This is a genomic window from Acinetobacter sp. YH12052 (assembly GCF_013419835.1).
Taxonomy (GTDB): domain Bacteria; phylum Pseudomonadota; class Gammaproteobacteria; order Pseudomonadales; family Moraxellaceae; genus Acinetobacter; species Acinetobacter amyesii.
Genome location: NZ_VOZI01000003.1, coordinates 1 through 57032 on the forward strand (window position 1 = coordinate 1; position 57032 = coordinate 57032).

Genomic DNA, 57032 nt, shown 5'->3' on the forward strand with positions numbered 1-57032 from the left:
GATAAATATTAAAGTGACGGAAAATAGCAAGTAACTTGGACCAGTGTTGATCATTTAGCATTGTTCGAGGCATAGCGAGTGTAAAATTGGGTTTGGCGATTTAATTTTACTATCTCGCTATTTTTTTAATCAACAAATGTCAACAGACCCTAGTATTTATATGACTGCTTATAGATAAAAAAAAGCCGATCATCTGACCGGCTTTTTTAAATACTGTATAAACTTAAGCGGCTTTCGCTTTCGCCATCAGCGCTTCAATCTCTTCTACAGATTTCACCACTGCAGCGGTTAAAACACGTGGACCATTTTGAGTTGCTACAACATCATCTTCAATACGGATACCAATACCACGCCATTTTTCATCAACAGTTTCATCATCTGGCGCAATATAAAGCCCCGGCTCAACAGTCACGACCATACCTTCTTCATAGGCACGCCATTCACCGTCTTGTTTATATGAACCAACGTCATGCACGTCCATACCGAGCCAGTGGCCTGTGCCATGCATATAGAACTGACGATAACCTTCTTTTGCGATGATTTCGTCAATATCTCCCTGCATGATGCCCAAATCAAGCAAACCTTGAACTAAAATACGCACTGCAACGTTATGCGGTTCTTTATACGAGTTGCCGATACGCACAGCATCAATCGCCGCAATTTGCGCATCGAGTACGATATTATAAAGTGCTTTTTGTTCAGGGCTGAATTTACCGTTGACTGGGAAAGTACGGGTAATGTCTGAGGCATACAGCTGATATTCACATGCTGCATCAATCAGTACCAAATCACCATCTTTGAGTTCTTTGTCATTTTCCACATAGTGCAAAATACAGCCATTTTCACCGCCGCCGACAATGCTGTTATAGGACGGTACACAGCCATTTTTACCAAAGACATAATTCAGTTCTGCTTCTAGTGCATATTCCATCATGCCCGGTTTAACCGTTTGCATGGCACGAGTATGCGCTTCTGCTGAAATATCCGAAGCAATTTGCATCAATTCAAGTTCATCATCAGACTTATGCAAACGCATTTCATCAATGATGCGATCTAGTTGAATGACTTGAGCAGGCGCACTTGCACCCTTACGTGATTCACCACTTGCTGCCGAAATCCACTGCGCCACACGAGCATCAAAATCTGGTTGCTGCCCAATACGGTAGAATAATTTATCTTTATTTTGTAATTTTTCTAAAATTTCTTCATCAAGCAAATCAATGGCATAAGCTTCATCGGCTTCATAATCATCTACTGCCCCATCTACACCCGCACGATAACCATTCCAAATTTCCATTTCACGGTCACGTTCACGGCAGAACAAACTATAGCTATAACCTTCTTCTTCACTATCAAAGGTTTCTATCACTGCAACCGCTTCAGGTTCAGCAAAACCTGTTAAATAAAAGAAACTACTATCAGCACGGAATTTATAGTCGGCATCACGGTTTCGCATGGCTTCTTTGCTCGTGGCAATAATTGCGATACTGCGTAAGCCCATTTCACCTGCAAGGATGTCACGACGTTCCTGAAAATCTGCTTGAGTTAATTTCTTCATTGATATGCTTCTTATACGCTTGGACTATGATTGATTTAATAGGATGATGAACTCCTTAGATAGAGCCCATCATCTATTAATTATTAATGCAAAAAGAATGCCTTAACTTGGACGGTGTGGGGTGAACATTTCAACCACATTGCCCGCTTGAGCCGATGAATTTTTAGCGCTCAGTTGTAGCAACGGTGTTTCTGAAACATCAACTTTGGTACGTCCCATCGACAGACTCACTGGGATTAAACGAACAAATTCGTATAATTCCTGATAGCTTTCTTCACCTTCTTCATCATCATCTGAATCTTCAAATTCTACTGAAGCGACATCTTGTAAATGCTCAATCAATTCTTGTTCATTGGTACGCAGATGTCCTGCCGCTAAACCAAAACCAAGAACCACACCTGCACACCAGTCTGCCAAGGCTTGCACACGTTCACCAAGTAAGTGATCATCATCTGGTAATAAAGGAAGATAGTCGAGTTCATCATCTGAAAGTGAATGAGCTACATCTTCTGCTTCTTCAGTTAACAATGCCACCGCATCTTCGTCTAATTCAGCTACATCAAGTGTTGCTAAAATTTGTTGCCACTCTTCACGACTCGGTGGTTGTGACACACAAACTATACCGGTGAGTAAACCATGTAACTCACTTGGGCTTGAAATTTCTTCAATTTTAGAAAAATTGTGGGACCAATCTGACCAACCTGAAATATCGTCTTGCATTCGCTTATCCAATCTCTATACTTCGTATATGTTACCTTTGTTTGCAAGACTGTGCGACTACGTTATGTTAGAAGAATTACAGCGTCTCCAAGCGCATATTAGCGTTTTAAAAACGCGACTGGCGCAATTTGAAAGCGAAAATGGTGCCTTACAAGATGAGAAAAACTCATCTAATGAGCAGCATCATGCTCAAATTGTACATAAGAACGGCATTATCACCTCGAAACAAGAAGAAATTGAAACACTGAATGAGCAATTAACTGATTCACGTGCTCAACTTCAACAGCTCAATACTGATGCAACTGCCTTGGCTGACCGATACAGCCGTCTCGAAAAAAGCTGTACTGATCTAAAAAATCGTTTTCAGGAAATTTTGGCAGAGCGTAATGAGTTACGTATCGTCAAAGAAAAAATGCAAAATGAACAACGTCATGCTCAGCAAGAAATTCAGGGTTTAAAGCAAGAACGTGAACGTCTGCTACAAAAAAATGAACATGCCAAGGCCAAAGTTGAAGCGATTATTCAACGTTTAGCCATTTTAGGTACTGCTCAAGATCAACATGCACAAGAAATTCAACAATTGGCGCATCCGACTGAAAGCAATGAGGAAGTTTGATCATGAGTGAACAAATTGCAGTTGATTTAAAAGTTCTAGGTCATAGTTTCCGTTTAGCGACGACCTCTGACCAACAAGCAGATTTAGAACGCGCAGCACAATTACTGAATGACAAATACGATGAATTCCGTCGTAAAGCGCCACGTATGGAACCGAGTAAGCTGATCATTATGGTCGCACTTGAGTTAATGCAAGAAGTCCTGTCGATGAATAAGAGTTTGCAAGAATATGCAAACTGCGAACTTTTGTTGCAAAATATTTTGGAACAAGTTGAAGAATTGACTGATTAATCGGTGGTTTAGTGATTATACTTTGCCCGATTGCTTCATTTTAAACACTTTGTCAGTGTTTGGTGATTTGCCAATAACGCTGAATTCGTTATACTGAGCACATCTCTGAGGTGTTCGCCAGCTAGGTCTAATCCCCTGCCGATACTTAAACTTATGGATGTGTTCTGTATATTCTGAGCGTATGCCCTCCTTGTGTGGGAAACCCAGCGAGTGTACGTCGCGTCCACCTTGAACTCATCGGGTTCAGGGTCACGACATTTGCAGCGGCATCTTCGGAGTGTTTATTTTCCAAATCATTAAATGAATTTTAAACATTCATCTCAATTCAAAAATATTCTAAAAAATTCACTATTCTATTTCTGCGCTATTCGACTCCTGTTCTTTTCTTAAAAACTGATGTTACGCACATAAAAGTAATTTCGCATTTTTAAAATAATTTTAAGCCTATTCGACGGAGTCTTACATCTAAGGATTAAATAAAGAGATTAGCCTTCGGCTGGAGATACTTTTGTTTCGGCAAAAGTACCCAAAACCATTGTCATCCGCAAAACTCGTTCACTACCGTCAAATTATTCAAAGCATCACAAAAACATTTTTGATTAGAAGTAGTCCTGTCTTAAACACTTGCGGATGACGTTACCGCGTATCGTTGTTTTATTTGAAGCAAATTGCGCTTTGATGTTACTGCGTAACATCAGTTAAAAATTTTTATTCAAGTTTGTTCACCTTCAAAAGCTGATTTAATCCGCCTTATTCAATTTTTGAGTTGTTCCAATTTAGCTTGCTGCCCATCTAAAAATCGATCCATTTCGGGAAGTATTTGGCGTAAATATTGAATAGATGAAATAGCTTCATCCACGTTCACGACGCCTTTTTCAACCAATCTGTATTGCTGCTCGAGTAAAGCGAGTACTTGATTTTGATTCGGCTGCTGCCCCTGACTCATCTGTGTGTTTATTTGCTGAAATTGTTGAAATACCTGTTCACGTTGCTGTAATAACTGGGTGTGCGTTTCATTATCTTGTCTTTCTTGTTTGGGTTTGGAACTTGAATGCTGTAAAACATTTTCCGTGGTTTGATCTGAATGTGTTTCGGACACTTTTTGTTGATCTAAAGGTAGCTGTTCATGAACCTCCTGCTGCCGTGGTTTTAAAAACTGAATCATCAACCATAAAATTAAACTAAACGTCAAACCTAAAACAATCCATTTTTTATTCATGATGCAGTCTCTAGACACCTTCTGATATTTAAAAAATTCAGAGCCGATTTGACTCTGAATTTACCTTTTTATTTAATTTTATCTAAATTATTAGTTGCCCCATCCTGCTGGCGCATAACCCAAACGAACACGCTGTGGGTGATTGCCAACTGGAACTGTGATGACTTTTTCACCTGTCGCGAAATCAATCACTGTTACTGCATCTGTCGCACTTTCAGAAATTACACAGCGTTTTCCATCTGGGCTTTGCGTTGCCCAATACGGTTTACCTGCAGCAATCAATTTCGCCGCGGTCAAAGTTTTACGATCTACTATAGTGGCATAATCATCCATGGTTCCTGCGACACACAGTTTTTCACCATCACCACTGATTGAAAGCCCATGATGGCGTGAGTCATTCACCCATTTGGTGCGATCTGAGGGAATCGTTGTACTTCCCGGAAGCTGTGCAATGCGCGTGACTTTGTCTTGATTGAGATCATATTCGACCAGACCATTAAAAAATGAGACCTGAGCATAGATTTTGGATTCATCTTTACTAAATACAATCGGTCGAACTGAGTTAGACAGATCTTTTCGTCCCACGGCATCTAAAGCAGGTCTAAAATCGATTTTTTTAAGGACTTTATAATTTTGAGCATCTGCGATCGTGATATAGCGTTTGCCTTTAGTAAAATCTTGCCAAGATGCATCCATGGCTGTTTCGACATTTCCAATGGCTGAATTTAGAATTTTAGTACCGTTGGCAAAATAGATATTTTCATGTGGTTTATCGCCCGTCGCAAAACGTCCTAATTCTTTGCCCGTGTTGATATCGAGTACATGTACAACATTCCCTGAAGATGCTGAAACAGCAACTTGTTGCCCATCGGGTGAAACCGCCATATGGTCTGCTCGAAATCCTTCAACGGGTGTGCGCCAATTGATTTTCCCCGTTGCAATGTTAATCGAGACTACATCTGCATAACTTGGGCGTGATGCAACCACCGATTTGCCATCTGGTGTGGAATACATGTCATCGACCAATTGATCATTTCCCTCTCCTGCCGTATTACGAATATAGCTATAAGCGATTAATTTTACTGGGTTGAGGTAAATTTCAGTGAGGCGTTGTTTTTTGTCGGGCACCATATTGATGACACCAACTTTCTGATAGTTTTTTGCAGGATTGATCACTGTAACCGTACCATCCCAATTATTGCCGACAAAAAAGACTTGCTGGCTATTGGGTGGAACGGGTGCAGTGGTTGTCGCTGCGAAAATAAGTGGCGACACCGTAACTGTCATACAAAGAAGTGTCCTGATCCAGAGATTTTTTTCCATTTTTATTGTCCATTCATTTGTTTTTATGCATACCTTTTGACCAAAGCCATCAGATAAGTGTCGCTTTTTTAGCGCAAAGAAAGCTTATTAAATATACAAGTGTAGATATAGCGTATTTGTTTTAATTCCGATGAGTTGTTGATTAAAGGCGCACAAACCTGCCACTAAAGGCTTCTTCAATAATGTAATACTCTATCTCTGCTCCATTCCACCACTTTTCTTTGCTTCAAATATTTCATTCAAATCTTTTCAATTTCAAAAGCTTATTTAAGAGTTGTCCCAGTTTGGCTTGCTATCTATCCAAAAAAACAATCCAGAATACATTTGCAAGACTCAAGCAGAACTATGAAAAATCAGTTGCCTTAGCTTACATATTTATTTGGCTGTCATTATGAAATATCAACAGAACCTAAATTCAACACGATTTTAAGGCCATAAAAAAACCCAGCTTTCGCTGGGCTTTTTTTCGAATCAGTTCAATGCTTAGTGAGCAGCGAATTGGTTCATTGTGTTTTTCGCATCGTCACCCGCTTTAAGCGCGTTGTCACCAGCGAAGATTTCTTTGTGGTCGTCACCGATGTCAGAACCAGCCATTGCTTGGTGTTTAACACAAGAAATCGTACCGCGGATTTCTTTACGTTGAACGCCAGCTACATAAGCAAGCATACCTTGGTCGCCGAAGTAACCTTGAGCAAGCTCGTGAGTAGAAAGAGCAGCTGTATGGTAAGTCGGAAGTGTGATCAAGTGATGGAACACGCCCGCTTCACGAGAAGCATCAGCTTGGAACGTACGAACTTTTTCGTCAGCTTCAGCAGCTAATTCAGAGTTATCGTATTCAGCGCTCATTAGTTTAGCACGGTCGTAAGCAGAAACGTCTTTACCTTCAGCAACCCAACGGTCGTAAGCTTGTTGACGGAAGTTTAAAGTCCAGTTGAATGAAGGCGAGTTGTTATAAACAAGTTTCGCATTTGGAACTGTTTCTTTAACACGGTTAACCATGTGAGCGATTTCTTCAACGTTTGGAGTCGCAGTTTCGATCCAAAGAAGGTCAGCACCATTTTGAAGGCTAGATACACAGTCAAGTACAACGCGGTCAATTTGCGTGTCTGGACGGAACTGGTACAAGCCAGAAGCAAGACGTTTTGGACGGTGAAGTTTACCGTTACGCTTGATTAGGATTTCGTCTTCTTGAGCTTCTGAAATGTCAATTTCAGTTGTGTCTAAGTAGCTGATGTATTGAGAAGCGATGTCGCCTGGCTCTTTAACCACTGGGATTTTTTGAGTCAAGTCAGCGCCTTCAGAGTCAGTACGAGCAACGATGATACCGTCATCAAGACCCATTTCTAAGAATGCATAGCGAAGAGCGTGGATTTTCGCGATGAAGTCTTCGTGTGGAACTGTAACTTTACCAGCTTGGTGACCACATTGTTTAGCGTCAGATACTTGGTTTTCGATTTGAAGTGCACAAGCACCCGCTTCGATCATTTTCTTAGCTAGTAAGTAAGTCGCTTCTTCGTTACCGAAACCAGCGTCGATGTCCGCAATAATTGGCACAACGTGAGTTTGGAAACCGTCGATTTGAGCAGTGATTTCTGCAGCTTTAGCAGTATCACCAGCTTCGTTTGCTTTTTTAAGCGCACGGAATAAATCGTTTAATTCTTTCGCATCAGCTTGGCGAAGGAAAGTGTAGATTTCTTCGATCAATGCAGGAACTGAAGTTTTTTCGTGCATAGATTGGTCAGGAAGTGGACCGAATTCTGAACGAAGAGCTGCAACCATCCAACCAGAAAGGTAGATATAACGACGTTCAGTTGTACCGAAGTATTTTTTGTTCGCAATCATTTTTTGTTGTGCGATAAAACCGTGCCAGCAACCTAATGATTGAGTGTATTTGCTAGAATCAGCATCATAAGCAGCCATATCACGACGCATAATAGCAGCTGTATATTTCGCAATGTCTAAACCAGTTTTGAAACGGTTTTGCATTTGCATACGTGCAGCATCTTCTGGGCTAATATCGCGCCAAGTGCTTCCGAATTTTGCTTTTAATTCACGGATTGCATCAATCGCTGTTAAGTATGTAGACATGATATGTTCCTGTAATAATATTAGGATTTTTCTGCAACGTAAGGCTAAAATCATACCCTCGAATGATTGTTCAGATTTAGAACACTTCGTTGCGATAGACACAGAGTAGATTGACTAAAAAAATTAATCCAATATTCTGCATTAATTTTCAGTATTTATTTAAAAAATATGTAGATTAAAGTCGTATTATAATAATTAACCAATATTCAGAAGTATTTGTATTTAAATAATTTTATCAATAAATTTGGCTGATTTTTTTGTCTATTTTACAAACACTCCGATGAATTATTCTTCATTAGACTTAAGTCGACTGAGCATTCACTTTTAAAAAAAACAGCATTTTTTACGCCTTTTTTGCCCAAATTTACCGAGCTAAATACTTGGTTATTCTGTCTTCAAATGATCATGCAAATGAGATATTTCATCTAATTTTTTTGTTTTATGAACATCGCATCACATAAACAAAATTGCTCCGTATTTTTATCTCATTCACTTTAAAAATATCGGTCTAAACAGGTAATAAGTATTTAAGAAGTATGTGCTACGACTTCAGCAAATTTGTCTTAAAACTGCTGAATTTTAGTACAAAAGTACACGTCATTTTTTCATCCATTTTTTACACAAGCCTTAGTAGTTATGGCATAATCAGATAAATTTCATGATTTTATTGTCGGTATTTATTTTATGAATCTGGAGCGGGTCGATCTCAATCTATTAATTTATCTTGATGTACTTCTTCGTGAAAAAAACGTGACTCGTGCTGCCGAGCAACTGGGTGTAACTCAGCCTGCGATGAGTAATATTTTACGTCGTTTACGCAACTTATTTAATGATCCACTTCTTATTCGTTCTTCAGAAGGTATGACACCTACAGAACGTGCGCTTGAATTACAGCCACGTATCCGTGATGCTCTCTCTGACCTTTCGATGATTTTGGAACCTCGTACCGAGTTCCGACCTTACACCTCAAATCGTGTCTTCCGCATCATGACTTCAGATTATGCTGAAGCAACACTGGTGCCGCGCCTAGTAAAAGCTTTGCGCTCAGAAGCACCCAATGTGGTTCTCGATTTTTTAACGCCTAGTGATGTGTCTTATCGAGATATGGAACAAGGTAAAGTCGACTTGGCGATTAACCGCTTTAATGAAATTCCGCAAAGTTTCCACCAAGTTTTGGTCTGGCGTGACAGTTTTTCATGCCTTTTAAATGCCAAGCACCCTGCTGCAAATAATTTAAACCTGAAAAGCTATCTAGATGCACAACACATTTGGGTATCTAAAACAGGTATGGGTGTCGGTTTTGGTGTCAATCCTGAAAAACAAGCGGGTCTAGGTTGGATTGATCAGGCTCTAGAACGTATTGGCCAAAAACGTAAAATTTCAGTTTTTACTCGTCATTATCAAATGCCTGGCTTATTGGCCTCGAATGTTGATTTGGTTGCGACTCTGCCAAGCCGTATCGCTCGCCTTCAAGCCAAAAGTCAAAACCTATTACTTCGCGATCCACCATTCTATATTCCTGAATTTGAATTAAAAATGGCTTGGTGTCCATTACTTCATCATCACCCTGCTCATCGCTGGTTACGTCAACTTATATTGTATGTTGCACGTCAAATGATTGAAGAAGAAAACCGCGAATACTTAATGAATAACTCTCAGTTTTCACAGTATCAGTAATTAATTCTTTAATTCCTTATTAATTCAAACGTATACTGTCACTATATAGGTAGTAGTTAAGACTACTACCTTGCCCATTTTTGTGTTAGAAATACAGAAAAATAGAATGAATCACAAACAGGTGTATTCGTGAGCCTTTTCCAAAATATTGTCATTATTATTCTCCTGATCGTCGGTGCGGGTTTTCTTTCATTAACAGAAATTGCCCTTGCGGGTGCACGAAAAGTAAAACTTAAAATTTTGGCTGAATCTGGAGATTCACGTGCACAACGTGTGCTTGACTTACAAGCCAACTCAGCAGACTTTTTCGCCGCATCACAAATTGGCTTAAATGCTGTGGCAATTCTTGGCGGTATTTTGGGTGAAGGTGCTTTTCGTCCTTACTTCATTAGCTTAGTCACTCGTTTTTATCAGGGCCCGTGGACTGAAACCATAGGATTCACCCTGTCGTTTACTTTAGTCACCTCCTTATTCATTCTATTTGCTGATTTGATGCCAAAACGTTTGGCGATGATCGCACCTGAAAAAATCGCCGTTGCTGTTGTAGACCCGATTCAAATCTTCATTAAAGTGTGTAAACCAATGGCATGGGTGATTAATGCCATTGCCAATTTGTTGTTTCGTTTATTCAAAGTGAATACAACACGTGATGACAATATTACCTTTGACGATATTTCAGCCGTGATGGATGCCGGTGCTCAAGCTGGTGTACTACAAAAGCAAGAACACCACTTTATTGAAAACGTATTTGAGCTGGAAGAACGTAACGTCCCTTCAAGTATGACTACACGTGAAAACGTGGTGTACTTTACCCTAAAAGAATCAGAAGCCAGTATTCGTCAAAAACTCGCTGAATTTCCATATTCGAAGTTTTTGGTCTGTAGTGAAAATATTGATGACGTGATTGGCTATGTAGATGCCAAAGATATTTTGGTTCGAATCCTCAACAATCAGTCACTTTTACAGCTCAACGAAAATACTATTCGTAATGTCCTCACGATTCCAGATACCTTAACACTGTCTGAATTACTCGATCGTTTCCGTTCAACCAAAGAAAAATTTGCCGTTGTAATTAACGAATATGCGTTGGTTGTCGGCGTTATTACCCTCTCCGACATTATGATTACCGTGATGGGCGACTGGGTAACACCGATTGAAGCAGAGCAACAAATTATTAAACGTGATGCGGATTCTTGGCTCATCGATGGCAGTACGCCAATCGAAGATTTAAAACATGCACTCGCTTTAGATGAAATGCCCGATGAAGAAAACTATGAAACCCTTGCGGGCTTTATGATGTTTAAACTACGTAAAATTCCACGTCCAGCGGACTTTGTTACTTATCATGGCTACAAATTTGAAGTTGTGGATGTAGACCACTTTAAAATTGACCAATTATTAGTGACCCGCTTACAACAGGCTGAGACTGAACTGGATACACCAGAAGAATCGGATTAATTCGATTCTTCTTTTTTCTAAAACAATAAAATAAAAATACGATGGAATAACAACGATGTCTTTTTCACTTAAAGCGATTTTGACTTGCTTTAGTTTTTATACTGGGGCTTATCTGATCTATTATTTTTTCAAAGCTCATCCACAACCTTTATTTCTATTGCTCGGTGTTGCACTGATCGTCACTGCTTGGTTTTTAACACCTTATCCCTATGAACGCGGTCGACAACAATATGACGAAACCATGCGTTTTGGTCTGTTCTTTTATAATCCCTTAATTTTTTGGTTCCGATTTTTTAGTTGGCCGATTCGGACGCTACTGTCTATTTTTGCTTAAGCGCACTTATTGTGATTAAACTGTATAGGCACAGCATTTACAGTTCTCTACAGATGTTGAATAAATGTAAACAGACCACTTTTTTTGAATAAAAATTAAAATAAATCAAAAAATCCCTCTTCCCTAATACCTTCATTATTAATGACTATTTTTCATCAAAATAGTGATGTATTTCACATTTTATCACCTTTGTTTTGACTGATGAAATTTCTCTTTATGCTCTGCCCTTGGATTTAAAAACAGCTTTATATTTCAAAGGAATGAACCATGTTAACCGTACTCGGTTTGGGCATGATCTTGTGCTTTATGTATTTGATCATGTCGAAACGCTTAAGCCCACTTGTCGCACTGACTTTAATTCCCCTACTTTTTGCCTTGATTGCGTGGTTACTTGGTTTTTATTTTGACAGCTTGTCACACATACAAATAAATGAAATTGGCGACATGATGATTGAAGGTGTAAAAAAACTTGCACCGACTGGCATCATGCTGCTTTTTGCGATTCTGTATTTTGCCATCATGATTGATACCGGATTGTTCGACCCTTCGGTGAAATTTATTTTAAAAATGGTCAAAGGTGATCCCTTAAAAGTCGTTCTTGGAACCATTACCCTGACGTTAATTGTCTCTTTGGATGGAGATGGTTCTACAACATATATGATCTGTGTTGCGGCCATGCTGCCACTCTATAAGCGCTTAGGTATGAGCCCATTGATTATGGCATGTTTGATTATGCTCTCTAGTGGAATTATGAATCTTACACCTTGGGGTGGGCCTACTGCCCGCGCCGCCAGCGCGCTTCATGTCGACCCAAGTGATGTATTTGTTCCGATGGTTTTACCGATGTTATTTGCCATCGGCTGGTTGTACTTCTTAGGAACGATGTATGGTCGCATGGAAAGAAAGCGTCTAGGAATTGTCCAATTGGATATCAGCCATGGTGAAAACATTCAAATCTCAGATAATCCAGATGCCAACCGCGCAGATCTACGTTGGTTTAATGCACTGTTAACCGTCGTTCTGATGATTTGTCTGGTTTTTAGTATTTTACCTATGCCTATTTTATTCATGGTGGCTTTATGTATTGCGCTAGTCGTCAACTACAAAAATGTCGACTTGCAGAAAAAGTTAATCGCACATCATGCAGGTAGTGCTTTAAACGTGGTCGGCATCATTTTTGCTGCAGGTATTTTTACCGGAATTTTAGCTGGAACAGGCATGGTAGAAGCCATGTCCAAACAACTTGTGGCAATTATCCCTGAAAGTATGGGTCCCTATTTAGCACCGATTACCGCTGTCATCAGTATGCCGATGACTTTCTTTATGTCGAATGATGCTTTCTATTTTGGGGTTTTGCCAATTCTTTCAGATGCAGCAGCTCATTATGGAATTGCACCTGTAGAAATGGCACGTGCCTCCATCGTAGGGCAACCTGTACACCTACTCTCTCCACTTGTCCCTTCGACCTATTTACTCTGTGGACTTGCGGGTATCGAGTTTGGACAACATCAGAAATTTACCATTATCTGGGCTGTAATCACGTGTTTTGTCATGTTAGCAGCAGGTCTGATCTTTGGAATGTTTCCCTTTTATTCGAGCTTAACTTAAAATTTTAAAGATAAAAAAGCACCATCAGGTGCTTTTTTATGCTTAACAATACTGAACTAGCCAGTGTTTTACACTCACAGGTTCATTTGTAGTGATTAATGCTTTGAAATTAATGCTTCTAGAACTGCTTCATAATGAATACGAATGTCATCTTCTAAAATTTTATAAACATTGTCGAATTGAACCATTGGCCAGCCTTCTTTCCAAAATGGAAAAATGTTATGGAGGTCATGAGTCACCGTTGCGTCTTCACGTACAATCGCTTGTGCAACTTGCGACAATACTTGTGCAGTTTCAGCACCATCAATCGCTAAATAATCGATACCACGAACTTTCAAAATACGGATACGGTCTTTTTTGTAGCGGATTTTTTTACTTTGGCCTTCATTTAAGCCTAAAGCTAAAGTCACAGCTTCAACAAATTTATCTTCAAATGCTTGATTTAATTTTACCAAAGCTTGTTTGTGTGCTTCTTGACGACCAGCTTTTCCCCCACTACGAATCACTTCATTTGCTTCAGTATTTAAAACATCTGATTTCATCGACTGAAGAATGTCTAGAATTTCGATATCGCTTAATGTTTCAGGAGAATGATCAGTCATAAACTGCCTATAAAAACTTAATATTCAATAAGTATGTATTTTCGCATAAAAGAAGGATGAAAACTGCGACCTTCACTATAGAAATTGTGATTTCTCTTATAATGTTCAGATATACAACATGATTTAGAAAAAAATTCTGTCAAAAATATCGAAATCAACTATATTACTTTCACGCTTTAATACTAACGTCACAATATGGCTCAAAAGAAACAGGCTGCACTTTACCTTCAACAACTGAAACAGCAATATCCAGCAGCCTTTAAACATAATTATTTATTTTATAGCCAACTGAAAACTCAAGGCATTTTAGACGAACTCAAAGAGCTTATTCCTTGGGTTTTGGCGGCGATGATTTTTATTTCTTTGAGCATGAGTATTGGACATGCAGTGCAACTGTATTTTCCAGAAATGAGTGAGTTTCGCGCTCATGGTATTGCTGTACTAAGTATTATGCTGTTTTTCATGCTGGTTGTGCCCTTAGTCATCAAGCAAATCAAGCACAGTTCAATGTCCCTGTATCAAAGTTTGAAAAATACGCCGTTCAGACTTGCGATCGTGATTTTATTACAATTACTCAATATCGCCTTTTTACAAAGCACCTTTGTTCAATCTGTATTGTTCTTTTTCGCCATGAGTTTCGGCTTTGTGCGTTTTTATAAAGAAAATCTTTTCAAAGGTGGAAGTAACACACAAGAATACTATTTTCTGCAAGAGACACGTCGTATTGCATATTGGTCGTATAAACAAATGCTTAAAGCAAAATTACGTTTGTCGCTCAGTAATCCGAATCAGGCAAATCATAAACAGTTATCTGAGCGCTTTACCCTGTTCCAAAATTTGCACATACAAATGCTGCATCAGGAAAATCAGCTATGTAAAAAGCTAAAGCACCAAAATGTTGAACATTATCTTGATGAGTTAATGAAATAAGTTAGCATTGATATAGTGCAAAAAACTTTCAATCACTGCTCAAAAAGTCATTCAATACATCACTATTTTTGAATATTTTCAACTTATATGCATGAATTGATTGATTTTAAAACAAACACCATCAAATACACTTGCCAAGCTTCATTTCGTCCTCTATTATTGCGCACATGCCCGAGTGGTGAAATCGGTAGACACAGGGGATTTAAAATCCCCCGCCCACAAAGCGTGCCAGTTCGAGTCTGGCCTCGGGCACCATTCTTATACTTCTAAGATTGGTGCAATAAAAGATCCAGCAATTTGCTGGTTTTTTTATGCCTAAAATTTATAAATCTATTATTATTCAATGCCAATACCTTCAGATTTTGATCTCCCTGCACTACAACTCAAGCATCCCGATGCCTTTTATCAACGGCTGCTGTTTGCGCATTTCAAAATTATCAATCTCACACCCACTGCACCTGTTTTAATCTTTAGCTTTTGCCTGATACTTTTTATCTCACTTGGCAGCGCAGCACTTGGGCATATACTTTCAACGGCACTTTCAATTCACGACCCAAAAATGGCGTTCATTCTTGGTATATTGATTATTCTTCCTTTGATCTATTGCTATGTCTGGTATGCACATTATCAAGCACGTTTTAGCAGCAAGTCCGCAGTTCAACGCCTGCAAATACAACTATATCTCCTTGGCGGATTAACACTTCTCCTTGCTATAAACTTTAAGTATCTACAAACAGATGTATTAAACCTCATCAGTCTCTGTGGACTTTTTTTCAGTCTGTTTTTATGTGTATTTACTGAATTACTTTATAAACCTGAAAGCAGCGCCATTGAACGAGTAAAACTACAAAAGCTTCGCCAACTGGCATATTGGTTTTATCAACAATCCTTAAAACAAAAAGTGCATCAAACGTATTTCTACGCCCTTCATCTACAAGCCATGCAAGAAGAACAGAAACTATCAACATCCATCAAATCATCGTTTAAAGATTTTATAGACAATGCTGAATAATTTTTTAAATCCCTAGACACAAAAAAGCCCTGTCACTACAGGGCTTTTTTTAAAGTTCAATTACCATTCTCGGTTAGCAACCAACTCTTCCATTTCAATATCCATATGGCCTTCATCTTGCAGCACCATCATCATGGCTTCTGCAATATAATCTGCAGCCGTATCATCCAAAGACGAATCTAAATCTTCAAATTGAGGTTTCATCTTATTGAGCTGTGCAACCGTTTCATTGGCAAAATGGTAGATATCAGTTGAACTTAAATCTGCTTTTGCAATTTTCTTCGCAAATTGAACAACCAATAACTTCACCTCTGCAACCAACACATCTGGGTAATATTCATCATCAAACATGGGTAGCAGTAAATCTGCAAACATACGAAACTCTATCACAAAACATTCAGGGCGCTTATATAACACAAATACTACAATTCACCAAATTTATTGGGATTCAGTATTTTCAAATCACACTGCATTCTGCATGGCTTGCCAAACACGTATCGCATCTACCGTCGCTTTGACGTCATGTGCGCGAACCATACATGCACCTTGTTGAATGCTGAGTAGATGCGCTGCAACCGAGCCTACAGCGCGATTTTGTGCATCTGCACCGCCAAGTGCTTCACCGATAAAACGCTTACGAGATAATGCAGACAGGATCGGATAGCCCATGTCACTCAATTGATAGAATTGCTGTAAAAGCTTTAAGTTTTGCTGCGCATTTTTAGCAAAGCCGAAACCCGGATCAATCATAATATTTTCTGCACGTACACCGGCGTCTAATGCATCTTGCACACGTTGCTTTAATTCATCGATGACGTCAGCCACAACATCTTGATACTGATCTAGATTATTCATCGTGGTGGGTTCACCGCGCATATGCATAATGATCACTGGAATATCCAGTTTTGCAGCGGTTTCTAAGGCATTCGGCCGAGTTAATGCACGTACATCATTCCAGATATGCGCACCTGCCTGAACCGCTGCCTCAATCACCTCAGGTTGTGAGGTATCGATAGAAATCACTACATTGTGTTTAGATAAGGCTTCAACGACGGGTACAACCCGTCGAATTTCTTCTTCAACCTCAACAACAGATGCACCCGGACGTGTTGACTCACCACCGACATCAATCACTGTCGCGCCATCAGCAATCATTTGTAATGCATGTGCTATAGCTTGGTCTTTACCATTGTGTTTGCCACCATCACTGAAAGAGTCCGGTGTGACATTTAAAATCCCCATCACATGTGGCTGAGACAAATCTAATTGCAAATTACCACAGTTTAAAATTTTATTAGGCAAAGACACCAATTTCATATTACACATCCCAGATTTTTCTGCGCTTATTTTAACGCTAAGTTTGCTCAGCATTACGCTCACATGCATTTATTTTCATATAAAAAAACCACCCGAAGGTGGTTTTAAAATTTTATGCTTTTGGCAATGACGGTAATGGTGGTGGAACATCTGGACCATCCGTTGGTGTGACATCAATCACTGGATTTTCAGCGATGTACACTTTTGGTGGTTGAGGTTCACGACCTTCCATAATGTCACGGATTTGATCACGATCAATGGTTTCCCATTCAAGCAATGCTTTCACCATGGCATGAGCGATATCTTTGTTATTTTCAAGAATATCGCGAGCAACTTTATATTGCTCATCTAAAATACGGCGAACTTCACGGTCAACTTCAAGCTGAGTTGCTTCAGAAATCACACGACTTCCTAAACCACCCATGAATGACTGCTGTGAGTCATCTTCGTAAACCATGACGCCCATTTTATCGGACATACCGTATTTAGTAACCATTGCACGTGCCATTTTCGTTGCACGTTCAAAGTCATTTGAAGCACCAGTCGACATTTGGTTAATGAAGACTTCTTCTGCAATACGACCACCAAACAAAATTGAAAGTTCATTCAACATTTTGTCTTTGTAATGGCTGGTTTGGTCATGTTCAGGCAACTGCCAAGTAACACCCAGTGCCCAACCACGTGGCATGATTGTCACTTTATGCACAGGGTCTGTACCCGGCAAGATTTCAGCAACAATCGCATGACCTGCTTCATGATAAGCCGTCGCACGACGTTCTTCTTCACGAATCACCATCGATTTACGTTCAGGACCCATGTAAAGCTTGTCTTTTGCATCTTCAAAGTCATGCATATCGACCGTGTTCTTGTTTCGACGCGCAGCAAACAGTGCCGCTTCGTTTACAAGGTTAGCCAACTGAGCACCCGAGAAGCCCGGTGTACCACGTGCTAAGACTTTAACATCTACACCAGTCACAGAAGGTAATTTTTTCAAATGTACATTCAGGATTTGCTCACGACCTTTAATATCTGGTAGAGACACCATCACTTGACGGTCAAAACGACCTGGACGAAGTAAAGCTTTATCCAATACGTCAGCACGGTTTGTTGCAGCAATGACGATAATACCTTCGTTGCCTTCAAAGCCATCCATCTCAACCAACATTTGGTTTAATGTTTGCTCACGCTCATCATTACCACCACCTGTGCCTGAACCACGGTGACGACCAACGGCATCGATCTCATCGATGAAAATGATACATGGTGCATGACGCTTTGCTTGTTCAAACATGTCACGGACACGAGACGCACCCACACCCACGAACATTTCAACAAAGTCAGAACCCGAAATACTAAAGAAAGGTACTTTCGCTTCACCCGCAATCGCTTTAGCAAGTAAAGTTTTACCCGTACCCGGAGGACCTACCATGAGCACGCCTTTCGGAATGCTTGCACCAAGTCGTTTGAACTTAGATGGATCTTTTAGGAAGTCAACGATTTCAACAACTTCTTGTTTAGCTTCATCACAGCCCGCAACATCTGTAAATGTCACTTTGATTTGGTCTTCAGACAGCATTTTTGCTTTTGACTTACCAAAACTCATTGGGCCATTCTTACCACCAGCTCCACCACCCATGTTGCGCATAAAGAACATGAATAACAGAATGATTAAAAGAACAGGGAAACTTGCAATCAGAAGTTGCATCAAAATACTTTGACGCTGTGGCGCTGTACCTTCAACAACAACATTGTTCTTGATCAGGTTCGGCATAAGTTCAGGATCTTGAACCGCAGGACGGATACTTTCAAACTCTGAACCGTTTGATTTTTCGCCACGAATTCTTTCGCCATCAATGGTGACTTGTTTAATCTGACCCGCATTTACGGCTGCCACGAACTCAGAATAGTTCATCGCGGTCGGTTGATTGCGGTCACTGACGTTGCTGAAGATTAAAACCAGCACGCCTAGGATAACCAGCCACAACACGGCATTCTTAAAAAGATCGCTCAAAGCTTTATTCCCATTTCTATCTAATTCGTTCAATCCCACTTACATGGGTGACTCTAATACTTACGCTGCAGAGTAGCTTCGCAATAATTTAAAAACGTACAAAATGCACAATTTTTAACGAGTTGGCAAGTAAACTTTACTTGAAAGCTTTCTTACGTCCCTGCCCGATTAAAAACACTTCTTTAGATCGAGCACGTGAAGCCGCCGGTTTTGCTGTTTTCAGCACATCAAATGTGTCTACAACTTGCTTACGGTATTCATCAAATCCAATACCTTGGAACACTTTAACAACAAACTGTCCATTTGGTCCAAGAACCTTTTGAGCAAAGTCGATTGCTAATTCACAAAGATAGATCTGACGCGGTTGATCTACAGCCTTATTACCTGATGTATTGGGGGCCATATCTGAAATTACAACGTCTACAGTACGTCCATCTAAAATTTTTAACAATTCATCGAACACTTCTTGTTCACGAAAGTCACCTTGCAAGAAGGTCACATCGGGTAAAGCATCCATTGGTAAAATATCAGAAGCAATAACCAAACCTTTGTCGCCAACAAGTTTACCGGCAATTTGCGACCAACTACCTGGTGCAGCACCTAAATCGACAACGGTCATGCCTGGCTTGATCAATTTGTATTTTTCTTGAATTTCAAGCAATTTATAAGCGGCACGCGCACGATATCCTTCCTTTTGTGCTTTTTTCACAAAGGGGTCATCAAGATGCTCGCGCATCCAGTCACGACTACTTTTGGATAATTTCTGGTTAGTAATGCGGGTAGCCATAACTCTCTAAATAAAAAAAACTTCTCAGTCCTGATTGTACGTGAAATTCAGCACTTTTGCAGTAGACATGTGTATCTAAAAAGCATCTTAAATCATGTTTTTTTCAATAATCTTCATCGAGAAAATGCCGATTAAATACAGCGCTTCAACTTTGATTTTGCTATACTAGGTCGTTTTTAAAATTAGGTTATATTTATGGCGGCTTTATCTATTCAAGAACGTAAACGCTTACGTCAAATTGGTCACACCCTAAACCCAGTTGTAATGGTTGCGGACAAAGGCTTATCAGAAAGCGTTGTTGAAGAATTAAACCGTGCGTTAAACGACCATGAGTTAATTAAAGTGAAAGTTGTGGCAGAAGACCGTGAAGCTCGTGCTGCAATGATTACTGAAATTGCGACTGTTTCAGGTTCTGAAGTTGTTCAAACCATTGGTAAGATTGCTTTGATTTACCGTAAAGCGGCAAAACAAAATGCAAAACTGTCTAACCTTATTCGCTACGCACACCTGTCTAACTAAGCATTTATGGCAAGTTTCGAACTCAGCGCTTTTGATCGTCGCTTTCAGGCTGTATCAGTCGTTGGTGCTATCGAACAACAAAGCCCATATACTTTAAATGTGGGTTATTGGATTCGAGACCCAAACCAACTGATTCAATGGCCAGAATTGGTATCATCTCACCCACGAATCGATTTTTTGTGGGAACAGACCTGCTTAGAAGTTTTTATTGGTGTACGCAATGAAGACTTTTATCGTGAAATCAACCTCTCCCCTTCACAAGCTTGGCAGGCTTACCAGTTTGAAGAATATCGCTATCCAGAAGATATGCCGCCACAAGCTGCTTACGATATTGAACTGAATCAGTTGAAACGGACGCACTATGGCTTAAATGTCAGTCTTGATCTGACAGAATTTATGCTGAAGTACAAACTTAAATGGGAAGATCTCTATATTGGTCTAACTGCAGTACTGAAAACCCCTCAAGGTGAACAGTACTATGCCATGCAGCATAGTAGTCCAAATGCTGACTTTCACAACAAACGTGATTGGCTACATCAGTTCTAAACTTTTTAATGTTTTGATCTTCGATAAAAAGCAAAAGTACGATCTTTTGCTTTTTTATTGCCTGTCTATTTTTAAATAGGTGCTTTGGACTTAAATGTACCATTCACAATAAGGGAGCCATTAATGACTCCCTTATGCATATATAGCGTTAACTTGAAGTTTAATTCGCTCTCACCCAATCCAGCTCCCTGGAATGACTAGACTTAACTTAAGCGTTTTAAAATTCATGTCATTCACAATTAACTTTTAAGATCTGTGGTTTGATCCGTAACTTCAGCTTTCACTGGTGAAACTTTTTTCCACGCTTCCAAAGTATGTTCCTTAGAACGCTTAAATGTTTCTGTTAGATGATCTTTGTGCTTTCCTGAAATTTGGGTCACATCTTCTTTCAGCTCTTTTCCAAGTTTAGAAAGATCATCAATAACCGTATTAAACTCAGTTTTCACAAACTCTTTGAGTTCACTAAAATCTTTTTGCGATGAACCAAACTGAACTTTTAACTGATCAAGTTTATTCAATACATCTTGCTTCAACTGACGCAATTGATCTTGCACACTGGCATTCAACTGCTTTGCCTCTGCTCCGATCTTTTCTTTGCTTTCAGTGACCGCTTCTGTGGCTTGAACACTCGCCTCTTTTGCAACTTGTTCAAGCTTTTCAGCACCTTCGATAACGACTTCTTTCAGGGAGGATTTAGTCGCTGTTTGTTTTTGTTGTGTTGCCATGACTTTGTACCTATATTTTTTGCTGACCGACCCACATTAGCGCTTTTTGATAAATTTTAATTTATGATTTGTCTGACAATAATTAATTGCTTACATTTTTCTAAGATTTTGCAAAACCAAACTTTATTCTAAAATGCAAGCGCTTTATCTGCTTTATTCCTGATATTTACGATGGACTTTCAGTGGCTTTCTGCGTATAATGCCGTGTTAAGTTCAAGCGAGCAGATGTAAGGAGGGTAGGTTTTTAAGCAGCCTTCCTTTTTTTTCGTCTTCTCGCTTTTTTACAGCCTAAATTTCAGGAGCTTTGGTTTGAGCACCCCAGCAATTTTAGCCCTTGCCGACGGAACTATCTTTAAAGGTACTTCTATTGGCGCATCGGGTAGTACGACTGGTGAAGTCGTTTTTAATACAGCAATGACTGGCTATCAAGAAATTTTGACTGACCCTAGTTATGCACAACAACTTGTGACACTAACTTACCCACATATCGGTAACACAGGTTGTAATGATGAAGACGCTGAGTCAGGTCGAATTCATAAAGTATGGGCTAACGGATTGATCATTCGTGACCTACCTTTATTGCATAGCAACTTCCGTGCTGAGCAATCACTTGGTGATTACCTTGAACAACACAATGTTGTTGCTATTGCAGACATCGATACACGTAAATTAACGCGTATTCTGCGAGCAAAAGGTGCACAAAATGGTTGTATCCTTGCTGGCGAAAACATTACAGAAGAAGAAGCTTTAGCTAAAGCACGCGCTTTTGGTGGTTTAAATGGTTTAGACCTTGCAAAAGAATGCTGTGACCCTGAAGGCTTTGAATGGACTGAAGGTTCTTGGACATTAGGTAAAGGTTTCTCTCAGCCTGAAGCTAAATTCCATGTTGTTGCATACGATTACGGTGTCAAAACCAACATCTTACGTATGCTCGCAGACCGCGGTTGTAAATTGACTGTCGTGCCTGCGCAAACTCCTGCTGCTGACGTACTTGCATTGAATCCAGATGGCGTGTTCTTATCGAACGGCCCCGGCGATCCAGCTGCATGTGACTACGCAATTGAAGCTGTAAAAATAATTGTAGAAGACGCACGCAATGTACCTGTATTCGGTATTTGCTTAGGTCACCAAATTCTTGCACTTGCTTCAGGTGCAAAAACTGTGAAAATGCCTCACGGCCACCACGGTGCCAACCACCCTGTTCAAAACATGGAAACTGGTATTGTGATGATTACTTCGCAAAACCATGGCTTCGCAGTAGATGCAGAAACATTACCTGCAAACTTGAAAGCTACGCACAAATCACTGTTCGACCAAACCCTACAAGGGATTCACCGTACAGATAAACCTGCGTTCAGTTTCCAAGGTCACCCCGAAGCAAGCCCTGGTCCACATGACTGCGCACCATTGTTCGATCATTTCATCGAACTTATCGAAGCATCTAAGAAGTAATTAAGGAAGCATCATGGCTAAACGTACAGACATTAAAAGCATCTTAATTATTGGTGCTGGTCCGATTGTCATCGGTCAAGCATGTGAGTTTGACTACTCAGGTGCTCAAGCATGTAAAGCACTTCGTGAAGAAGGCTACCGTGTTATTTTGGTGAACTCTAACCCAGCAACCATTATGACTGACCCTGCTATGGCAGATGCCACTTACATCGAGCCAATCACTTGGCAAACTGTAGCTGCAATCATTGAGAAAGAACGCCCAGACGCAGTTCTTCCTACAATGGGTGGTCAAACAGCATTGAACTGTGCACTTGCACTCGATGCCAACGGTATTCTAGAAAAATACAATGTTGAATTGATTGGCGCGACCAAAGAAGCGATCGAAAAAGCGGAAGACCGTAAACTTTTCGATATCGCAATGCGCAAAATCGGTTTGGAATGCCCTCGCGCTGACGTTGCAGAAAGCATGGAACACGCACTTGAAATTCAAGCGCGTTTCGGCTTCCCTGTCATTATCCGTCCATCATTCACTATGGGTGGTTCAGGCGGCGGTATCGCATACAACCGTGAAGAATTCATTGAAATCTGTGAACGCGGTTTCGATCTTTCTCCAACTAAACAATTATTGATCGATGAATCATTAATTGGTTGGAAAGAGTACGAAATGGAAGTTGTTCGTGACAAAAACGACAACTGTATCATTGTATGTACCATTGAAAACTTTGACCCAATGGGCGTGCACACAGGTGACTCAATCACTGTTGCTCCTGCACAAACATTGACTGACAAAGAATTCCAACTTTTACGTAATGCATCTTTAGCTGTACTTCGTGAAATTGGTGTAGAAACTGGCGGTTCGAACGTTCAGTTCGGTATCAACCCGAAAGACGGCCGTATGGTTGTGATCGAGATGAACCCACGTGTTTCTCGTTCATCTGCACTTGCGTCTAAAGCAACAGGTTTCCCAATTGCGAAAATCGCGGCGAAATTGGCTGTAGGTTATACCCTTGATGAGTTGAAAAACGACATCACTGGCGGTACAACCCCTGCATCTTTCGAACCTGCGATCGACTATGTTGTAACCAAGATTCCTCGTTTCAACTTCGAGAAATTCCCGCAAGCTGACGCAACTTTGACGACTCAGATGAAATCTGTAGGTGAAGTCATGGCCATTGGCCGTAACTTCCAAGAGTCTGTGTCTAAAGCACTTCGTGGTCTTGAAGTGGGCGCATGTGGTTTTGACGAAAAAATCGCTGTGGGCACTGAAGGCGCACGTGAGAAAATTCTTGTTGAATTGAAAGTGCCAGGTCCAGAGCGTATTTGGTATGCAGGCGATGCATTCCGTCACGGTTTCACCCTTGATGAAGTATTTGAAGCAACCAAAATTGACCGTTGGTTCTTGATTCAAATCGAAGATATCATCAAAACTGAAAACCAAATCAAAACTTTAGGTTTTGGTGATTTGAATGCGGACAACATCCGTTCGTTCAAACGCAAAGGTTTATCTGACCTTCGCATTGCGGACTTGATGGGCATTTCACAAAAACAATTCCGTAAACACCGTTGGAACTTGGGCGTAACTCCAGTTTACAAACGTGTAGATACATGTGCTGCAGAATTCGAATCTGACACAGCTTACATGTACTCAACTTACGATGAAGAATGTGAAGCGAACCCATCGAACCGTGACAAAATAATGGTCATTGGTGGCGGTCCTAACCGTATTGGTCAAGGTATCGAATTCGATTACTGCTGTGTACACGCGGCTCTTGCAATGCGTGATGACGGTTATGAAACCATCATGGTGAACTGTAACCCTGAAACGGTTTCTACAGATTACGACACATCAGATCGTTTGTACTTCGAACCAATTACTTTGGAAGATGTACTTGAAATCGTTCGTATCGAGAAGCCAAAAGGCATTATCGTTCAGTATGGTGGTCAAACTCCGCTTAAATTGGCTCGTGCTTTAGAAGAAGCTGGTGCACCAATCATCGGTACATCACCAGACGCAATTGACCGTGCGGAAGACCGTGAACGTTTCCAACAAATGATTCAACGTCTGCAACTTCGTCAACCAAACAACAGCATCGTAAAATCTGCTGAAGAAGGTATGGCTGAAGCTGCTAAAGTTGGCTACCCACTTGTGGTACGTCCTTCTTATGTCCTTGGTGGTCGTGCGATGGAAATCGTATACAACGATGACGAATTGAAACGCTACCTACGTGATGCGGTTCAAGCATCGAATGAAGCGCCAGTACTTCTTGACCACTTCCTAGACGATGCGATTGAAGTTGACGTGGACTGCGTATCTGACGGTAAAGACGTTGTGATCGGCGGTATCATGCAGCACATCGAACAAGCGGGTATTCACTCAGGTGACTCAGCATGTTCTATTCCTCCGTACTCTTTATCTAAAGAAGTTCAGGACGAAATGCGCCGCCAAACCATCGCTATGGCGAAAGAGCTTGGCGTAATTGGTTTGATGAACGTACAGTTTGCGGTTAAAGGTACTGACGTATACATCTTAGAAGTGAACCCACGTGCATCACGTACAGTTCCATTCGTATCTAAGTGTATCGGCGAATCTTTAGCAAAAGTTGCTGCACGTTGTATGGCAGGTCAATCTCTAGAATCTCAAGGATTCACTACAGAGATTATTCCTGAACACTTCTCTGTAAAAGAAGCGGTGTTCCCATTCAACAAATTCCCTGGTGTTGACCCAATTCTTGGCCCTGAGATGAAATCTACAGGCGAAGTGATGGGTGTAGGTAAAACATTTGGTGAAGCGTTCTATAAAGCTGTGTTAGGCTCTAATGACCGTTTACCAGGCCTACCAACGGAAGGCGAAGTAAAACATGCATTCTTATCTGTTCGTCATTCTGACAAGCCTCGTGCTGTTGGTATTGCGAAACAGTTGACAGATCTTGGCTTCAAAGTGATCGCTACTGGCGGTACTTATGATGTGATTAAAGATGCTGGTATTGAATGTGAACGTGTGAACAAAGTGACTGAAGGCCGTCCTAATATCGTAGACCGCTTGAAAAATGGCGAAGTTCACCTCATTATCAATACAACTGAAGGCAAACAGGCTCAAGAAGATTCATTCTCGATCCGCCGCTCTGCATTACAAGGTAAAGTGTATTACACAACTACCCTTAACGGTGCTGATGCAGTATGCCAAGCTTTAGCAATCAAATTGCCAATGGATGTATACCGCTTACAAGACCTTACTAAAGGTTAATTAAGTTACCGAGAAGTCCCGCCACCTCTCGGTGGCGGGCTTTTTTTCATTTCTAGGTCAGTAAAAATTTTACTGATTTTTTCTTTTTTACAAACATGAGGGACAACAATGCAACGTTATCCTATGACTCCCGAAGGCAAAATTGCCCTAGAGAAAGAATTACAGCAACTTAAAAGTGTTGATCGTCCACGTATTACTGCAGCAATTGCTGAAGCGCGTGAACATGGGGATTTGAAAGAAAACGCTGAATACCACGCTGCTCGCGAGCAACAAGGTTTCTGTGAAGGCCGTATCCAAGATATCGAAGGTAAACTGGGTGCTTGCCAAGTGATTGATGTTAAATCACTTGAGCAAAATGGCCGTGTGGTTTTCGGTGTGACAGTGACCATTGAGAACTTAGATACTGAAGAACAAAAGACTTATAAAATCGTTGGTGATGACGAAGCAGATTTTAAAATCAACAAAATCTCTGTGAACTCTCCAATTGCTCGTGGTCTTTTGGGTAAAAATGAAGGCGACGATGTAAAAATCAACACACCACAAGGTGAAGTTGAGTACGAAGTTTCTAAAGTTGAATATCTTTAATTCATTAAGATAGCAATTTTAAGCCCCTCTTTTGAGGGGTTTTTTATAATCAGACAAATAATTATTATACCCCTGCTCTATCCTTCTTTTAATAATCCTGATGCAAAAAGTTGAAAGGCATGTAATGCTTCTGACAACACCTGCTCAGGATTCTTGCTAGAAGCCACCCAAAGCGCCGCATTCATGGCTGCTCCATTTAAAAATATGGCTGCCGCTTCAGAATTCACTGCTTTAATTCGGTCTGCTGCCAATAACTGTTCTACGCATTCACGTGTAGACTTCAAGCATTTGTTTTGACTCGGCCAATGCGCAGGATCACCCAATACCGCAGGTCCGTCGCGTAATACAATTCGCTGAAACTCAGGATTCAAGGCATTTTCAATATAGGTTTTCCCCTCAAGCATCAACCCCTCCCAAAGATCTTCGGGTTGCTCCAGATACTTCTGGGCAGATAAAGCCATTTCTGAATCAATTTGATTAACCACAGCAGCAAATAAGCCCTTTTTATCGCCAAAATGATGGTACAGCGCACCACGGGTCAGCCCTGCTTCTGCCGTGAGTTTATCCATTGAGGTGTCTGCATAGCCATACTCAGCAAACGTACGGCGTGCCACTTCAATCAGTTTCTTGCGGGTTGCCGCCATTTTTTTTTCACGAACAGACATTGCTTTGATTACCTCATCATCACAAAAATTTTAATTGACATACCAGGCGTATGTCAATTATGTTGACATACGATACGTATGTCAAAAATAAAGCTGCTTTCCCCCACTTTTAAAACCAGATATTGAATGAGAATAAACATGACTAGAATTGCAATATTTCCCCAAGATCGCCATGCCTTGTATGAACAGCATGGTTACTCTGCTGCTATTAAATCGGAAAATTTACTCTTTGTATCAGGCCAGGTCGGTAGCCGTGAAGATGGCAGTCCTGAACCTGATTTTGAGAAACAGGTAAAACTAGCATTCCAGAATCTTAGCCATACTCTCGCTGCGGCAGGCTGTACTTTCGATGAAATTGTCGATGTCACCACCTTCCATACAAACCCTGAACAGCAATTTGAAGTCATCATGAAAGTTAAAAATGAGGTGTTTACACAAAAGCCTTATCCAAACTGGACAGCAATAGGTGTTAATTGGCTTGCAGGTTTTGATTTTGAAATTAAAGTCATTGCTCGGATCCCAAACCTCCCTACAAACACTTCGGTCTAGCGATTGATTTTTAATAGGGATGAACGACGCATGACATCAGTTCAATTGGTTATAATGGTTTACCCTTTTTAAGTTGTACTGTTTATGTCTGAAAAATTGATTAATTCACCTGTAAATCATTGGTGTGAATTTGAGTTCATCTCTAAAACAGTGAAGAACCCTAATATTCATATCAAGGGTAATTATTCATATTATTCTGCATATTGGGATCAGGGTTTTGAGCGCTGTGTGGTGCGTTATTTGCACGACAAACCTGTGACCCCAGAGAAGCCGATAGACCAGCTACATATCGGTAATTTTGTCTGCTTTGGCGCAGAATGCGTGATTATGATGGGCGGTAACCAACTCCACCGCACAGACTGGATTTCAGCATTTCCGTTTGATACACGGAGTTTTGTCCCTGCGGGTGATACAATCATTGGTGATGGCTGCTGGATCGGCTCACGCGCCATGATTATGCAAGGCGTTACACTCGGTGAAGGTGCTGTGGTGGCTACAGGCGCTGTGGTAACTAAAGATGTACCACCTTATGCTGTTGTCGGCGGCGTGCCTGCTCAAATTATTAAATATCGTTTCCCTCTGGAAGATATCGAAAAACTACTTTCACTTAAGCTCTATGATTTAGATGAAAAGCAGTTTTTAAAGATGCGGGAGCAGTTGCAGACGGATGATGTTAATTCGCTACTTCTTTATGTACAAAATTCAAGTTAAAAGTTATATTTATTTCAAATAATTATTCTTAATAAATATGCACCTATCATCAAAAACTCTGGAAAAACTTCGCGACCTAATTAACGAAACTACCGAATACCGATCAGGTCCCAAAATTATAGATTTTTTCTCAACCTTCGATTACATGGATACTTATGGTCAGGGCTTTCCAGCAAGATGGGCATATACAGATTTTCGGTTAGGAAGAATTAATAAAACTGAAAAGATAAAAATATGTATTCAGACACTCTTTAATCCCATTAATTACATGGATGATTTAAAAAGGCTCGATTCTCTAATAGCTAATTTTAACAAATATCTTCAATTCGATAAATTTCGTGTGGCGCGAAGAAACACAGAAATTTTTATAGAATCAGTTAGTGAAGTAAATTTAGACGAAAATTTAAATACTGAAGAAGAAAATCTGGAAAATAATTTTATCAAACATGAGTTCAATGTTGATTGCTCTAAACTCAATTTAATACCAGCGTTAGTTCCAATAATTGATAAGAGAATGCAAGAAATAGAAAAAGCTTTCAAAGCTGAAGCATATTTATCGGTCGTTTTATTAGCAGGTAGTACATTAGAAGGATTATTTTTAAACATAGCATCTCTAAACCCCAAAGTTTTTAATTTATCCAGACAAAGCCCTAAAAAAGATGGAAAAGTTAAAAATTTTGACCAATGGACACTAAATAACTTTATCGAAGTATCCCACTCTATTGGAATACTTGAAAAAGATACCTATCGTTTCAGTAAAGAATTAAGAGATTTCAGAAACTATATCCACCCATTTCAACAAATGAGTGAGCAATTTTCACCAAGAGAAGAAACGGCAAAAATTTGCCTTCAAGTATTAAAATCTGCAATTTTAGACATACAAAATAACAAACATAAATTTCAGGCATAAACCTCACTCAATCTGAGTGGGTTTTTCATAATATTGTGGCTATAACAAGAGTAGAACTTGTGACCCTTGCATTATAAGCACGGGGCTCTAACCAACTAAGCTACATATTTTTTATGTGTACACATGTAGCTAACTAAAAATATTACTACGACCATCTTTATTCCTAGCCTTTTTTACTCAATCAGACTATAAAGAACACATAAAATAAAAAGACCCCACTTTTCAGGATGAATGATGACGAGAACCACTCAATTCTCAGGCATATTTATACTTGCCCTGCTGGCAGCAGTCGTCGCAACTTTTTGCGATGCAATTCATGTCTATACTCAGACGCTTAGTTATCCCAACCCATTATTTTTCCATCAGGCTTGGTGGGTATTCCCCGGCTTTTTTATTGCCTTTGCTTTCATGGCATATAGCTATATTCAACTTACACAACTACTTAAACACTATGTGATGACCCAGCTCAGTTGCCATCATGACGGCACTGCGCCCCTCGTCGAGAGCCTAATACTATTTGCCATAGTCTATATACTCAGCGGATTTGGTAATTTTCATCCCGAAGCACTTTGTTGGATTTTTTACCTGAGCTTTTTTATTCGCTGGCTATTTAGCTATGAGCGGACATGGTTACTGATTTTGGCCATTATACTTGCCATTGGTGGCATGTTCTTTGAAGGACTATTGGCTGAGTTTGCTTTAGTTAAATATCGCCATGAAGATATTTACAATGTGCCGTATTGGCTCGGTGGCGTATATATGCAAGGCGCATTTGCCTTACGTGCAGGTATGCGTCGTTTTGTTTATCGTTAATTTTTTAAATTTGGAAAATTGAGACATAAAAAAAAGACCACTCAATCGGAGTGGTCTTTTTTTGAATATGGTGGCTATGACGAGACTTGAACTTGTGACCCCCGCATTATGAGTGCGGTGCTCTAACCAACTGAGCTACATAGCCTTAAACTGTGCGCGCATTATGGAGGGATATTTAAATATCGTCAAGCCCATAATGCGCGTATTTGATCAAAATTTGTTGAAGTGAACCGATAAGCCGGGTTCTGTCGAGGACGATCATTCCTCTAGGCGTACAATCACTCATACGCTCAAGCGACCTACCCGGATCCAGCATGGGCCATGCCTAAAGGATCCCTATTTGGTCTTGCTTCCGGTGGGGTTTACCATGCCGTGAACTGTTACCAGACACGCGGTGCGCTCTTACCGCACCCTTTCACCCTTACCTCCGATTTCGATTACTCGAAACCATAATGAAGGCGGTCTACTCTCTGCTGCACTTTCCGTCGGCTCACACCGCCCAGGCGTTACCTGGCACCTTGCCCTATGAAGCCCGGACTTTCCTCCCCTGCTTTAGTCACGGAGACCTATACACAGCAGCGATCGTCTGGTTCACTTCGGGGCGCATTCTAACAAATCTGACAACTAATTGCTTGATGTTTTTTGAGCAGTTAGTTTTTCGTACTTTTGTTGAAGCTGTTCCTGAGTTTCAGGATGTGCCGGATCCAATGGAATACAATCCACTGGACAGAACAACTGACACTGCGGTTTATCGTGATGCCCAACGCATTCCGTACACAAATCAGGGTTAATCTCATAAATGAGTTCCCCCATGAAAATCGCCTCATTGGGGCATACAGGTTCACAGACATCGCAGTTGATGCATTCATCAGTGATATATAAAGACACTCTACCAACCTTGCTGTTGTTTACGCTTAAAGGCTTCCACGACAGCTTGTGGTACAAACTGAGTGACATCACCATTTAAACGTGCAATTTCACGCACGAGCGTAGATGAAATAAACGAATATTGCTCTGATGGGGTTAAGAACACCGCTTCAAATTTACTGTCCAAACGGCGATTCATATTTGCCAATTGAAATTCATATTCAAAATCTGAAACTGCACGTAAACCACGTAACACGGCTGTTGCTTTTTGCTCGTTAAAGAAGTTGACCAACAGCCCATCAAAACCTACAAACTCAACATTTGACAAATGACTTAAAGACTCTTGCGCTAGTGCAACACGTTCTTCCAGACTAAACACAGGGTTTTTGTGATGTCCAATTGCAATTGCCACGACAACTTCGTCAAACATGCGTGATGCACGTGTCACTAAGTCGATATGACCATTAGTAATTGGATCGAATGTGCCCGGATAAATTACACGAGTTTTAGACATCCAGTTGTACTCTGTTATTTTGTAGATGGGTATTTTAACAAAATCTTGATTTATAGGTGAAGTCAGCTTGTAAATTTAAAAACTTCATCTTATTCAAAGTTCGGGTACAATAGTGCTAAGTTTGGAAGTTTTTGATTATGACGAAAGCAGTAGTTAAAAAAAATAGTAGCAGTACGATTGCCCTAAATAAGCGTGCGCGTCACGATTATTTCATTGAAGAAAAATTTGAAGCGGGCCTTTCATTACAAGGCTGGGAAGTCAAATCAATGCGTGCGGGTCGAATGACTATCGTAGAGAGCTATATTACGTTTAAAAATGGTGAAGCATTTTTATTCGGCGCTCAAGTGCAACCTTTACTGAGTGCTTCGACACATGTAGTGCCTGAAGCAACACGTACTCGTAAATTATTGCTGAACCGCCGTGAAATTGAAAAACTACAAGGTGCAATTAACCAAAAAGGTTATTCATGTGTGCCTTTGGCATGTTACTGGAAAGGTCCTCATGCCAAACTTGAAATTGCCCTAGTAAAAGGTAAACAGCTTCACGACAAGCGTGCAACGGAAAAAGACCGTGATTGGCAGCGCGATAAAGCCCGTATTTTTCATAAATAAGTTCAATAAAAAAACCTCCATCTTGGAGGTTTTTTTATTTTTAAATTGCAGATTTAGCAGAATTTCAACCCACCAAAACAGTTAGTCCGAACTTCCTGATTCCCCAAGACCTGATTTTTTAACGTTAAATTGGCCGCACCGGCATTACTAAGGTTAATTGAACCGACATTTTTATAAATCGGTAAACCAAATGCTGCACCAACAGCAGAACCTAAGGGAATATAAATCGGTTCATTGGTTAAAATTTGCGATACTTTTTGAGCAACTTGTGGCAAGACGCCTGAGATATCCACTTCAGATGTTGGATTTAATTTACCAATATTGATCGGGTCTTTAAATGACATCCACCAACCTGTACGTGCAATATCATCTGCATTGGCATCTGGCCAACTGATATCTTGAGATTGAAGCGATAAATAACCTGCTGTGCCATTTAATGGAATGTTATGAATCATATTTAAGGCTTGCTCAAAGGTAATGTTCATTTTCAAACCATCAATTGATGAACCCGAATCCATAAAGAACTGCGCCCCTTCTACCCATAACAAATTACGGTCAAGTTTGACCTGCAAACTACCACTATCACGGTTGAGTTGAATCGACGGTACAGTCGCACTGATATTTTTGGCAACGGCTTGAGTTTGTCGTTTTCCGTTGATGGTAATTTCAGGGACGGTAAACGGCACATTCATTGAAGGAATTTTTAAACCCTTACTATTTTCAGGTTGGCTGACAAAGCTACGATCATTGTTCCAAATCGTATTAATCACCAAGTTCCCCGATAAAATCTCGCTGCTACTATCACCAAAGAGCGCTGCTTGGGTCTTTGCTGTTCCTGTGGTCGGTGCAATTTTCATATAACCACTCAGTGACTTAATCCCGTCTGTTGACGCACCTGTATTTTGAATACCTGTGGTCAATAAACCCGTAATAGATTCAGCACTGACACGAAAGCCTTTAACTTCGCGTAAAGCGGCTTGTTTGGGGTTTTTAATTGCAAATTCAATAAATGGATTTTTTAGTTTGGCACTTGTTGACGCTCGATCACCATTAAAGACGGGATTACCATTGGCATCGGTCAACGTTACATTACCACTCAGCGCTAGATGACGAATATCAATATCACAGCCATTTGACCCATTTACCCCACCACAGCCGAGTTGCAAACTTTTGACATTGACGTTCAAATCCATGACGGCATCTAAACTGAGTTTGTAGAAACCAATATTTTCATCGACCATTTGTTGGTTGACTAAAACAGGATCGGTATAGGACATATTCATCAATGCAGCACCATTGATGGCAGATAATTCTTCATCGGCTAATCCCACCAAGCCTTCTGCTGCAAAAACAACGTCAGAAACACATAAGGTCAATGCCATTACTATTGTTTAATCCTTTTTAATATTTACCACTCATCCAGAGTGAAATTTATGAGAAGATTAAATCAATAGCTTTGGCGTAAATGAATAGCAATTTGTGACACGCATCACAACTCAATTATACAAAATGCCAATTTTCACGAATTTTAGGCCAATAAAAACCCCAGTAACATTTCCATCACTAGGGTTTTCAAAGATTTATAAATGATAGTTCAAACGATTTATTTACAAATTAATTAACTTTATTTAACAACAGTCCCAGATATTCACCAAACCAAATAGCGGTTTCTAAATCACCCGCAGGTGGCGTGACTTCAACAGGCGCATTATCCGATTGTGTCATTAAACCTAAAAAGCTCGACATCCGATTTAAATCTGTTGTGCTTCGTCCAGTTGGCATCAATGGAAGACCGCTCCACAACATGCCGTGCTGCATGGCGAATAAATTGATTTGCTGCAATACTGCCAATTTATCTCCACTTAAGCCGCCACCATTGGTAAAACCAGCGGCTAACTTGCCTTGCCATGTCCGTGCTAACCAGCGTTTAGATGATTGCTCCATGAATAATTTCATTGCCGCACTCATACTGCCCATATAGGTTGGGCATCCAAAAACGATGGCATCTGCACTGTCCAATTCGTCCCAATCCACATGCTCTACATTCATGAGATGGACTTTTACACCGGCTTTTTCTGCACCTTGTACAATGAAATTCGCCACTTTGGCAGTGTGTCCATAGGGACTGTGGTAAACAACAGCAAAAGATTTAGCAGTCAAAGACATAACATTTAAAAGTCGATAGATTCAGTCAAGTTTAGCATTTTCAAAGCATAAAGACGAATGTTGCCATACGTCCTGTTTTCGCTTCTCGGCGATAAGAAAAATATTCTTCAGCTTGCAAAAAGGTACATTGGTCGCCACCGGTTACAGCTTTAACCCCATGTAATGCAAGAATATAACGCGCTATCGCATAAAGATCAGCATAATATTTGCCTTCCTTTACACCAGCTTTAAATGCACTTTCAAGTTCTGGGTATTTGGAACAAAAGGCAGCTTTGACTTCTGCGCCAATTTCAAAACTCTCTTGGCAAATGGCTGCCCCCAACCAAGCCCATGTTGGCTGAGTGTGGATGGCTGCAATGGTGTTTTCCACAATACCATTTGCCAAGCCCTTCCAACCTGCATGCAGATTGGCAACTTCAGTCCCGTCAGCATTACCCAAAACCACGGGTAAGCAATCTGCGGTCATCATCATCAGGGCATGGTGTTTAGACTGCGTGACCATACCATCGCCTTCGGGTGCAACAAAGTTGATCTGTTCATCAATCCGATGGCATAGCGTACTGTGCGTTTGGTTCATCCAGCTGATTTTATTCACGCCATATTTAGCAAAGTCTTTGAGCAATTGCATCCGGTGCTTTTGCACACGCGCTGCATCATCTCCCACATGCAATGCCAGATTAAATCCTGCCAGCTCAGGTTGTTCAGCGGGTTGCGTCTGATCATGATGAACTCGAGTTTGTCCCACAAAAACACCCTGTGGAAGTCCCTGAACAAATTGCATGTTGCCGTCCTTTTCTATCTATGGCGTGTAAATCAGTTTAAAACTTAATAAGCTTTGTTTTCGCTACGTAAAACTTCAACCAATTGATTAAAGTCTTCAGGCCATGGTGCTTCAAACATCATGTCTTCACCTGTACGTGGATGAACAAGACCCAATTTAACTGCATGTAACGCTTGACGTTTAAAGCCACGTAAAGTGTCATCTAATAACATCGACGCGCCTGCAGGCATACGTACACGTGGTACATACACTTGATCGCCCACAAGACCATGACCGATATAAGTAAAATGCACACGAATTTGATGAGTACGACCCGTTTCTAAACGTGCTTGAACGCGGGTAAAGTTTTGGAAACGTTCTTTCACATTATAGTGAGTCACCGCATCTTTACCGCCCGGCAAGACTGCCATTTTAATGCGATCGACAGGATGACGTTTAATTGGTTCATCGACTGTACCGCCAGCAATAATGTTGCCATATACGATCAAATCGTAAATGCGGTAAACCGATTTCTTCGCCAATTGCTTACTTAAAGAAAATTGGGATTCGAGGTTTTTCGCAACAACCAACAGACCTGAGGTGTCTTTATCAATACGATGCACCAAACCTGCACGGGTCAACTCTGAAGATTTTGGGTAGTGATGCAAAATTGCATTCACCAATGTGCCTGTACTGTTTCCAGCGCCCGGATGAACAACCATACCGACAGGTTTATTAATCACCATAATATCGTCATCTTCATAGACAATATTAAGTGGAATATCTTCAGGTAAGCTACGTGTTTGTGCTTCTAACTCGACGTCTAAAGTCAGTAACTCTGTGCCTTCGCATTTGTACTTTGGTTTCACAGTGTTACCATTGACCAACAAATGGCCCTCTTTGAGCCACTGTTTTAGCTTTTCACGAGAAAAATCAGTCCAAACCAGTGCTGAAACCTGATCAATACGTTGTCCTAAATAGCTTTCATCCAATTGAAATTGCAACGATAAACGTGTTGCAGTTGAGTCTGAAGTATGGTTATCTGCATCCTCAGAATCTTCAAGTAAATTGAAATCAGTTTCAGGGAAATTAGAATTGGAAGATTGTGCTTGACTCATTTGCTCATTCAGACAAAAGTGGTTTAATAGTTCAATTGTAGCTCATTGCCCGTATTAACAGAGGAATTTTTATGTCGCTACCAAAATATAAAATGACAATGCTTGCTCTAACAATAGGCATTGCATCGGCAATGGTAGGCTGTAGCAGTAATCCAAAGAAAGAAGTGGTCGACACAGGTCCACAATCAAGCGAACAGATTTATATCGAAAAAGCACAAAAAGCGCTTGAACGTAACCAATATACAGATGCAGCAAAACACCTTGAAGCTCTAGAGACCTACTACCCTACAGGTAACTATGCGCAGCAAGCACAACTTGAACTATTGTATGTAAAGTTTCAGCAAAAAGACTATGAAGGTGCGATTGCACTTGCAGACCGTTTTATTCGTATGAACCCACAACATCCGCAAGTTGATTATGCGTACTACGTGCGTGGTGTTTCAAACATGGAGCAAAACTACAACGGTTTGCTTCGCTATACTTCTTTAAAGCAATCGCATCGTGATGTGAGCTATCTCAAAGTGGCTTATCAAAACTTTGTCGACTTTATCCGTCGCTACCCATCGAGCGAATATGCAGTCGATGCCGCACAACGTATGAAGTTCATCAGTCAAGAATTGGCTGAAAGCGAGATGAATGCGGCACGTTTTAATGTGAAGCGTAAAGCATGGTTAGCTGCTGTTGAACGTTCACTTTGGGTGATCGAACATTATCCTCAAGCACCACAAGTTCCAGAAGCTCTAGCGACGGTTGCCTATGGTTATGACAAACTTGGTGATAAAACCACGTCTCAGCAATACATTGAAGTACTTAAACTGAACTATCCAAAACTTGTGAAGTCAGACGGTACTCTCAATATGCGTGCTGCACGTAGTGAAGGCAGCTTCCTTAACCGTGCAACTTTGGGTATTTTCGGTAAAGAAGCACAGACGATGTCTGAGCAAACCTCTACAGACGTAGTTGAAACTGATGAAGAAAAACGCAGTTTAACCAATCGTTTAAGCTTTGGCTTATTGGATCGTCCTCATAGCGAAAAAACTGAGTCGTCAGAATCAGCTGAATAATATAGTCGCAACGAAGGTCGATTTTTCACAAAGGGCAAGTTAGAATACTTGCCCTTTTATCTTTTCAGGATCTACAGATTCGGTTAGATTAAAAGGTATACAATAGTTCGATGGACGATGCTGTACTACATCTCCACCTGAACTTACAGCATTGCTGATTTCAACATATTTCACGAACTGCCCAAATTCAATAGATAGACAGATAAAATAGCATGGCCATTCCTCAACATACAATTGATCAAATTTTAGATCGCACCGATATTGTCGATGTGATTGGTCAATTTGTGAAATTGAAAAAGACTGGACGCACTTACTCAGGATGCTGCCCATTCCATCAGGAAAAATCGCCATCTTTCCATGTCTATCGTGATAAACAATATTTTCACTGCTTTGGTTGTCAGGCCAATGGTAATGCCATCCGTTTTTTAATGGATATTGGTAGCCGTAACTTTATTGAAGTAATGAAGGATTTATCAAGCCAAACAGGTATTGAACTACCGAAAGACAATAACGATTCCAATAAACTCAAATATAAGCGCGAATCTAAACCTAAACCTGTACAAAAACCTGCAATCGAAACAAAAGCTCTGACGCCCCAAACAGGCGAAACACAGACTGCTCCTGCTGCAGTAAATTTCGAACACGACCCATTTGCTGAGTTTCAAAATAGCGAAGAAGCCTTTTATGGGAGCGATCCGTTTGCTCACTTTGACCAAGTTGCCAATGCTTTTGAAGATGTGCCGCAAGATGGAAACTTATATGACTTGCTGGAAAATGTCGCACAGTTTTATGAACAACAACTTCCGCTCAGTCCAATTGGGCAAGCTTATTTTAAACAACGGGGTCTCAGTGCAGACACCATCGCCTATTGGCGCTTAGGCTATGCCCCTGAAGATTGGCAACATCTGGAAAAAGCCTTTCCACAAGATATCGAAGGACTCAAACTTCTCGGTTTGATTCGCACCAGTGATAGTGGTCGTGACTTTGACTTACTGCGTGAGCGGGTGATTTTCCCGATTCGAGATGCGAAAGGTCGTGTGGTCGGTTTTGGTGGTCGTGCCCTAAATGATGAAATCAAACCGAAATACATCAACTCTCCAGACTCCGAAGTTTTCCATAAAAATCAGTTACTTTATGGTTTATACGAAGGCCGTAAACAAAAAGCCCAAGATTGGTTAATGGTCGAAGGTTATATGGATGTCATTGCCCTACAGCAATATGGCATTCATGGCGCTGTAGCGACTTTAGGGACTGCCAGTAATACTGAACATTTAAACATTTTATTTAAGCAAAATAGCCGTATTACCATTGCATTTGATGGAGATGCCGCAGGTCAAAAAGCAGCTCGACGTACGCTCGAAATTGCCCTCCCACTGCTGAATGATGGTCGTGAACTTAAATTCTTTGTTTTGCCGAATGACCATGACCCAGATTCATTGATCCGTCGTGAAGGTATTGAAAATTTTCGACGGTTACTGGACACCTCACCGCTTCTTTCTGAATTTGTTTTTGCACATTTAACGCAAAATCATGATGTCAGTTCACCTGAGGGTAAAAGTCAGGTGATGGGTGAACTGAGACAACTGACTGAACTGTTGCCGAAAGGTGGTTCATATCGTTATTTGCTACAACAATATTTCCGTGAAAAATTAGGGTTTAGCCGAAAGTGGCAGCCTCAAGTTAATAATGATGCATCATTGAGCTTTAGTACAAAAATTGATGCTGAAGAATATGTGATTGCGATTTTAATCAATCATCCTTATCTTTACATTCATTTTGAGCCTTTACGCGCCTTAGTTTCACAAGATCTCTTGCTTTATCATGTGTTAAATATTTTCAATGTGATTTTTGATGAATTGCCTGATGACCCAGAGTTATCCACCTATTATGTACTCGGTGCATGTGCAGCTCATCATCATGAATTACAACATATTTTAGAACATGCCAATATCAGTGACTATACGTCATCACCTGAACAAGCAGATAAACTTGCAGCAGATTTATCGACAAAATTGCAATATCAATTCTTACAACTCAAGATCAAGTCGAATAAGTTTTCTAGCCTTGCTGAAATGCGTAATTTAAAACAACGTATTTATGATATTGATAAAAAAAGATCGCTCACCCTCCTTGAAGATTAAGTTTTAACTTCAAATTCAAGCTGTGAATGACCTTTATTTAATGAATAAGTTTATTTATTTCTTTGGTTTACGGCGATTTTCAGCCACATTAACTAAATCTTGTTCTATCATTTCAAAATAAGCGGGATCTTCCGCCATCGCAGCATTGCGCAGCACGATAGAGGTTGGATGCAATAGTTTTTGGGTTAAACGATGCGACATTTCTTGCATAATCTTCGCAGCATCTTCGCCCTTTTGTAGACGATTCAGCGCCAAAGCCAGTTCTTCTTGACGCAATGACTCACCATGTTCACGGTATGCATGAATCGTCGAGCCAGCCAAATTCACTTTTTGCTGCGTGATTAAATCTGTCGCAAGCTGATTGACCATCACTTCGGCTTCAACTGCCGCCTGACGACGCTGAGCCAAATTTTCTTCAATGACAGTTTGCAGGTCATCGACACCATATAAATAAACGCCATCTAGACTTTCAACTTTGGCTTCAATATCTCGTGGTACAGCCAAATCAACCAATAGCATTTGTTTATAACGACGTTTTTTCAGTGCTGCTTTGACATCCGCAAAATAAATCACTTGATGCAAGCTTCCAGTACAACTTGAAATTACATCTGCGCGATGTAAATTGTCTGCCAAATCTGCAAAATCAATTATTTCAACTTCTACACAATGAGCAATCTCTTGCGATAAAGCTTCGGCACGGGCACGTGTACGGTTACAGATAATAATTCTGCCCACACCCATTTCGGCCAAATGCTTTGCAACCAAGCTATTCATTTCACCAGCAGCAACAATCATCACCGTCAATTTTTCAGGCTGACTAAAGACCTGTAAAGCGAGCTGAGCAACAGCATAGCCCATCGACACCGCATGACTTCCAACGGCTGTTTCAGAACGCACACGTTTTGCCGCATAAAAGGCATATTCAAAAATACGGTTTAAATTTGGGGAAACGGTTTCGGCATCTTTGGCTAAGGACAAAGCCGTTTTGACTTGACCTAAAATTTGAGGCTCACCAAGCATGAGCGAATCCAAGCCGCTAGCCACACGCATGAGGTGTGTCACCGCTTGTGCATTTTCATAACGATACACATGATTTGACAATTGCTTTACATCGATACCATTTGATTGGGCGAGCCAATTCAATACCACGTCTGCATTTTCAGACATCGCATAGACTTCGGTACGATTACATGTAGACACCACCACCATGTCATTGAGTTCAGGCGTATGGCTTTGCTGTTCAAGCAGCGCTGTTAACTTTTCAGGGTTAAATGCAATCTGTTCGCGCAGTTCTACAGAGGCGGTTTGATGGTTGACACCCAATGCAAAGAAAGACATATCAGATCATCATTTCGCTAAATTTATGCTATTGTGCATTATCGGCGTCATAAAAAGCATTACTTGGATCAAGAAAAATTGCGTCTAACAAATAGCCGACTGAACGGCCAGACAATAAAGCAGTATTCTACCACATTCTTACTTGTTGGTAGCATGGCTTCTACTGCCCCAATTCGGGCCGTGGGAGAAGTTTACCATGCAAATTCAGGATATGATGCAATTAAACAAAGTATGATTGCAGAATTTGCCTTAGCTTATAACGACATCCCAACCGCGCTTCATAATTACACCGTGCTTGCAATCAAAAGCAAATCCACCATGGTCAAACAGCGTGCTTTAAACGTTGCTATTGAGCAAAATGATTTACAAGCAGCCTTAGATATTGCTACACATTGGGTTGTGCAAGAACCTGAAGATGTACCAGCATTATTTTATTTATCACATATTGCTTTGAAAGCCCATGAATATGAGCTTGCCGCCGAAACACTTGATAAAATTTTAACCATTGACCCAAATGCAGATTTAGAACAAATTTTGGCGGGTATTTCCCCTGAATCAGAGGAAGATCGCGCTTATCTGATTCAGGCACTGACCGCTAGCAAGGAAAAAACCAACCCTTCTATTTTGGTCTTAGTCGCAGGTTTACAAGCTCAAAATGGTGCCTTTGCTGATGCCTTAGACACCATTAATTTAGCACTGAAAAAACGCCCGAAAGTGACTGGCTATATCTTAATGAAAGCCAATTTACTTATGTCGTTAGGTGATGAAGAAGAAACCTTAAAATGGTTCGAAAAATCCAGCCGTAAACACCGCAACAATATGGAAGTTCGCTTAGCAGAAGCAAAATATTTAATTAAAATCAATCAGTCAGAATTAGGTCTAGAAAAACTCGAAGATATACTAAAGAAATGGCCATCTGCTGAAGAACCGCTATTTATGGCAGGTTTGACCAGTATTGACTTAGAGCTTTATGAAAAAGCCGAAAAGTATTTGGTGGAGTTACGTTATTCGAGCAAATACCAAAATGAAGCGTATTACTATCTCGCAGTAAATGCTGAACGCAAACAGCATTATGAAACGGCAAAAGCCTATTATCGCCTTGTTGATGGCAGTCTTTATACAGTTTCACGGCGCAATATGATCAGCATTTTTAGCCAGCAAAATAAGCTGCATGATGCACTGCGCTTTTTAACCCAAGAGCGGGTTAATTATCCTCAACATGCCAGTTTCTTATATCTTGCTCAGGCAGATATTTTAAAACGCATGAACAATAAAAAAGCAGCAGTCCGTTTGCTTGATGAAGCGGTAAGAAACTTGCCCGAAGATCCTGAGCTCATTTATGCCGAAGTTCTACTGCTCGACGCCCATCAAGATAAAGATAGACTCGACCAATTACTAAAACAATTACTTGAAATTGAACCCAATAGCCCGACCTATTTAAATGCATATGCCTATACCTTGGCGGTACAAAATAGACGCTTAGATGAAGCCCGAAAATACGTCGAACATGCCTTAGAATATGCTCCTGAGCAAGCTTCAATCTTAGATACGTTCGGTTATATTTGTTATTTGCAAAATGATTTTAGTACATCTGCATCTGTTTTGGCCAAAGCGTATGAACTGAGTAATAGTTTAAAAATTGGCATTCGCTATGCACGATCAGTCTTCATGCAAGGTGATATGAATAAATTTGACGCGTTGTTACAACAACTCCAACAAAAACATCCGAATGATCCGCAATTAGAGCAACTACATTCGTTATTGTTACCCCAACCCATGAAAAAGAGTTAAAAAGACTTTATGCAAGTATCTTCAAAATTTGGGGTATCTGCCCTGACCTGCTGCGCTTTATTTTTTACCGGTTGTCAGCAATATGTTAAAACACCCGCTCAACCTAGCCCTGAAGAGGTCGCTGCAAATCAATTCAACTTACAAGGTAAGATTGGTGTGCGCACGCCACAACAGTCAGGAAGTGCTTTTTTTACTTGGGTTCAAGACCGCAATGAATATGATATCGAACTGAGTGGCATATTAGGTGTTGGAAAAACTCAAATCAACGGTAAACCTGGTCAAGTTCAGTTAAACAGTGCAAAAACCGGTTTAATTGAAGCAGAAACACCTGAAGAATTACTGGAACGTGCTACCGGTTGGCAAGCTCCCATTACCCACCTCATCGACTGGGTACAGGCGCGCCCTGCAACCACACAAGCAAAAATTCAACGCGATACTGCGCAGCGTCCACAACAGATTATTGAAGATGGTTGGACCGTAGACCTGAGCTATAACGAGACTGCGACGGTACCGAACAAGTTAATTTTAAAACAAGCACTTGAATCCGGTCAGGAAAACCGTATTACAATGGTGATTCAAAATCGTTAATTTGCCTAAAAGCTGAGCTATGACTTCTGTGATTCGTGTACCTTCTCCTGCAAAACTCAATTTGTTTTTGCACATTACTGGCCGACGTCCTAATGGATATCACGAATTACAAACGATTTTTCAGCTCATCGATTTATCGGATTGGATGGAATTTCACCCACTTGCAAATTCTGCTGATGAAAATTTTATTCAAATTGAGGGCTTAAACAGCGTTAATCTAGAGCAAAATTTAATTTATCGTGCTGCTCAAATACTCAAACCGTTTGCTAAAGCACTAACTGCACAAAAAATCTACATTGAAAAAAATATTCCCATGGGTGCAGGGCTCGGTGGTGGTTCATCCAATGCAGCCACCACCCTAATCGTGCTCAATCAACTATGGAAATGTGGTTTAAATACCGAACAACTTGCAGAACTCGGCTTACAACTTGGGGCAGATGTTCCCGTGTTTGTACATGGTCTAAATGCATGGGCAGAAGGTATCGGTGAACACTTAACATTCATAGATTTAGCTCAAAAACAGTACATTGTGTTAAAACCTGACTGTTTTATCAGCACTCAACTGCTTTTTTCACAAAAAACGTTGACAAGAGACTCAAAGCCCACTAAATTTTGCGGCTATCAGGAAACGCCATCTGATTTTGGAAATAACTTTGAGCCTGTGGCACGAAGCTTATATCCCGAAGTCGATGAAGCAATGCGGTACTTAGATCAGTTCGGTACAGCAAAGCTTACAGGTACAGGTGCTTGTGTATTTACTGAAGTGACTGAAAATATGAATATTGATGACATATTGAAAAATGCACCATGTAAATCTTACTTGGTTCGCAGTTTGCAAGAATCACCATTACGTCATTTTGAAGTTTGATATAGGGGCGTCGCCAAGTGGTAAGGCACCGGGTTTTGATCTCGGCATCCGTTGGTTCGAATCCAGCCGCCCCTGCCATCATTTTTCACCTGTAGATGTAATTGCTGTAAAGTATTAGGGGCGTCGCCAAGTGGTAAGGCACCGGGTTTTGATCTCGGCATCCGTTGGTTCGAATCCAGCCGCCCCTGCCATTTACTTTATTCGCTATTTCATCAATTTAGGGGCGTCGCCAAGTGGTAAGGCACCGGGTTTTGATCTCGGCATCCGTTGGTTCGAATCCAGCCGCCCCTGCCATTTACTTCAAAAAAGACAGAGCATAATTTGCAGTATCTTTGTTGTTTCAACTTGACAAAATACTGTAAAAATATTAAAGTTCTGCCGCATTAGGGGCGTCGCCAAGTGGTAAGGCACCGGGTTTTGATCTCGGCATCCGTTGGTTCGAATCCAGCCGCCCCTGCCATCTAATTCTCCAATTTGCCAACCGCCAAGGGTGCTTCATGCCCAATCTTGTCGTTTTTAGTGGATCTGCACATCCACAATTCGCCCAAAAAGTCGTTAGCCACCTTCACATCCCTCTAGGTGCTGCATCTGTAGGTCAATTTTCTGACGGTGAAATCGCTGTCGAAATTACTGAAAATGTTCGTGGTAAAGACGTATTCATCGTACAACCAACTTGTGCTCCAACTAACGATAACCTTATGGAAATCTTAGTTATGGCTGATGCTTTGCGTCGAGCAAGTGCTGGTCGTATCACTGCTGTCATTCCTTATTTTGGTTATGCTCGTCAAGACCGTCGTCCACGTTCAAGCCGTGTGCCAATTACAGCAAAAGTTGTTGCAGATATGCTCACAACTGTTGGTATTGACCGCGTTGTCATGATCGACCTTCATGCTGACCAAATCCAAGGTTTCTTCGATATTCCTGTAGACAACATCTACGGTACTCCTGCACTTTTAGCAGATCTTCGTCAACAGTCACACGACAACTTAATGGTTGTTTCTCCTGACGTTGGTGGTGTAGTACGTGCGCGTGCTGTAGCTAAGCAAATGGGTGATATCGATCTTGCGATCATCGACAAACGCCGTCAAAAAGCGAATGAATCTCAAGTAATGCACTTGATCGGTGACGTTAAAGGCCGTGACTGTGTCATCGTTGATGATATGGTGGATACAGCAGGTACATTGTGTAAAGCTGCTGACGCACTAAAAACTTTTGGTGCTCGAAAAGTTGTTGCTTACGCAACTCACCCTGTACTTTCTGGTAAAGCTTTAGAAAACTTGAAAAACTCTGTGATTGACGAATTGGTTGTAACAGACACTATTCCGCTTTCAGAAGAAGCTCAAGCTCTTGGTAAGATTCGCCAAGTTTCAGTTGCAAGTATGGTTGCTGAAACAATTCGTCGTATTAATAACGAAGAATCTATTAGCGCAATGTTCGATTCTTATCTATAATATAGCGCTAAATTTAAAAGCCCTGCCTTTTGGTGGGGCTTTCTATCACTAGACTGGTCGAAGGTCTAGTCAATTAAACTTAAATAGGAATGTCTATCATGGCAAACTTCGTATTAAATGCAGTAGCACGTGAAGAAGCAGTACAAGGGAAAGGTTCGAGCCGCCGCCTTCGTCTTCAAAATAAAGTACCAGCAATCATCTACGGTGGTGCAGCTGAACCTGTAGCAGTTACTTTGGAACTTCGCGAACTTGTTAAAGCTTTAGAAAACAACGCATTCTTTGAAGAAGTTGTTGAAATCAACATCGACGGTAAAGCTGAAAGCGTTAAAATCCAAGCTTTACAACGTCACCCAGCTAAAAACACTCCTATGCACGCTGACTTCAAACGCGCATAAGTGTTAAATGGTGTAAATGAGTGAGTAAACTTTCACTGATTGTTGGTTTGGGTAACCCAGGTTCTGAGTATGCCCAAACCCGCCATAATGCAGGCTTCTGGTTTGTAGAACGCCTTGCAGAACAATATGGCATCCAACTCAAAGCTGATCCTAAATATAAAGGCATCAGTGGTCGTGGTAATATCGAAGGTCAAGACGTTCGTCTGCTGTTACCTACAACCTTTATGAACCTCTCTGGTCAAAGTGTTGTTCCCTTCGCCAAATTCTATCAAATTGCTCCTGAAGCAATGCTTATCGCACACGATGAACTTGATATGAACCCTGGTGTCATTCGCCTGAAAACTGGCGGTGGTCATGGTGGTCATAATGGTTTACGCGATATCGTCCCGCATATTGGTCCAAATTTCCATCGTTTACGTATTGGTATTGGTCATCCAGGTTCTAAAGAACGTGTCTCAGGCCATGTCTTAGGTAAAGCACCAAGTAGTGAACAAGGCTTAATGGATGATGCTATTGCACATGCCTTATCACGTACTAAATTGTTGGTAAGTGGTGAGATTCAGCAAGCCATGAACCAGATCAATGCTTACAAATAGAACTGACAATTCCACAAATTGTTGAACAATACTTATTGCCATCTGAATAATTTCAGAGCAAAATGCGCTTGCATTTGACTGCTCACCCAGCATTCAAGAGATTGTTCCACCATAAGATACGATCTTAGGTCTACCAAGGAGACGCTAGCCATGCTATCTCGTTTATTAAAAGCTAAAATCCACCGTTGCGTCGTTACACAAGCAGAATTACATTATGAAGGTTCTTGTGCAATTGACGGTATTCTTCTAGATTTAGCCGGTATCCGTGAATATGAAGAAATTCATATGTGGAACGTGACTAATGGTAAGCGTTTTACCACTTACGCCATTCGTGGTGAAGAAGGTTCTGGCATTATCTCTGTAAATGGCGGTGCTGCTCACCAAGCAGATATTGGCGACTTGATGATTATCGCAACTTTTGGCGATTTCACAGAAGCTGAAGCAAATGCACATAAGCCACGTTTAGTCTACGCGAACCCAAACAACACTGTGAACCACACAGCGAACTGTATTCCAGTTCAAGTTGCATAAGTTAAAGCATTTAAAGATTCTAAAAAGCCCGCAATTTTGCGGGCTTTTTTATGGCTGAAATATGCATTATTGATTACGAAAATTCAGTATTAGACGCATATCACTACATACAACTCAACAGCTCAATTTATTTGTCTACCCTGCTCTCGGGCCCTTCCACCATGCTTGATTTTGTTTACAATCAAAGGGCTGTAAATGCTCTCCGACCAACCCCACCAACAAAGGCTGACCATTTTCTTGTACCTTTAGCTCTGCATATTGCGCATCGCGATAGCACGCTTCCAAGCCTTCAGCAAATAAAAAACTGCTCGCAGCGGGATATAAACCCTCAAATCTATCGTCAGGATTTTTGAGCACCAGTTTTGTGGATGAGCTTGGATACTGCGCTAGTAACTCTGGGTTGAAACTGGTTCGAATCACTCTACGCTGTGCATCAAGCTGCGCATAACTCACAATACTTTTTTGATCGGCAAAATAGTCACGGTGTACATTTTCTTCTTTGTTCGCTTTGGCAGCCTGCCCATTGGCAGATTGCTCTACAGAAGGTAGACCACCAAAATAGAGCTGATAATTCAAGGCCATATAATCCCCTTGAATCAAAGAGCGCGGATCGACGGGTTGCAGCTTCACATAAATACTCTGACTGTTTGCCAGATGCCATTCATGACGTGCAATCATCAATACAAATAAAAGAATACTGAGTACAGCTAAACCAATAGGAAGCATTTTTTTATTGAGTATGTTCATCATGCTCCTCCCACTTGTTTAAGCTGTTTCGCAGATAACATCTTGGTGATGCCAAGCAGCAAAAGACCAGAGATCAAAATCGTTAAACTTTTCAATAAAAAACTCAGACCCAAATTGTAGTACAGCATCCATAAGCTAAAAATGATCAACACGATGCAAAGGGCTTTAACCAAAGATTGCTGATAAACCTGCGCCCATGCCAATAAAACCAATAACAAGAAAATTTCAAAATAACCCATCGCAATGAGTACAAGGCCCAATAGCAGTAACGGCCATTTTTCGCTCCCCGCCTGTTTTTTCTGATTTGCGATGTAAAGGCCAAGCCAAACCACAGGCAGTAGATAAACGATAAACAGGTCAAGAACGCCATGTTGGGTCTGTTCAAACTGTAGAACGTTATTTGACAAAGTTTGCAATACCACACCCGCCAATACGATGCATAACATCCATAACACAACACTTTTTCGATACATCGTGTGCAACCACGCTGTTGCACTCCCGAGCAAGAAAATCAGTAGAATATAATTCAATCCAGTCACAGCTAAGATGACATGTTCATCGCTCATAAAAAGATCGGCATCAAATAGTGTGGCCACTGCAAGGCCATATCCTGCAATGAGTTGAATAAAAACAATAAACCAATGCATTCGACTAAACAAACAGAGCAAGATAACACCAATTTGTAATACTAAAATAAACCCAATGCTATCGGTCAAGCTCTCTGTATGTATGAAGACCGCAGATTGGCCACATACCCATAAGCAGTAAGCAAATTGGCGACTAAAGATACTTTTAGCTCGTCGAATCAACCACCAAGCCACAGCCACAAAAACTAAGCCCATGACGATTGAAAACGCCTTCCAATAGGTCAGCAATAAGCTCGATAAAATAATGCCTGCGAACCATGCCCCAATCGCTAAAGGAATAACCGCAAATTTAGTCTGTGGCAGAAATTTCATCAGTGCCCAACTGATCACCGCAAACCAAGCAAATATCAGCAAGGCAAAAACCAACAATCCTGCACTCGAGTCAGATAAAATATGTTCTGCCCATTGGAAAATCAAAATACTGAAACTCGCGGCGAGACCTGCAGCTTGTAAACTGGTTTCTAATGCACGATGTTGTCGATAAAAATAGATAATCAGATAAATTGGAAGCAACAATGCAAAAATTAAATATTGCCATTGATACTGCTCTGCCCCATTTCCGCAGTATAAAAACATGCAATACATCGACATTAGTGTAATGAATGCTATAAATACAAAGCGCAGCGCAGCATAATATTTCAAACAAAACGTCACACATATTACCGTCAATATATTCATGCAGAGTAAATACCACCATGAATGATCAACGATTAAATAGCTTTGTTTAAAATATAAAAATAATGCCAATTGACTGATCAAACACAGTAGCGTAAAGACTCCGATATTCGGTCGATATAACCAAGGTAAAAGCAGCAAAGCCCACACCAAAAACAACAGATAACTGTCTGCACCTGTTTGATAGACCTGCCCAATCACAGCCAAACACAATCCAAGCAACAAACCGCTTAAAGTATCTAAACTTTGCTGAATCCAAGCATGCCTTGCAAAATATACACTCGTCACAGCACTAAGTACCAACAGCAACATTGGAATTGCCAATTGAATAAATTTGGGTAACATCAACCAGTTTGCCGCGATCAAATACACGAAACTGGCAGCTATCAGTGCAACACCGATTACTTGCAGATACCGAATAACCTGTACAGCTTGGAACAAATCTGTTGAAAACTCTTGATCTAACTGTGAATGATGCAGCTTTATATTCTGCTGCTGAGAATGCTGAGGAAGCGTCATTTTTTATCATTATGCAATCATGGTTGATTTATCGGCACGATAGCATGCTTTGACACACTTTATATAAATGCTTACAAATCCAATCTTATAACATTACTTATCTAAAATTTTGCAAAGGATTCTAAGCAATAATCCCCCATCAGCACTCAAACAGGTCTATACTCAAGACACATCGCTTCAGGGCGGGGTGAAATTCCCCACCGGTGGTAAATTTGCTGGGTTGAAAGCCCTGCAAAAAGCCCACGAGCCAATCGTTTAAACGCGATTCGCAGATCAGGTGCAATACCTGAGCCGACGGTATAGTCCGGATGAAAGAAGACGACGTCACATCTCTATATCATTGATCATTTTCAATATATATCGTAACGCCACTATTTCACATGTCCTGAAATGTTCAACCGTATCTAAAATTTACGCGAGCGTTTCAATGTCTAGTTTAATTCAACCCGAAATTTTCTTTTCTGCCCTTCCACCTGCAGAACAGCGCATGCTGCAAGCCTTAGAAGACATTCGTCAAGGCAAGCCTGTTTTAGTCATGGACGATTTTGACCGTGAAAATGAAGCCGACCTGATTGTTGCTGCAGAAACACTGACTGTAGAAACCATGGCACGTATGATTCGTGACGGTTCAGGGATTGTCTGCCTGTGTTTAACCGATGCTCAAGCCAATCATTTAGAACTTCCACCCATGGTATCTGATAACTCTAGCCATTTTAAAACTGCCTTTACCGTAACCATTGAAGCTGCGGAAGGTGTTACTACTGGAGTTTCTGCAAAAGACCGAACAACTACAGTCAAAACCGCAATTAAAGATGGTGCTGTTGCTGCTGACTTAAACCGTCCGGGTCATGTTTTTCCTTTACGTGCGCGTGAAGGCGGCGTATTGACCCGTCGCGGACATACTGAAGGGACTATTGATTTGGCACGTCTGGCCGGTTTAAAACCTGCAGGTGTTTTGTGTGAATTAACCAACCCAGACGGCACAATGGCCAATGGCGTACAAGTTTTAGCTTATGCACAAACCCATCATTTGACTGTACTCACTATTGAAGAGATTGTGCAATATCGTTTACAGCACAATCTCTAGTGCGAATAAGTTAAAGATCTACACGTTCATAAAAAGGCTGATTCAATCAGCCTTTTTTTATTTTTTACTGTACATTTCAAATTAAGAATTAAGCCGTGAATGTGCTATAGATCCCGTAAATTGCTACCACCACTAAAATTAACCCACACAGTGCCAACAATTTTTTATACCAGCGTGATTTCGACAATCAATAAAAAGACAAATACACCAAAGACAAGGTCGCGAAATCTAAAACAATCCAACTCAGGGTCAACACAATTAAACTCAGATTAAGATGATGAGTAATCCCTACAAACTGCGGAAAAAATGACGCGAAGAAAATAATATCCTTAGGATTTGAAATCCCCACAATTAGTCCTTGCTTAAAACCCCCGTGTGCTGCTTTTAACTGCAGAGATTGTGCAGTGGGCTGTATAGTTACTTCTTTTAAAATATCAAAACCAATATAAGCAATATATAAACAACCCAGCATTTTAATGCCAGCGAGCCAATGCGCATTAACATTTAAAATGCCTTTTAAAACACACACTGACAGCACAATCAAAATCAGTGACGCAAAATTTGTCCCGACAATGGTTTGAAATGCCTTTTTATATCCGCCTTGTAAACCTGAACTTGCGACCAACAGCATGACAGGTCCAGGTGTTGCAATCATCACGATGACTGCAACACAATATAAAAAGTACTCCGAATAATTCACGCTGAAATTCCTTCACTTATTTTTTTACATCAAGATAAATTTCATAAATAAAAAAAGAGGACTTAGTCCTCTTCATCCATGTTTTGCAATAAATGCAAGCGAATGGCATCTGCTCTTAAAAATGCCAAATCATAGCTGGCTATGGCGAGTGCTAAAACACGACGCTCAAACTCATCCCACAACGGTCGCACCTGTTTGTAATGTATCCCGAGTCCACTTTCATCTGTGAAATGACGGTTTTTCTCGCAGAGCTTGAGTGCGTGATACAGTTTACGGCCTTTGCTTGCATCTGGACGTAAGCGAACTCGCTTAGACAAGACAAAGCCTTCGACATGGATGATATCTGCTTGCGGCAACATCGGTATTAAAATTTGATCTAACTGTGCATCTAAACGACACCAAATGGCCGTGTGTTGCTCTGCTGTATAGGTATTCCATTTTATGACTTCATGGTTAAAGCGGCGGCAACCACGACAGACTGAATCACCAAATACCGTAGAACAACGCCCTGCACATGGGGTTAACGAGGCAATTCGACGATCAGTACTCAAAACCGGCTCCATTCAATCAATATTTATGGGATAAAAACAACTCGGCATGACTATACACGCTAAAACTACTGAAATGAAGCTATGATCAAATGTGTGGTTAAAAGCCATCGCTTTACTCGCTTATTCATCCAAATCACGGTAGAATGTGCGCCTTAATTTTTATCCTGTTTATTCATTTGGAGTACTCCATGAACGCTACTGTAGAACAGCTTGCACCTGTAGAACAGCAAGCGACCTCTGGTTGGGTTGTTGCCGCACTTTATCAATTCAAAGAAGTTCAAGATCCTGCCGATCTTCAACAACGTCTTTTAGACTTGGTAAAAACCATCAACCTTTGCGGTACTCTAATTGTGGCAGGTGAAGGTATTAACGGTACTGTTGCCGGTGACCGTAAATCTGTAGATATCATCCATCAGTTCCTTCTCAATGAAGGCTTCAATGCGATGGAATACAAAGAATCGCATAGTACGGATAAACCATTCCGTAAAATGAAGATCAAACTGAAAAAAGAAATCGTGACTTTAGGTGTGGAAGTGAAACCACGTGATTTAGTCGGTCACTATCTTGATCCTAAAGAATGGAATGAACTAATTACACGTGATGACGTAATCCTAATTGATACACGTAACGACTATGAGTACAAAGCAGGTACATTTAAGGGTGCGATTGACCCGAAAACTGAGACTTTCCGTGAATTCCCTGAATACGTGAAAAAAGAGCTTGAGCAGCATAAAGACAAGAAAATTGCCATGTTCTGTACAGGTGGTATTCGTTGTGAAAAATCAACCTCACTTTTACTTCAAGAAGGCTTTAATGAGGTTTATCACCTTAAAGGCGGTATCTTAAAATATTTAGAAGAAACCCCTGCTTCCGACAGCATGTGGGAAGGTGAATGTTTCGTATTTGACGGTCGTACTGCTGTCACTCACGGTATGGAAGAAGGCGAAAATATCAAATGTCACGCATGCGGTTGGCCACTGGCTCCTGCTGAAGTTGAACTTCCGAGCTACGAACACGGCGTATCATGCAAATACTGTATCGACAAAACTACTGAACAGCAAAAAGCAGGCTTCCGTATGCGTCAATCACAAATTGTGGCAGCAAAACGTAAGCGTCTCTAAGCAAAATTTGTTGTAACGATATATAAATAAAAGCCCTATTTTTAGGGCTTTTTTTACGCATTCTCAACAGTGACTTAATTTTTTTGACAAAATAACTATATCTGGTTATTTACGAGAATCAGTTCGCGCATCTATGCTTATTCTGATCAATTGATCCGAGAAAATCATTATAGATAATTGAAAAGGAAAGCATTATGCCAAAATTAATCAACTCTCCTATTGCAACCTCAAGGCGCCTTGCTTTACCCGCTCCACGTGTAAAAGAAAGTGTTGCAGAATTAAAACACCTCCTTAACCAACAGTCGCATATTTTGATAGTCAGTATTGCCACATGCATTGGTGCAATTTTTGCCTTATTTATTGCTTATACCTTGCACTTACAACCCACTCTGCTCAACATTCTTGGACTTTGTACGATTCCATTTGCTTTATCGCTGAGCTTACGCCAAGTCTATATTCACACCCTGTTAAATATGGAACATGATGATTAATTTGCGCACCTTGCAAAGCTACTTATTGCAACTTTGTCCTACGCTGTTCAGTATATAAAACGATTTTTAAGGCTGCTAAAGCGCCAAAATCAAAAATAAAATCCAAACTGCACAGCGTAAACTCAGTAATATAAAAACCGTACTCTATGCCTATCAATTATTCAGTTTTACTATTACTCAGCATTGCTCAATACCATCACTCATTCATACATTTTCCTTCTCATTAAGCCTACGTGCTACTTAATACAAGATGAACTCAACATTTGTTGTTTTTGCTTAGGTGGTTTCAGGAATATTTAAAACGGAACTTTACCCACTGCGCTTTTCAACATAGGATAAATACACCTTTTCTCTGCCTTGGCTGCCATGACTTTAACTGAATGGATCATTTCAATCATGGAACAATTGGGTTATCTCGGTATTGCCCTGCTCATGTTTCTTGACAATGTCTTCCCCCCAATCCCCTCTGAAATCATTATGCCCTCGGCTGGCTATTCTGCCTCCCAAGGTCAACTACTCCTCATTGGTGTCATTATTTCAGGTTGTGTCGGTTCTTTACTGGCGGCTGCATTGCTATATTGGATTGGCTATAAATTTAAGCATGAATCCATCTTTCACTTCGTCGATCGCTATGGAAAGTATTTATTTATCAAATCGGCAGATGTAAAAAAATCTCTAGCATGGTTTGAGCAATACGGTCACCGCATTGTATTTTTTGGCCGGATGATTCCAGCTGTGCGTTCTCTCATTAGTATTCCTGCGGGAATGAGCCGCATGCCATTTTGGAAGTTCATGTTTTATAGTGGTTTAGGCACGATTATTTGGACCACTTTTTTAGCTTGTATGGGTTTTTATTTAGGTGAAAATCAGCAGTTAATGCAGCAAATATTTAGTAAAGTTGGCCATGTGATTATTCTGATCACAGTCATCATTATTAGTTGGATTTTGTACCGTCGACATAAACGTCGACCTCGTTAATTTTTTGTTTTGGGGCTTAAATGAAACACTATCTCCTACACTTTGCTGCTGTTTATAGCATCGCCTTGGTGCTTTTGATTACCGTATTAATTTTTGGATTAAATCTAGGTGGTATTACATTAATTCCTACATTGGTGGCATGTGCATTAATCAGCGTTGGGCATTTTGTAAAGAAAGAACAACGTGTGCCTAGCAACCATGAAAAGATCCAACTGGTTTGGGGCTCCAGTGCCGTTGCAATCATCATTGGTAGCTTTTTTGTGCTGTTCTTGGTGCTGATGAATCCCAATGCCGAAAGCATTATGAAGTCTGTGGATAATGCAGGCATTGGGCTAACTGCTGTAGTTATGCTCTGCATGGTCGCCATTCATGGCACGATATTTCATATTGCCTACGGTTGGTATGCAGACTACTGCGCTAAAAAATTATAAATTTTTTTAACTTATTCCGTTAGAATTTGAATCAATACCCTTCACTGAAACTTAAAATTCAGTGAAGAAACTTCGGGCAAGCTATACTCGCTCTTTATAAAACGAAAACATGAACATTAAATAATGAAAAAATACATCATCACATTTAGCATTGCTTATGCCCTCGCCATGGTCGCTGTCGCAGCCATCGAGTCTTTCTTTGATTTACCCGGTGGTTCATCCATTACCTGTCTCATCGTGGGCGGTTTCGCTGCGGCATCTAGCTTTGTCAAAGACCATCAGCGAGTGCCAGATAAGTCTGAAAAGAGAACTTTGATTTGGAGCTGTATTTTAGCTTCGGTTCTCATCAATGTCGTTGCTACAGTCATTTGTCTCTTAATATTCCCTGAAACCCAAGCCTTTATTCAAATGGCGCTAACGCAATTACCTGCTTGGGTCTGGCTACTTGCTATCAGCTTTACGCTACTTATCCATTATCTCGTGTTGGCTTTATCTTTTGGATGGATGGCGAAAAGCTTTTTAAAAGCCAAACGCAGTTAAGCCTTTAGATTGATTTTGAACTGAAAAAAGTTCAGCGCTAAAAAAAGCACCCCAAGGTGCTTTTTTTAAATTTCGTCGAAATTAATTTGGTGTGTGATACATCAAATATAATTCGTTCAAATTGGTTGGGATTTCTTCTGCAAGTTCATCCATCAACTGACCATTGCGACGGAAAGATTCCATTTGTGGATCTTCTTCATCAATGCCGCTGAACACCATGATTGGCAAAGTTAAATCAACCAATTGTTCTTCAAACTCGTCGGTGAACCATGCATCTTCGTTTAGGAACATGGCATCAACGAAGCCAACACTCCAGTCACCAAGACTTGATTCAACATCGGCTTCTTCAATTTCAAATGGAAATTCAATACCATCTTCATTGGCAAGATTCTGACGAATCGATTCGAGCCATGCTTTTACTTGCGCAATAATTTCAGCAGGTACTTTTTTCTGATTGTTATCAAAAAGTTCGTCTAGCCATTTATCAAAAGCTGGGCCTACTGCAATTGCACACAAAAAACCATGAGTCGCTGCAAAATCTAGACCATGCTCGTTGTCATCGCCGTCTAGATAGTCACTCAAAAGGTCTAAATCTAAAGCACTCATTTCAAATCCAGAGTTAGAAACTTAATGCGTAAGCATAGCATTTTCAAGCGCTATGCTAAATCGCTATTTAGTCTTCTTCGTCATCAAAATCATCGTCATCGTCGATGTCGTAATCAAAATCTTTAAGCTCACGTTCAAGACGGCGCTGAGCCAGAAGGTCATCAATAAGTCGGCGCTTTTCTAACGATTCTTTCGCGCTAGTTTTTGCACTGGCCTCATCGAAATTCACATCATCATCACCGTAGTTATCATCTAGTTCAAAATCTGTAGAAGACACCAAAACTACCTCATAATGAAAAAAATTGAAGGGGTCTAGCCGCTATTTATATGGGATATAAAATATTGTCAAGTTTTATTTGTTTTTTTAACATCTAAACTTTAAAAATAGGGCTTTTTTTCTTACCAAAACCTGTGGCATGATATAATCCACCCTGCGTCCTTCATTTTTATGACAGTCACAGTTGACCCATAAAATAATCGATGCATGGGATGAACTTGAAAACAACAATTTCAGCCCCACCTAAATTACTGAATTTAAATTTTTAATATCTCATTGGACAGCTTGATGCTGTACCGTCCTAATGGGATAAGCCAGCTATTCACAAGATTTAATGAGACGATCGTGCTAAAATGCACGGTTTTTTACTGCCACAGATTCAACGAAGAGTAAGCAAAGATGAGCGATATGACTTCCCCTACTTCTCAAGTAGCGGCTCTGATTAGCCGAGGCAAAGAGCAAGGTTACCTAACTTTCGCCGAGGTTAACGATCATCTCCCGGACTCAATCACCGAAAGTGAACAGATTGAAGACATCATTCAGATGTTGAATGACGTGGGTATTCCGGTACATGATCGTGCACCAGAATCTGAC

Annotated in this window: 58 protein-coding genes, 7 tRNA genes, 2 other RNA genes, 3 pseudogenes and 1 riboswitch (1 of these 71 running past the window's edge); of the genes and pseudogenes, 41 read left to right on the top strand and 29 right to left on the bottom strand. The window is 40.6% G+C overall.

The features are described from left to right. The 3 genes and pseudogenes from FTU06_RS02460 to FTU06_RS02470 form a co-directional block, all read right to left on the bottom strand. Nucleotides 1-73: pseudogene (locus tag FTU06_RS02460) on the bottom strand (IS5/IS1182 family transposase); the annotation flags it as partial. A gap of 150 nt (nt 74-223) precedes the next feature. Next, complete coding sequence (gene pepP, locus FTU06_RS02465; protein ID WP_180144747.1) at nt 224-1558, bottom strand: Xaa-Pro aminopeptidase; 1335 nt, start codon at nt 1556-1558, stop codon at nt 224-226. Between the two features lie 102 nt (nt 1559-1660). Continuing rightward, nucleotides 1661-2278: a UPF0149 family protein gene (locus FTU06_RS02470; protein ID WP_180144750.1), complete on the bottom strand. Its 618-nt coding sequence runs from the start codon at nt 2276-2278 to the stop codon at nt 1661-1663. A 64-nt stretch (nt 2279-2342) separates the two neighbouring features. On the opposite strand from FTU06_RS02470, the gene FTU06_RS02475 reads away from it, so the two are divergent. From FTU06_RS02475 to ssrS, 3 genes are all read left to right on the top strand, one after another. Beyond that, nucleotides 2343-2894: a hypothetical protein gene (locus tag FTU06_RS02475; RefSeq protein WP_078189180.1), complete on the top strand. Its 552-nt coding sequence runs from the start codon at nt 2343-2345 to the stop codon at nt 2892-2894. 2 nt (nt 2895-2896) lie between these two features. Next, nucleotides 2897-3184 carry a cell division protein ZapA gene (locus tag FTU06_RS02480; RefSeq protein WP_168378082.1) on the top strand — a complete coding sequence of 96 codons (288 nt, stop codon included), beginning with the start codon at nt 2897-2899 and terminating at the stop codon, nt 3182-3184. Between the two features lie 99 nt (nt 3185-3283). Beyond that, nucleotides 3284-3466: non-coding RNA, 6S RNA (gene ssrS / locus FTU06_RS02485), on the top strand. A 472-nt stretch (nt 3467-3938) separates the two neighbouring features. Here ssrS and FTU06_RS02490 read toward each other — a convergent pair. Further along, nucleotides 3939-4403, bottom strand: a complete 465-nt coding sequence (locus FTU06_RS02490) for a hypothetical protein (protein ID WP_168378083.1) — start codon at nt 4401-4403, stop codon at nt 3939-3941. 90 nt (nt 4404-4493) lie between these two features. Next, nucleotides 4494-5690: a YncE family protein gene (locus tag FTU06_RS02495; protein ID WP_257221007.1), complete on the bottom strand. Its 1197-nt coding sequence runs from the start codon at nt 5688-5690 to the stop codon at nt 4494-4496. Between the two features lie 329 nt (nt 5691-6019). Here FTU06_RS02495 and FTU06_RS17055 point away from each other — a divergent pair. Next, nucleotides 6020-6121, top strand: a pseudogene (locus FTU06_RS17055) (IS5/IS1182 family transposase); the annotation flags it as partial. An 88-nt stretch (nt 6122-6209) separates the two neighbouring features. Here FTU06_RS17055 and FTU06_RS02500 read toward each other — a convergent pair. Next, nucleotides 6210-7814 (bottom strand): isocitrate lyase, encoded by a 1605-nt coding sequence (locus FTU06_RS02500; protein WP_168378085.1) that lies wholly within the window; start codon nt 7812-7814, stop codon nt 6210-6212. Between the two features lie 684 nt (nt 7815-8498). On the opposite strand from FTU06_RS02500, the gene FTU06_RS02505 reads away from it, so the two are divergent. From FTU06_RS02505 to FTU06_RS02520, 4 genes are all read left to right on the top strand, one after another. After that, nucleotides 8499-9491, top strand: coding sequence for a LysR family transcriptional regulator (locus FTU06_RS02505; RefSeq protein ID WP_078191331.1), 993 nt, complete (start codon nt 8499-8501; stop codon nt 9489-9491). Between the two features lie 129 nt (nt 9492-9620). Beyond that, a complete protein-coding gene (locus FTU06_RS02510; protein ID WP_078192153.1) occupies nt 9621-10949 on the top strand; it encodes a hemolysin family protein in 1329 nt (442 codons plus the stop codon). 55 nt (nt 10950-11004) lie between these two features. Next, entirely contained in the window at nt 11005-11283 is a 279-nt protein-coding gene (locus tag FTU06_RS02515; RefSeq protein ID WP_078191333.1) for a hypothetical protein, read from the top strand. Between the two features lie 267 nt (nt 11284-11550). Continuing rightward, nucleotides 11551-12891 carry a CitMHS family transporter gene (locus FTU06_RS02520; protein WP_180144753.1) on the top strand — a complete coding sequence of 447 codons (1341 nt, stop codon included), beginning with the start codon at nt 11551-11553 and terminating at the stop codon, nt 12889-12891. A 95-nt stretch (nt 12892-12986) separates the two neighbouring features. Here the strand turns inward: FTU06_RS02520 and FTU06_RS02525 are convergent, their stop codons facing one another. After that, nucleotides 12987-13493: a hypothetical protein gene (locus FTU06_RS02525; protein WP_078191335.1), complete on the bottom strand. Its 507-nt coding sequence runs from the start codon at nt 13491-13493 to the stop codon at nt 12987-12989. 195 nt (nt 13494-13688) lie between these two features. Between FTU06_RS02525 and FTU06_RS02530 the strand changes: the two genes are divergently transcribed. From FTU06_RS02530 to FTU06_RS02540, 3 genes are all read left to right on the top strand, one after another. Continuing rightward, entirely contained in the window at nt 13689-14423 is a 735-nt protein-coding gene (locus FTU06_RS02530) for a hypothetical protein (protein ID WP_180005427.1), read from the top strand. 169 nt (nt 14424-14592) lie between these two features. After that, nucleotides 14593-14678, top strand: a tRNA-Leu gene (locus FTU06_RS02535). Between the two features lie 88 nt (nt 14679-14766). Beyond that, nucleotides 14767-15435, top strand: a complete 669-nt coding sequence (locus FTU06_RS02540) for a hypothetical protein (RefSeq protein WP_180144756.1) — start codon at nt 14767-14769, stop codon at nt 15433-15435. Between the two features lie 60 nt (nt 15436-15495). Here the strand turns inward: FTU06_RS02540 and FTU06_RS02545 are convergent, their stop codons facing one another. The 4 genes from FTU06_RS02545 to rlmE form a co-directional block, all read right to left on the bottom strand. Next, the gene (locus tag FTU06_RS02545; RefSeq protein WP_078191338.1) at nt 15496-15810 is read right to left on the bottom strand and encodes a DUF5713 family protein; all 315 of its coding nucleotides are present in this window, start codon (nt 15808-15810) and stop codon (nt 15496-15498) included. A gap of 87 nt (nt 15811-15897) precedes the next feature. Continuing rightward, nucleotides 15898-16752, bottom strand: coding sequence for a dihydropteroate synthase (gene folP / locus FTU06_RS02550; protein ID WP_218954038.1), 855 nt, complete (start codon nt 16750-16752; stop codon nt 15898-15900). Nucleotides 16753-16864: 112 nt separating this feature from the next. Further along, nucleotides 16865-18763 (bottom strand): ATP-dependent zinc metalloprotease FtsH, encoded by a 1899-nt coding sequence (ftsH, locus tag FTU06_RS02555; protein ID WP_078191443.1) that lies wholly within the window; start codon nt 18761-18763, stop codon nt 16865-16867. 136 nt (nt 18764-18899) lie between these two features. Continuing rightward, nucleotides 18900-19550, bottom strand: a complete 651-nt coding sequence (rlmE, locus tag FTU06_RS02560) for a 23S rRNA (uridine(2552)-2'-O)-methyltransferase RlmE (protein WP_078191339.1) — start codon at nt 19548-19550, stop codon at nt 18900-18902. Nucleotides 19551-19745: 195 nt separating this feature from the next. On the opposite strand from rlmE, the gene FTU06_RS02565 reads away from it, so the two are divergent. Together FTU06_RS02565 and FTU06_RS02570 are read left to right on the top strand one after the other, a co-directional pair. After that, complete coding sequence (locus FTU06_RS02565; protein ID WP_180144759.1) at nt 19746-20069, top strand: YhbY family RNA-binding protein; 324 nt, start codon at nt 19746-19748, stop codon at nt 20067-20069. Between the two features lie 6 nt (nt 20070-20075). Further along, complete coding sequence (locus tag FTU06_RS02570) at nt 20076-20615, top strand: DOMON-like domain-containing protein (RefSeq protein ID WP_180048743.1); 540 nt, start codon at nt 20076-20078, stop codon at nt 20613-20615. Between the two features lie 239 nt (nt 20616-20854). Here FTU06_RS02570 and FTU06_RS02575 read toward each other — a convergent pair whose 3' ends face one another. Then, complete coding sequence (locus FTU06_RS02575) at nt 20855-21340, bottom strand: hypothetical protein (RefSeq protein ID WP_180073594.1); 486 nt, start codon at nt 21338-21340, stop codon at nt 20855-20857. 309 nt (nt 21341-21649) lie between these two features. Here FTU06_RS02575 and carA point away from each other — a divergent pair, with 309 nt between their 5' ends. From carA to greA, 3 genes are all read left to right on the top strand, one after another. Further along, nucleotides 21650-22792, top strand: coding sequence for a glutamine-hydrolyzing carbamoyl-phosphate synthase small subunit (gene carA / locus FTU06_RS02580; protein ID WP_180073595.1), 1143 nt, complete (start codon nt 21650-21652; stop codon nt 22790-22792). Nucleotides 22793-22805: 13 nt separating this feature from the next. Further along, entirely contained in the window at nt 22806-26036 is a 3231-nt protein-coding gene (carB, locus tag FTU06_RS02585; RefSeq protein ID WP_180144771.1) for a carbamoyl-phosphate synthase large subunit, read from the top strand. A gap of 108 nt (nt 26037-26144) precedes the next feature. Continuing rightward, nucleotides 26145-26621 carry a transcription elongation factor GreA gene (gene greA, locus FTU06_RS02590; RefSeq protein ID WP_078191345.1) on the top strand — a complete coding sequence of 159 codons (477 nt, stop codon included), beginning with the start codon at nt 26145-26147 and terminating at the stop codon, nt 26619-26621. A gap of 77 nt (nt 26622-26698) precedes the next feature. Here the strand turns inward: greA and FTU06_RS02595 are convergent, their stop codons facing one another. Beyond that, a complete protein-coding gene (locus FTU06_RS02595) occupies nt 26699-27286 on the bottom strand; it encodes a TetR/AcrR family transcriptional regulator (RefSeq protein WP_180021942.1) in 588 nt (195 codons plus the stop codon). 138 nt (nt 27287-27424) lie between these two features. Here FTU06_RS02595 and FTU06_RS02600 point away from each other — a divergent pair, with 138 nt between their 5' ends. From FTU06_RS02600 to FTU06_RS02610, 3 genes are all read left to right on the top strand, one after another. Further along, nucleotides 27425-27835 carry a RidA family protein gene (locus FTU06_RS02600; protein ID WP_180005422.1) on the top strand — a complete coding sequence of 137 codons (411 nt, stop codon included), beginning with the start codon at nt 27425-27427 and terminating at the stop codon, nt 27833-27835. Nucleotides 27836-27919: 84 nt separating this feature from the next. Beyond that, on the top strand, nt 27920-28546 hold the full coding sequence (locus FTU06_RS02605) for a CatB-related O-acetyltransferase (RefSeq protein ID WP_180144774.1): 627 nt from the start codon (nt 27920-27922) through the stop codon (nt 28544-28546). A gap of 145 nt (nt 28547-28691) precedes the next feature. Continuing rightward, nucleotides 28692-29456, top strand: a complete 765-nt coding sequence (locus tag FTU06_RS02610; protein WP_257221006.1) for a hypothetical protein — start codon at nt 28692-28694, stop codon at nt 29454-29456. A gap of 36 nt (nt 29457-29492) precedes the next feature. Here FTU06_RS02610 and FTU06_RS02615 read toward each other — a convergent pair. Next, nucleotides 29493-29563: transfer RNA gene (locus FTU06_RS02615), tRNA-Tyr, on the bottom strand. Between the two features lie 127 nt (nt 29564-29690). On the opposite strand from FTU06_RS02615, the gene FTU06_RS02620 reads away from it, so the two are divergent. Then, entirely contained in the window at nt 29691-30269 is a 579-nt protein-coding gene (locus FTU06_RS02620; protein WP_180089321.1) for a hypothetical protein, read from the top strand. 68 nt (nt 30270-30337) lie between these two features. Here the strand turns inward: FTU06_RS02620 and FTU06_RS02625 are convergent. The 4 genes from FTU06_RS02625 to coaD all read right to left on the bottom strand — a co-directional run bounded on the left by FTU06_RS02625 (nt 30338) and on the right by coaD (nt 31650). Beyond that, nucleotides 30338-30414 (bottom strand) — tRNA-Met (locus FTU06_RS02625). A 73-nt stretch (nt 30415-30487) separates the two neighbouring features. Further along, nucleotides 30488-30867, bottom strand: an RNA gene (gene rnpB / locus FTU06_RS02630) — RNase P RNA component class A. Nucleotides 30868-30893: 26 nt separating this feature from the next. After that, on the bottom strand, nt 30894-31157 hold the full coding sequence (locus FTU06_RS02635) for a YfhL family 4Fe-4S dicluster ferredoxin (RefSeq protein WP_078191349.1): 264 nt from the start codon (nt 31155-31157) through the stop codon (nt 30894-30896). Between the two features lies 1 nt (nt 31158). Further along, a complete protein-coding gene (gene coaD / locus FTU06_RS02640) occupies nt 31159-31650 on the bottom strand; it encodes a pantetheine-phosphate adenylyltransferase (protein WP_078191350.1) in 492 nt (163 codons plus the stop codon). 137 nt (nt 31651-31787) lie between these two features. On the opposite strand from coaD, the gene smpB reads away from it, so the two are divergent. Then, entirely contained in the window at nt 31788-32261 is a 474-nt protein-coding gene (gene smpB, locus FTU06_RS02645; protein ID WP_078191351.1) for an SsrA-binding protein SmpB, read from the top strand. A 53-nt stretch (nt 32262-32314) separates the two neighbouring features. Here smpB and FTU06_RS02650 read toward each other — a convergent pair whose 3' ends face one another. The 4 genes from FTU06_RS02650 to rluD form a co-directional block, all read right to left on the bottom strand. Next, a complete protein-coding gene (locus FTU06_RS02650; protein WP_180144777.1) occupies nt 32315-33643 on the bottom strand; it encodes a hypothetical protein in 1329 nt (442 codons plus the stop codon). A 232-nt stretch (nt 33644-33875) separates the two neighbouring features. Then, nucleotides 33876-34427: a flavodoxin family protein gene (locus tag FTU06_RS02655; protein WP_180144780.1), complete on the bottom strand. Its 552-nt coding sequence runs from the start codon at nt 34425-34427 to the stop codon at nt 33876-33878. Nucleotides 34428-34467: 40 nt separating this feature from the next. Then, nucleotides 34468-35208, bottom strand: a complete 741-nt coding sequence (gene pgeF / locus FTU06_RS02660; RefSeq protein ID WP_180144783.1) for a peptidoglycan editing factor PgeF — start codon at nt 35206-35208, stop codon at nt 34468-34470. Nucleotides 35209-35252: 44 nt separating this feature from the next. Next, on the bottom strand, nt 35253-36305 hold the full coding sequence (gene rluD / locus FTU06_RS02665) for a 23S rRNA pseudouridine(1911/1915/1917) synthase RluD (RefSeq protein ID WP_078191355.1): 1053 nt from the start codon (nt 36303-36305) through the stop codon (nt 35253-35255). 71 nt (nt 36306-36376) lie between these two features. Here rluD and FTU06_RS02670 point away from each other — a divergent pair, with 71 nt between their 5' ends. Next, nucleotides 36377-37369 (top strand): outer membrane protein assembly factor BamD, encoded by a 993-nt coding sequence (locus FTU06_RS02670; RefSeq protein WP_180039560.1) that lies wholly within the window; start codon nt 36377-36379, stop codon nt 37367-37369. A 212-nt stretch (nt 37370-37581) separates the two neighbouring features. Next, nucleotides 37582-39510: a DNA primase gene (locus FTU06_RS02675; RefSeq protein WP_180117821.1), complete on the top strand. Its 1929-nt coding sequence runs from the start codon at nt 37582-37584 to the stop codon at nt 39508-39510. A 54-nt stretch (nt 39511-39564) separates the two neighbouring features. Here FTU06_RS02675 and hemA read toward each other — a convergent pair whose 3' ends face one another. Continuing rightward, nucleotides 39565-40848 (bottom strand): glutamyl-tRNA reductase, encoded by a 1284-nt coding sequence (gene hemA, locus FTU06_RS02680; RefSeq protein WP_180144786.1) that lies wholly within the window; start codon nt 40846-40848, stop codon nt 39565-39567. A gap of 78 nt (nt 40849-40926) precedes the next feature. On the opposite strand from hemA, the gene FTU06_RS02685 reads away from it, so the two are divergent. The 11 genes from FTU06_RS02685 (at nt 40927) to panD (ending at nt 47068) form a co-directional block, all read left to right on the top strand. Beyond that, nucleotides 40927-42639, top strand: a complete 1713-nt coding sequence (locus tag FTU06_RS02685) for a hypothetical protein (protein ID WP_180023231.1) — start codon at nt 40927-40929, stop codon at nt 42637-42639. Nucleotides 42640-42648: 9 nt separating this feature from the next. Continuing rightward, on the top strand, nt 42649-43227 hold the full coding sequence (gene lolB / locus FTU06_RS02690; protein ID WP_180089146.1) for a lipoprotein insertase outer membrane protein LolB: 579 nt from the start codon (nt 42649-42651) through the stop codon (nt 43225-43227). Nucleotides 43228-43255: 28 nt separating this feature from the next. Continuing rightward, nucleotides 43256-44095 carry a 4-(cytidine 5'-diphospho)-2-C-methyl-D-erythritol kinase gene (gene ispE, locus FTU06_RS02695; protein WP_180089155.1) on the top strand — a complete coding sequence of 280 codons (840 nt, stop codon included), beginning with the start codon at nt 43256-43258 and terminating at the stop codon, nt 44093-44095. A 3-nt stretch (nt 44096-44098) separates the two neighbouring features. Then, nucleotides 44099-44173 (top strand) — tRNA-Gln (locus FTU06_RS02700). Between the two features lie 38 nt (nt 44174-44211). Next, a tRNA-Gln gene (locus tag FTU06_RS02705) sits at nt 44212-44286 on the top strand. 28 nt (nt 44287-44314) lie between these two features. Continuing rightward, nucleotides 44315-44389 (top strand) — tRNA-Gln (locus FTU06_RS02710). Nucleotides 44390-44480: 91 nt separating this feature from the next. Continuing rightward, nucleotides 44481-44555, top strand: a tRNA-Gln gene (locus FTU06_RS02715). A 37-nt stretch (nt 44556-44592) separates the two neighbouring features. Beyond that, nucleotides 44593-45546, top strand: a complete 954-nt coding sequence (locus FTU06_RS02720; RefSeq protein WP_078191360.1) for a ribose-phosphate pyrophosphokinase — start codon at nt 44593-44595, stop codon at nt 45544-45546. A gap of 98 nt (nt 45547-45644) precedes the next feature. Next, complete coding sequence (rplY, locus tag FTU06_RS02725; protein WP_078192179.1) at nt 45645-45941, top strand: 50S ribosomal protein L25; 297 nt, start codon at nt 45645-45647, stop codon at nt 45939-45941. Nucleotides 45942-45961: 20 nt separating this feature from the next. After that, complete coding sequence (gene pth / locus FTU06_RS02730) at nt 45962-46537, top strand: aminoacyl-tRNA hydrolase (protein ID WP_168378106.1); 576 nt, start codon at nt 45962-45964, stop codon at nt 46535-46537. 150 nt (nt 46538-46687) lie between these two features. After that, nucleotides 46688-47068, top strand: a complete 381-nt coding sequence (gene panD / locus FTU06_RS02735; RefSeq protein WP_078192181.1) for an aspartate 1-decarboxylase — start codon at nt 46688-46690, stop codon at nt 47066-47068. Nucleotides 47069-47203: 135 nt separating this feature from the next. Here the strand turns inward: panD and FTU06_RS02740 are convergent, their stop codons facing one another. Together FTU06_RS02740 and FTU06_RS02745 are read right to left on the bottom strand one after the other, a co-directional pair. Next, on the bottom strand, nt 47204-47815 hold the full coding sequence (locus FTU06_RS02740) for a GDYXXLXY domain-containing protein (RefSeq protein WP_180089154.1): 612 nt from the start codon (nt 47813-47815) through the stop codon (nt 47204-47206). Then, complete coding sequence (locus FTU06_RS02745; protein WP_180144789.1) at nt 47815-49656, bottom strand: DUF2157 domain-containing protein; 1842 nt, start codon at nt 49654-49656, stop codon at nt 47815-47817. Before FTU06_RS02745 ends, FTU06_RS02740 begins: the two co-directional genes overlap by 1 nt. A 170-nt stretch (nt 49657-49826) precedes the next feature. Next, nucleotides 49827-49980, top strand: a riboswitch (FMN riboswitch). 103 nt (nt 49981-50083) lie between these two features. Here FTU06_RS02745 and ribB point away from each other — a divergent pair. Beyond that, on the top strand, nt 50084-50743 hold the full coding sequence (ribB, locus tag FTU06_RS02750; protein WP_180144792.1) for a 3,4-dihydroxy-2-butanone-4-phosphate synthase: 660 nt from the start codon (nt 50084-50086) through the stop codon (nt 50741-50743). 88 nt (nt 50744-50831) lie between these two features. Here the strand turns inward: ribB and FTU06_RS02755 are convergent. Further along, nucleotides 50832-51443: pseudogene (locus FTU06_RS02755) on the bottom strand (LysE family translocator). A 62-nt stretch (nt 51444-51505) separates the two neighbouring features. Next, the gene (locus FTU06_RS02760; RefSeq protein ID WP_180144794.1) at nt 51506-51994 is read right to left on the bottom strand and encodes a DUF1289 domain-containing protein; all 489 of its coding nucleotides are present in this window, start codon (nt 51992-51994) and stop codon (nt 51506-51508) included. 188 nt (nt 51995-52182) lie between these two features. On the opposite strand from FTU06_RS02760, the gene FTU06_RS02765 reads away from it, so the two are divergent. The 5 genes from FTU06_RS02765 (at nt 52183) to FTU06_RS02785 (ending at nt 55555) form a co-directional block, all read left to right on the top strand. Then, the gene (locus tag FTU06_RS02765) at nt 52183-53115 is read left to right on the top strand and encodes a rhodanese-related sulfurtransferase (RefSeq protein ID WP_180005054.1); all 933 of its coding nucleotides are present in this window, start codon (nt 52183-52185) and stop codon (nt 53113-53115) included. 194 nt (nt 53116-53309) lie between these two features. Beyond that, entirely contained in the window at nt 53310-53606 is a 297-nt protein-coding gene (locus tag FTU06_RS02770) for a hypothetical protein (protein ID WP_180144797.1), read from the top strand. Nucleotides 53607-53972: 366 nt separating this feature from the next. Next, the gene (locus FTU06_RS02775; RefSeq protein ID WP_168378111.1) at nt 53973-54584 is read left to right on the top strand and encodes a DedA family protein; all 612 of its coding nucleotides are present in this window, start codon (nt 53973-53975) and stop codon (nt 54582-54584) included. Nucleotides 54585-54604: 20 nt separating this feature from the next. After that, a complete protein-coding gene (locus tag FTU06_RS02780) occupies nt 54605-55015 on the top strand; it encodes an ABZJ_00895 family protein (protein ID WP_078192189.1) in 411 nt (136 codons plus the stop codon). Between the two features lie 123 nt (nt 55016-55138). Continuing rightward, nucleotides 55139-55555 carry an ABZJ_00895 family protein gene (locus FTU06_RS02785; RefSeq protein ID WP_180144800.1) on the top strand — a complete coding sequence of 139 codons (417 nt, stop codon included), beginning with the start codon at nt 55139-55141 and terminating at the stop codon, nt 55553-55555. 81 nt (nt 55556-55636) lie between these two features. Here FTU06_RS02785 and FTU06_RS02790 read toward each other — a convergent pair whose 3' ends face one another. Continuing rightward, a complete protein-coding gene (locus tag FTU06_RS02790) occupies nt 55637-56161 on the bottom strand; it encodes a YecA family protein (protein ID WP_078191372.1) in 525 nt (174 codons plus the stop codon). A 67-nt stretch (nt 56162-56228) separates the two neighbouring features. Then, nucleotides 56229-56438: a PA3496 family putative envelope integrity protein gene (locus FTU06_RS02795; RefSeq protein ID WP_078191373.1), complete on the bottom strand. Its 210-nt coding sequence runs from the start codon at nt 56436-56438 to the stop codon at nt 56229-56231. A gap of 399 nt (nt 56439-56837) precedes the next feature. Here FTU06_RS02795 and rpoD point away from each other — a divergent pair, with 399 nt between their 5' ends. After that, nucleotides 56838-57032: the beginning of an RNA polymerase sigma factor RpoD gene (gene rpoD / locus FTU06_RS02800; protein WP_078191374.1), read on the top strand. Its footprint extends 1695 nt past the window's final position; 195 of the gene's 1890 nt are visible here — the first part of the coding sequence; the start codon lies at nt 56838-56840; its stop codon lies beyond the right edge, outside the window.

Coding starts and splice junctions, on each gene's coding strand:
- pepP (WP_180144747.1), bottom strand. CDS start 1,558: ATGAAGAAATTAACTCAAGCAGATTTTCAGGAACGTCGTGACATCCTT.
- FTU06_RS02470 (WP_180144750.1), bottom strand. CDS start 2,278: ATGCAAGACGATATTTCAGGTTGGTCAGATTGGTCCCACAATTTTTCT.
- FTU06_RS02475 (WP_078189180.1), top strand. CDS start 2,343: ATGTTAGAAGAATTACAGCGTCTCCAAGCGCATATTAGCGTTTTAAAA.
- FTU06_RS02480 (WP_168378082.1), top strand. CDS start 2,897: ATGAGTGAACAAATTGCAGTTGATTTAAAAGTTCTAGGTCATAGTTTC.
- FTU06_RS02490 (WP_168378083.1), bottom strand. CDS start 4,403: ATGAATAAAAAATGGATTGTTTTAGGTTTGACGTTTAGTTTAATTTTA.
- FTU06_RS02495 (WP_257221007.1), bottom strand. CDS start 5,690: ATGACAGTTACGGTGTCGCCACTTATTTTCGCAGCGACAACCACTGCA.
- FTU06_RS02500 (WP_168378085.1), bottom strand. CDS start 7,814: ATGTCTACATACTTAACAGCGATTGATGCAATCCGTGAATTAAAAGCA.
- FTU06_RS02505 (WP_078191331.1), top strand. CDS start 8,499: ATGAATCTGGAGCGGGTCGATCTCAATCTATTAATTTATCTTGATGTA.
- FTU06_RS02515 (WP_078191333.1), top strand. CDS start 11,005: ATGTCTTTTTCACTTAAAGCGATTTTGACTTGCTTTAGTTTTTATACT.
- FTU06_RS02520 (WP_180144753.1), top strand. CDS start 11,551: ATGTTAACCGTACTCGGTTTGGGCATGATCTTGTGCTTTATGTATTTG.
- FTU06_RS02525 (WP_078191335.1), bottom strand. CDS start 13,493: ATGACTGATCATTCTCCTGAAACATTAAGCGATATCGAAATTCTAGAC.
- FTU06_RS02530 (WP_180005427.1), top strand. CDS start 13,689: ATGGCTCAAAAGAAACAGGCTGCACTTTACCTTCAACAACTGAAACAG.
- FTU06_RS02540 (WP_180144756.1), top strand. CDS start 14,767: ATGCCAATACCTTCAGATTTTGATCTCCCTGCACTACAACTCAAGCAT.
- FTU06_RS02545 (WP_078191338.1), bottom strand. CDS start 15,810: ATGTTTGCAGATTTACTGCTACCCATGTTTGATGATGAATATTACCCA.
- folP (WP_218954038.1), bottom strand. CDS start 16,752: ATGAAATTGGTGTCTTTGCCTAATAAAATTTTAAACTGTGGTAATTTG.
- rlmE (WP_078191339.1), bottom strand. CDS start 19,550: ATGGCTACCCGCATTACTAACCAGAAATTATCCAAAAGTAGTCGTGAC.
- FTU06_RS02565 (WP_180144759.1), top strand. CDS start 19,746: ATGGCGGCTTTATCTATTCAAGAACGTAAACGCTTACGTCAAATTGGT.
- FTU06_RS02570 (WP_180048743.1), top strand. CDS start 20,076: ATGGCAAGTTTCGAACTCAGCGCTTTTGATCGTCGCTTTCAGGCTGTA.
- FTU06_RS02575 (WP_180073594.1), bottom strand. CDS start 21,340: ATGGCAACACAACAAAAACAAACAGCGACTAAATCCTCCCTGAAAGAA.
- carB (WP_180144771.1), top strand. CDS start 22,806: ATGGCTAAACGTACAGACATTAAAAGCATCTTAATTATTGGTGCTGGT.
- greA (WP_078191345.1), top strand. CDS start 26,145: ATGCAACGTTATCCTATGACTCCCGAAGGCAAAATTGCCCTAGAGAAA.
- FTU06_RS02595 (WP_180021942.1), bottom strand. CDS start 27,286: ATGTCTGTTCGTGAAAAAAAAATGGCGGCAACCCGCAAGAAACTGATT.
- FTU06_RS02600 (WP_180005422.1), top strand. CDS start 27,425: ATGACTAGAATTGCAATATTTCCCCAAGATCGCCATGCCTTGTATGAA.
- FTU06_RS02605 (WP_180144774.1), top strand. CDS start 27,920: ATGTCTGAAAAATTGATTAATTCACCTGTAAATCATTGGTGTGAATTT.
- FTU06_RS02610 (WP_257221006.1), top strand. CDS start 28,692: ATGGATACTTATGGTCAGGGCTTTCCAGCAAGATGGGCATATACAGAT.
- FTU06_RS02620 (WP_180089321.1), top strand. CDS start 29,691: ATGACGAGAACCACTCAATTCTCAGGCATATTTATACTTGCCCTGCTG.
- coaD (WP_078191350.1), bottom strand. CDS start 31,650: ATGTCTAAAACTCGTGTAATTTATCCGGGCACATTCGATCCAATTACT.
- smpB (WP_078191351.1), top strand. CDS start 31,788: ATGACGAAAGCAGTAGTTAAAAAAAATAGTAGCAGTACGATTGCCCTA.
- FTU06_RS02650 (WP_180144777.1), bottom strand. CDS start 33,643: ATGGCATTGACCTTATGTGTTTCTGACGTTGTTTTTGCAGCAGAAGGC.
- FTU06_RS02655 (WP_180144780.1), bottom strand. CDS start 34,427: ATGTCTTTGACTGCTAAATCTTTTGCTGTTGTTTACCACAGTCCCTAT.
- pgeF (WP_180144783.1), bottom strand. CDS start 35,208: ATGCAATTTGTTCAGGGACTTCCACAGGGTGTTTTTGTGGGACAAACT.
- rluD (WP_078191355.1), bottom strand. CDS start 36,305: ATGAGTCAAGCACAATCTTCCAATTCTAATTTCCCTGAAACTGATTTC.
- FTU06_RS02670 (WP_180039560.1), top strand. CDS start 36,377: ATGTCGCTACCAAAATATAAAATGACAATGCTTGCTCTAACAATAGGC.
- FTU06_RS02675 (WP_180117821.1), top strand. CDS start 37,582: ATGGCCATTCCTCAACATACAATTGATCAAATTTTAGATCGCACCGAT.
- hemA (WP_180144786.1), bottom strand. CDS start 40,848: ATGTCTTTCTTTGCATTGGGTGTCAACCATCAAACCGCCTCTGTAGAA.
- lolB (WP_180089146.1), top strand. CDS start 42,649: ATGCAAGTATCTTCAAAATTTGGGGTATCTGCCCTGACCTGCTGCGCT.
- FTU06_RS02720 (WP_078191360.1), top strand. CDS start 44,593: ATGCCCAATCTTGTCGTTTTTAGTGGATCTGCACATCCACAATTCGCC.
- rplY (WP_078192179.1), top strand. CDS start 45,645: ATGGCAAACTTCGTATTAAATGCAGTAGCACGTGAAGAAGCAGTACAA.
- panD (WP_078192181.1), top strand. CDS start 46,688: ATGCTATCTCGTTTATTAAAAGCTAAAATCCACCGTTGCGTCGTTACA.
- FTU06_RS02740 (WP_180089154.1), bottom strand. CDS start 47,815: ATGAACATACTCAATAAAAAAATGCTTCCTATTGGTTTAGCTGTACTC.
- FTU06_RS02745 (WP_180144789.1), bottom strand. CDS start 49,656: ATGACGCTTCCTCAGCATTCTCAGCAGCAGAATATAAAGCTGCATCAT.
- ribB (WP_180144792.1), top strand. CDS start 50,084: ATGTCTAGTTTAATTCAACCCGAAATTTTCTTTTCTGCCCTTCCACCT.
- FTU06_RS02765 (WP_180005054.1), top strand. CDS start 52,183: ATGAACGCTACTGTAGAACAGCTTGCACCTGTAGAACAGCAAGCGACC.
- FTU06_RS02770 (WP_180144797.1), top strand. CDS start 53,310: ATGCCAAAATTAATCAACTCTCCTATTGCAACCTCAAGGCGCCTTGCT.
- FTU06_RS02775 (WP_168378111.1), top strand. CDS start 53,973: ATGACTTTAACTGAATGGATCATTTCAATCATGGAACAATTGGGTTAT.
- FTU06_RS02780 (WP_078192189.1), top strand. CDS start 54,605: ATGAAACACTATCTCCTACACTTTGCTGCTGTTTATAGCATCGCCTTG.
- FTU06_RS02785 (WP_180144800.1), top strand. CDS start 55,139: ATGAAAAAATACATCATCACATTTAGCATTGCTTATGCCCTCGCCATG.
- FTU06_RS02790 (WP_078191372.1), bottom strand. CDS start 56,161: ATGAGTGCTTTAGATTTAGACCTTTTGAGTGACTATCTAGACGGCGAT.